Here is a 57,671-nt window from a genome sequence, read left to right on the forward strand (position 1 = left end):
CACACCGATCACCCGGTTCCGGGTCAAACCCTTCGCCTTCGCGGTACGCACATAGTCCGCCCGAAGATTCTCGACCACCGACGTGCGGGTCAGCCGCGAATAGGTGGCCAGCGAACCCACGCCGAGCACCATGGCCGGCAGGATGAGCGCGTAGAACGACGGCTTCGCACCCGCGGTCGGCGGGAACAGGCCCCACTCGACGCCGAAGAAGAGCTGGCCCATCGGCGCCAGCACCACGATCGGGATCGAGATCAGCACCAGCGTGATGATCAGCGTGACGCTGTCGAAGATGCCGGTACGGCGGATGCCCGCCACCACACCGGCCGTGATGCCGATCAGCGCGGCGAAGACCACGGCCATCAGCGCGAGCTGCGCCGTGATCGGCCAGGACTGCAGCAGCAGATCCTTGATGTCCCGGTTGAGCAGCGTCTTGCCGAAGTCCCCGGAGATCAGGTTCTTCATGTAGTAGCCGTACTGCACGATGAACGGCTCATCCAGGTGATACCGCTCGGTCAGCGCCTGCCGGACGTTGTCCGCAAGCGGCTTCTCACCCGCCAGCGCCTGCAGCGGGTCATCCTGATTGGCGAACATGAGCGCATAGACGACGAACGTGGCTCCGAAGAACGTGAGCACGCCCTGAAGCAGGCGCCGAATAATATAACGAAGCATTTCTCAGGCCTTCTCCGCGAAGCATCGCGGTGCAAACTGCCTCGTGAGCAGCTACTGCGTGACACGGCGGTGGCGCCACGGTTCCTATTGGACCCGTGACGCCACCCCCGTCATGACGCTGTGTTAACTCAGGCAGCTTCGATCTTGGTGAGATCCACGCGGTTGAAGAGGTCGATCTCGACGTTCTTCACCTTGGTGGAGTGACCGAAGACGTTCTGGCCGAACCGCAGCGGGACGACCGGCATGTCCTGCACCAGCAGGTCCTCAGCGGCCTGGTACTTCGCGATCGCGGCCTCCGGCGTAGCGGCGGAGACGCCGTCCTTCACGAGCTGGTCGAACTGCGGGTTCGAGTACCCGTAGTAGTTCGACGAGCCGTCGGTGGTGTAGATCGGGCCCAGGTAGTTCTCCATGGACGGGTAGTCCATGACCCAGCCCATGCGGAACATGCCGATCGGCTGCTTCTGGTCCAGCTTGGTCAGCAGGTCAGCGAACTTCGGCTCGGCCACACCGGTGCACTCGATGCCCAGGTTGGTCTTGAGCTGGTTGCAGGTCGCGTCGACCCAGTCCTTGTGGCCACCGTCACCGTTGTAGGTGATGGTGATCTTCGCCGGGCCGCCGGCCGCGGTGTACTCGGCCTTCGCCTTGGCGGCGTCGAACGTGCAGTACTGACCGCAGGTGTCCTCGCGGTAACCGGCCACGACCGGGGAGACGAAGGAGCGGGCAGCGGACTGCGAGCCCTTGAAGACGCTGGTGATGATCTCGTCGCGGTTGATCGCCTGCGAGATGGCGCGCCGGACCTCGGGCTTGCTGAACTCGGTCTGGTACGTCGGGAACGCGACGAACTGGAACGTGGAGGCCGGGCTCTTCTTGAACCGGTCGCCCAGGTCGGCCTCGGCGGAGGTGATGCTCTCCGTCGGGATCGTCTTGAGCACGTCCAGGTTGTCACCCTGCAGGTCGGCGTAGGCCGCCGGCAGCGCCTGGTAGACGCGGAAGAGAACGCCGCCCACCTTCGGCTTCGTGCCCGGGAACTCGTTGTAGGCCTCGACCTCGATGGAGGCGTCGTGCTGCCACGTGCCCTTCATCTTGAAGGGGCCGTTGCCGATGATGGCGTCCTCGAAGCCCTCCTTGATGACACCCTCGGAGGCGAACGCGGCGGCCGGCAGCGGGTAGAACGCGGTGTAACCGAGCATCGTCTTGAACTCGGAGAACGCCGCGGCCAGCTTGACCGTGAAGGTCAGGTCGTCCACCTTGACGAGACCCGTCAGGGTCTTGGCCTTGGGGTCGGGCGCCTTCTGCGGGCCTTCCTCACCATCCGGGTCCTCGGACTGCAGGTCGGACCAGCCCTCGATCTTCTCCCAGAAGTAGGAGTTGTTCTGCCCGTTCGGACCGTACGAGCCGTAGTTCCACGCGTTGATGTAGCTGTCGGACGTGACCTTCTCACCGTTGTGGAAGGTGTAGCCGTCCTTCAGCTTGATGGTCCAGGTGATGTTGTCCGTCGTGCTGATGGACTCCGCGGCCACCTCGACCGGCTTGTTGTCGGCGTCGTAGTCAACGAGCGGGCTGAACAGTGCGGCGAGCACCTGCGAGCCACTGGTCTCGTTCGTGTTGGACGGGAGCAGGTACTGCGGCTCCGCGACCTCGATCGAGACGACAGCGCTCGAGCTGGTCGGCTCGTCGCTGCCGCCGCCACCACAAGCGGTGACGAGCAGGGCAGTCGCGGCAAGACCAGCCGAGATCTTTATTGCGGTTTTCCCGCGCATGGGAAGGGCCTCCTCAGGGCACTCACGAGGGGTATGTGAGGTGAGGAACACTGTGACACCGCAGGGCTTCACAGGTGAAGGTGCTGTTATCAAGCCGATACTTGGCAGGTGGGACGACATAGCCTGTTACCTGCATGTTTCGGGTCGTAAGCCGTCCCACCTGATCAGGTCTTTCGTCGCGTCACCAGCACACCACCGCCGTTTTCGCAGGCAGCGGCTGTGATGTTCCCCGCGCCCGATGTAACTCTCTGATTAACAAAATCCAATGTAGACATGCAAGGGATTTATCCGGACGTTCCGGATTCCAGGTCTTAGACCAGACGACGGTCGGCCGCCCAGCGGGACAGCTCGTACCGATTGCTCATCTGGAGCTTGCGCAGCACGTTCGACACGTGCGTCTCGACCGTCTTGATCGAGATGAACAGCTCCTTGGCGATCTCCTTGTAGGCGTATCCCCTGGCCAGCAGCCGTAGAACCTCCCGCTCACGGTTGGTGAGCTGGTCCAGTTCCGGGTCGGCCACCGGCGCGTCCGGCCGGGCCGCGAACGCGTCCAGCACGAAGCCGGCCAGCCGCGGGCTGAACACCGCATCGCCCTCGGCCACCCGCTTGATCGCGGCGGCCAGCTCGTCCGGCGAGATCGTCTTCGTGACGTAGCCGCGCGCGCCGGCCCGGATCAGGCCGATCACGTCCTCCGCCGCGTCCGACACGGAGAGGGCCAGGAACCGGACCTGCGGATGCGACTTCCGCATCGCCTCCAGCACGGCGCGGCCGCCGCCGTCCGGCATGTGCACGTCCAGCAGCACCACGTCCGGCGTACTGGCGGCGATGCGGCTCACCGCCTCCGCCACCGTGCTGGCCTCGCCCACCACCTCCACGTGCGCGCCCAGCTCGGCACGGACACCGGCCCGGAACATCGCGTGGTCGTCCACGAGGAAGACTCTGAGACTCATGCTGGCTACCTTTCCCTACCCGACGTCACCGCGTCACGCTCCATGGGCAGGAAAAGCCTGACCTCGGTGCCGTCCCCGATCTCGCTGCGGATCTCGGCCCGCCCGCCGTGCCGGTCCATCCGGCCCAGGATCGAACCGCGCACACCGTGCCGGTTCTCCTCCACCGTGGCCATGTCGAAGCCGTCGCCCCGGTCCCGGACGAACACGCTGAGCTGCTCCGGCTCGACCTCGGCGTAGAGCGACACGCTCGCCACGCCGGCGTGCCGGGCCGCGTTCACCAGCGCCTCGCGGGCGGCCATGACCAGCGCGCCGACGCGCTCGTCCGTCTCCCGGTCGCCGACCACCACGACCTCGACCGCGATCGCATACGTGTCCTCGACCTCGGCCGCGGCCTCCTCCAGCGCGGCCGCGAACCGTTCGGTCGGCGACGCGGTCGGCTTGTAGAGCCAGTTGCGCAGGCTGCGCTCCTGGCCCCGGGCCAGCCGCTGCACCGCCTTCACGTCGTCCGCGTTGCGCTGGATCAGCGCCAGCGTGTGCAGCACCTGGTCGTGCACCATCGCGGCCAGCTCGGCCCGCTCCGTCTCCCGGATCCGGCCCTCCCGCTCCGCGCGCAGCTGGCTCATGGTCCGCCACAGCACCGGCGCCGCGACCACGGCCACCCCGGCCAGGCCCAGGCCCGCGAACATCACGCCGTTGATCACGGCCTCGTTGTTCTCCGCCGGGGCGTAGACCGCGACCATGCCGATCACGCCGACCGCGACCAGCAGCCCGCCGCCGATGAACCGGAACAGGAACAACCGCCGGTCGCTCTCCTCCAGGAACGTGCCCAGCCAGGGGAAACGCGGCAGCGCCTCGGTCCACTGACGGCGCCGCTCCGGCGTCGACTCGTGCCAGATGATGCCGGCGCCGACCGCCACGATCGCGACCAGCCAGCCGGCCGTGCTGGTCACGCTCGCATTCCGGCCGAGCACCAGCACCTGCAGCAGGATCAGGCCCAGACCGATCGCGATGAACGGGACCAGCTGTGAGACGTCTCGGCGCTTGGGCTCGCCGTTCGGCTCGTACGGCAACACGGCCCAGAAGCCGGCGTAGAGCATCAGGCCCAGGCCGTTGAAGCCGAGCAGGATCACGAACGTCGCCCGCACGGCCAGCGGCGACACCCTCAGATGCCTGGCCAGGCCGGACGCCACACCGGCGACCACGCGATGATCGCGTGCCCGGTACAGGCGGCGGTGCTCTCTGACGGTATCGATCACGGGCTCCCAGGCGTGCGTACGCGTGCTTCTTCCGCATCGATCGTCACACGCGCGCGGGGCGCTGACCACGGGTTACCACCCGGACATACGGGTCCCGCCAAACTCAGGGTGCCGTCAGGGTTCGCGCCTGAGGCAGCCGGGCCGTCCGAGGGACGAGTATCGAGAGCATGAACTCGCAGCACGACCAGGCCAGCGCCCCGCCGCCGGGCCCCGCGCCTGCCGGGGCCTTCCCTGGCGGCGCCGCGCCCAGGCTGTTCGGGCTCGTCCGCCCGCACAACGGCCGGTACATCGCCGGCGTCTGTGCGGGAATCGGCCGGGCCACCAACACCGACCCCGTCCTGTGGCGGGTGCTGCTCGCGGTCCTCGCGGTCTTCGGCGGCGCCGGCCTGCTCATCTACCTCGCGGCCTGGTTGATCATCCCGGCCGAGGGCGACAGCGGCTCCCCGCTGGAGAACGTGCTCGGCAAGGGCACCTCCAGCACGTCACCGATCACGGTCGCCGGCCTCACCATCCTCGCGCTGGTGACGTTCGCCTACATCATGTCCGACACCTGGCGGGCGATGCTGCTGGTCGCCTGCGCCGCGGTGGTGGGCGCGCTGATCGTCAACCGGGGGCGGATCCCCGTGCAGGGCCACGCGGCCCCGCCCCCTCCGCCGCCGCCCGCCTCACCCGAACCAGCTCCAGGAGTGCCGCCCGTGCCACCGAACGATCAGCAACCGCCCCCGCAGCCCGGCTACGCGCCCGCAGCGCCGCCGCCCTGGCAGGCACCGCCGTCCGGTGGCTACCGGCCGCCGTTCGCCCCTCACGGGCCGTACCGCAGCCCTTACAGCGCGACGAACCCGCCGCCCCCGCCGCCGGCCCGCCAGCGGCCCCCGAAGCCGCCCAAGGAGCGCTCGCCGCTCCTCGGCGCCACGTTCTCGGTGATCCTGATGGCGATCGGCGTGCTGGCGATCATCGACCTGAGCAACCTGGCCAACCCGGGCGCACCCGTCTACTTCGCGGCCGTGCTCGCCATCATCGGCGTCGGCATGCTCATCGGCACGAAGTGGGGCCGCGGCCGCGGTCTCATCGCACCCGGCCTGGCCGCGGCGCTCGCGCTCGGCATCTCGGTGGCCGCCGCGTCCGACGGCTTCGACGACGGCAGCCCGCGGGTCTCCACCATCGTCCCGAGGACCATGAACGAGCTGCCCACCCGGTACAGCGCCGGGTTCGGCGACACCACGATCGACCTGCGCAACCTCGACTTCACCGGGCAGGACAAGTCGCTGCGCATCGAGCAGGGTGCCGGCAACCTCTCGATCGTGCTGCCCCCGACGCTGGACGTCATCGTCGACATCGAGGTCGGCGCCGGCCACGCCGAGGTGCTCGGCCGGGAGACGGACGGTGTCGGCCAGACCAACCGGGTCGAGGACCTCGGCCAGGACGGCGTGGGCGGCGGGAAACTCGCGCTGTCGATCTCGACCGGCGCCGGCGACGTGGAGGTCACCCGATGAAGACACACCGCACCGACGGCGTCTCCCTGAGCTTCGGCATCGTCTTCCTGTTCATCGTGGTCTGGTGGCTGATCGCCCAGTTCGTCACGCTGGCACTGCCCGCGATCGGCTGGATGGTCGCGGTCGCACTGATCGTCTTCGGCGTGTTCGGCCTGGTCGGCGCGTTCCGCTCCGGGCGGGGCGCGGTGCCGGCCCCGACCAGCGGCGCGCCGGTGAGCGCGGTGGCGGCCGGCGGGGTGCCGGCGGGGCTGCACGCGGACATCGTGCGGGAGCTGATGGAGAACCAGCGCACGTCCGGCAGCACGGAGAGCTCCGCCGGGCTGGGCATCGATCAGACCCGGGTGGAGCCGCCGGCGCCGACCGCGTCCTTCGCGCCGATCCGGTCGTCCGAGCCGCCGTCGCCCTACGCGACGGACTACCTGACCGTGTCGGATCCGGACTCGCCGTCTTCCGACGAGGCCACCGATGTGGCCTCCGATGAGGATCGGACCGAGGTCGTCGACGAGACGCCGACGAAGGAGATCCGCACCGAGGGTGACGGCGAACGGCGGTAGCGCCCACGGCGTACCCGCGCAATATGCTTGGCGGTCGGAGGGGTGTCGCCCCTCCGACCGCCGGCGTCGTCCACTGCTAGGAGCACATGCGCATGTCCCAGTCCCCAGCGCCCGTCGAGGTCGGTGAGCGGGCCGCCCGCACCCTCACCGCCGAACTGGCCCGTCACTCCGGGCCGAAGACCGCGCTGGTGGTCGGCGCGGACGCCGGCTCGGCCGTGCTGCCCGCCGCGTTCGACGCGCTGCTCCCGGGCGACCGGCTCACGCTTGTCCCGGCCGAGACGTCCTCCGTGCTCGACCTGCGCGACCACGTCGAGTCCCAGGGCGCCTGGATCGCCGAGCGCGTCACGATCGCCGGCTCGCCCGAGGAGGCCGACCCGGCCGACGTCGTGATCGTCGCCGAGCCGCTCACCGGCGGCGCCACCGCGACCCGCACCGTCATCGACGGCCTCACCAAGCTGCTCGCGGACGGCGGCGTGCTCAGCGTCGCCGCCGTCGCGCTCCCCGGCCTGGCCGGCGAGGCGGGCGCGGAGCTCGACCGCCAGTCCGCGCTGTTCGGCGCCGGCACCGACCTGGTGCTGCGCAACCGTCCGCCGCTGCGCGTGCACCGGCTGCGCTTCACGCCCGCGTCCGCCGCGCTCGCGGGCCGGCTCGCGCCGGCGTACCGGCCGTCCAGCGTGCCGATGACCCGCACCATGCACCTCGACTCCAACGGCGTCGCCGCGGCCGGCATCGCGCTGGGCCTGGCCGCGCTCGCCCGCGTCACCCGGCCGAAGTCGAAGCTGTGGTGGCTGCCCGCGCTCGCCGCCGCCCCCGCCGCCGCGTTCTTCCGCGACCCGGAGCGCGACATCCCGGAGGACGCCTCCGCGATCGTCGCCGCCGCCGACGGCAAGGTCCTCTCCATCGAACGGATCCGCGACGACCGCTTCGGCGACACCGAGTTCCTGCGCATCGCGGTCTTCCTGTCCGTGCTGGACGTGCACATCAACCGCACGCCCGTCGCCGGCCGCGTCACCGACTACTTCGTGACGGACGGCGGTTTCGCCGCCGCCATGAAGCCCGAGGCCGAGCACAACGTGGCCGCCTACACCGTGCTCGACACCGCCCGCGGCACCGTCGTCGTCGCCCAGCGCACCGGCCTCATCGCCCGCCGCATCGTCCAGCGCGCCCCCGTCGGCGCCGTCCTGGCCCGCGGCGAACGCTTCGGCCTGATCCGCTTCGGCTCCCGCACCGACGTCTACCTCCCCGCCTCCGAGGTCGAGCCCCTGGTCGGCGTCGGCGACCGCGTCTCCGGCGGCGCCAGCATCATCGCCCGCTGGCTCTGACCCCTCCGTCCGACCGGCAACCATCGCCGTCACCGGAAGCCGGGCGCTCGCCTTCACGCGGAGCGCTCGGCTTCCCGGTTTCGGGTGCTGTTCCGAGATTCCAGCATCACCCTGAGACGTGCCGGCAGCTGCCCGCTATTTACCGAAATTTCGGGTGGTACGCCCGGCGTGCGCTTCCGATGCTGCCGAAACCGTAGTAAGTGCTTTGAATGCCCATATGTCACGCGGTCGCGACGGGCGTTCCGCGCCCGAAATTTCGGTATATAGACCCCTGGCCAGCGATCACTGCCGTTTCCCTGCGATCACGAGGACCCTGGTTCACTCTTCGTGTGCGTTCCCCTGAGGGAGGCAGTCCGTCTTGTGGCTTTTGTGCCGTTGGCCGGTGGCGGCTTCCGGTCGTGATCATGGCGGTAGGTACGTTGTCCGCGCTTTGAGTGCCTCAGAACGTCGATAACGTACATACGACCGTTGATCAAGGCCGGTCACGCTCTGCACCCGGGCATCATGAGATGAAATATCCGGCACCGGGCAGCCAGGTTCGGCACGGCGACAGCGCGGGCCTCATCGCTTGCAGCGCCAAGGGGACCGTGGCCGACCCTACGGGCCCGCTATCTGCCGGAACACCGCACGTCCGCCTCGTCCGGAGCCACTCGGGAACGAATGGCCAAGAGCGATCACGGTTGCCGCGGACCTCTGGCGTCGATGCCTGCTGGAAACGCGGCCGCCACGACCGCACTCGATCGCCACGACAACCCGGCGTCGGTGCTGCCCTTTCGTCGATCGTGACGCGGCCTCGCGGCGCGATCGTGAGTGGCGGCGGAACTCGCGGATCTTTCCGGACCACAGCGGAACCGGCTCCGATCGGCGGGCCGAAGCGGAGCGCCAGCGGAGTCTTCGGCCCGCCGGAGGTTTGCCCGCGGGAGCAAACGGGCTGGACCAGGCCGGAAGCGGGAAGATCATGATCGTGGGGTCTGAAACTCGGCACCAGGTAAGCAGAGCGCCCGCGGGAGCAAACGGGCCGAGACCATGCTGAAAACAAAATATAGGCATTTAGGGCTTTTAAAGCAGAAACCGGGCGCTCCCCGTTCAGTAGGGAGCGCCCGGTTTCCGTGGAAGGGTGGGTCAGGCGACGCGCTGGGGGGCGCGGCGCTGGCGGAGCCAGAGGAGGGGGCCGCTGAGCAGGTAGGCGACGACGACCACGGTGAAGGTCAGGCGCGCATTGACGACGAGGCCGAGAGCCGGCAACAGCACCAGCCACGGCGGCAGTTTGATCAGGCGCGCGAGTTTCGCGTAGGGGAAGCTGGAGACCATCGCGATGGCGAGGAGCGCCACGCCGGCCACCTGGTACTCACCGGGGATCGGCAGGCCGATCAGGGTGGCGAGCGCGAGCACGGCTGCGGCCATGGTGGTGGGTACGCCGCAGAAGAAGCGGCCGTCCTTGGGTGAGACGTTGAAACGCGCCAGGCGGATGGCGGCGCACCCGGCGACGAGCGCGCAGGCGACGCCGGCCGCGACCGTGGAGACGCTGCCGGCCAGGCTGGCGTAGACCACGATCGGTGCGGCCAGGCCGAATGAGCACATGTCGGCCAGCGAGTCCATCTGGGCGCCGAAGGGGCTGGAGACGCCGAGTTTGCGGGCCAGCGCGCCGTCGAGGCCGTCGAAGACCACGCAGGCGATCAGGCAGATCGCGGCGGCCTGCACATCGTCGCGCATGGCCAGGAAGATGGCGCTGAGCCCGAGGAAGATGCTGCTCAGCGTGCATGCGTTGACGATCGCGAAGGAGATCCGGCGGCCCAGTGTGTGGGCTCCGGGAAGGAGGGAGGTGTCGGGCTCGGCGATCGGGGTGGCCTCGGCGATCGAGCGGAGTTCGGCGAGGGTGGGCACGTCCGACGAGGCGGGGAGCGCCTCGGGGAGTGGGCGGGCCGGGTGGCTGTCGGAGACGACCAACGGGCTGTTTCCTCGCTGGTTCGGTCGTCGTAGGCCCGCACGCACCTGCAGCACCTGCCGCGCGAACGAGCCGCTGCGGCGCAGCCCTGCCCACCGGCGCCCGGCCGGGCGGGGGCTGTCTGCTGTACGACGCCGACGCCAGGGGGCTCTCGGCACAGTCCCTCCATCGCCGGCGCTTTGCGCAGTTCGTGCCGGCTTGTCGATAGGGTCAGCCCAGGGCACCCGGGCCGACGTGTGTCGTCGCCGGACGCCATCTGCGGCCAGCGAAAAGTGGTCGCCGGCCTCGGGTCGTGGCCGGTAAAGCAGGCACAGGTCGTGTCCCGCGGGGGCCGACCGTTATGCGGCCTACACCATTGCACACGACACGGCCGTCTGGCGATAGCCAGGAGTTAAACTTTGAGCCCTTTAACACCTGATATGGCCCAATTGAGAGGATGTCCTATTTGGGCCGATCTGGGCTAAGGGTCGACCTTCACTGATTCCGCAGTTTACCGGACGGCCTGCGGTCGTTAAGACCGCGGGAGCGGTGCGGGAGCCTGACCGGTCTGACCTGCGAGCCAGTCCAGCGCGGCCAGTGCGACATCGGTGAGCGCGAGCGTGCGCGCCTCCGCGAGCGCGAACCAGCGCGCCTCCGCGGTCGATCCGCCGGCCGCCTCGGTGACCACGGCCTCGGTCGGCTCGTCCACCATCGCGATGTACGTGACGCGCACCGAGTGCCAGTCGATCGGGTGCCCCTCGGGCCCGCGCGCGGCCGGGTTTCGCCGGTGCGAGACGCGCAGCAGTCCGGTGATGCGACCGTGCTGGCCTGCCTCTTCGACCAGCTCGCGGAGGAAGCCGACGTCCGGCTGCTCGCCGAAGTCGGTGCCGCCGCCGGGCAGGTGCCAGCGGCCCGCGCCCGGGTAGGAGCCCGCGATCTGCGTGAGCAGCACGCGCCCGGCCGGGTCCGTCACCAGACCGTAGGCGGCGAACCGCTGCCCCCGTGGCCCGGTGGGCGGCGCCGCGACCGTTTCCGGCAGCGTGACGCGCGGCGCGGTCCGCAACGTCTCCTCGATCAGCTCAGGGTGCGGCGGCACGCCCAGCAGTCGCGCGGTGAACGGCATCAGCGGCAGCACGGCCAGTCCGGCCGCGTCGGCCCAGCGGACCAGGTCGGTCGAGCCGTCCGCCTCGTGCCGCAGGTCGCCGCCCTCCAGCGCCACGTCGAAGATCACCCGATCGTGGTGCAGCTCGATGTCGCGGAACGGCAGCGGGCCGATGTCGGCCAGGATCGCGTGCACGCCGGTGGTGCGCACGGCCAGCCCGGTCTCCTCGGCGAACTCGCGCACCACGGCCCACTCCGGGTGCTCGCCGTGCTTGAGCCCGCCGCCGGGCAGCTGCCAGATGCCGGGCATGTCGGAGAAAGCGGACGCCCGGGTCAGCAGGACCCGGCCGTCCCCGTCGCGACATATGCCGTATGCGGCGATCCGCCTCTGCTGTTCCACCTGACCAAGATTATGTGGATCAGCTGAGTTTGGCTGCCCGCATGGCTTCGATGGTGACCTCGGTGAGCTCGGACTCGGGCAGCGCCGCGATCTCGGCCGGCGTGAACCAGCGGACCTCGTCCGTGGAGCCGCCCACGTCGTGGATGATCGGCGGGCTCGGCTTGTCCACCACGACGCGGTAGAACGCGCGCACGCCGTGCCAGTCGATCGGGTAGCCCTCGGGACCGAGCGAGGCCGCGTCGCGGTGGCTGGCCACGCCGAGCAGCGCGGTGATCTCGCCGGGCTGGCCGGTCTCCTCCACCAGCTCGCGCAGCAGCGCGACGCCGGGCTGCTCGCCGTAGTCGGTGCCGCCGCCGGGCAGGTGCCAGCAGCCGCCGCCGGGGTAGTTGGCCGCGATGCGGGTGAGCAGGACGCGGCCGTCCGGGTCGGTGGCGACCGCGTACGCCGCGAACCGCTGCGCCCGGTGCAGCCCGTCCGGCCCCGGGTACGCGTAGAACGACGGGAAGTCCGGTGCCTCGTCCGGCCGCAGGTCGACGGCGGCGGAGGTCAGCCCGAGCGCGGTCGCGGCGAACGGCCGCAGCGGCAGCGCCGCCGCCTCCTCGCGCGTGAACCAGCGGGCCAGGTCCGTCGGCTGGCCGACCCGGTCGATCAGCGAGCCACCCCGGATGGTGACGGTGTAGATCAGCCGGTCGGTGTGGATCGTGATGCCCTTGTGCGGCAGCGCGCGCATGTCGGCGACCACGTCGTGCAGGCCGGAGACCGCGACGGAGAGCCCGGTCTCGGCCGCGGTCTCGCGGACCACGGTGTCGTTCGGGTTCTCGCCGTGGTCGACGGCACCGCCGGGCAACGACCAGGCGCCGGGTGTGCCGGAACGAGGACTTGCCCGCACCAGCAGCACACGGCCATCGATATCGGTACATAAGGCGTATGCCGCGATCCTGCGAAGCGGCTCAAGCGCGGGTGTCACGCCGTCACATTGTTCTCGCGCTTTGTAACCCGCCCGTGAACACTGTCGGATGGGTGACAGTTGAATCGGTCAAAAGCACACGCACGGAGGACATTGCCCGATTCGTCCACCGAATGACAGGGGACGAATTACTCCCACTCGATGGTGCCCGGCGGCTTGCTCGTCACGTCCAGGACAACTCGGTTGATCTCCGCGACCTCGTTCGTGATCCGGTTGGAGATCTTGGCGAGCAGGTCGTAGGGCAGCCGGGACCAGTCCGCGGTCATCGCGTCCTCGCTGGAGACCGGGCGGAGCACCACCGGGTGGCCGTAGGTGCGGCCGTCGCCCTGCACGCCGACGCTGCGCACGTCCGCCAGGAGCACGACCGGGAACTGCCACACGTCACGGTCCAGGCCGGCGGCGGTCAGCTCCTCGCGTGCGATCAGGTCGGCCTGGCGCAGCACGTCCAGCCGCTCGCGGGAGACCGCGCCGATGATCCGGATCGCCAGGCCCGGCCCCGGGAACGGGTGCCGCTGGACCATCTCGTCCGGCAGGCCGAGCTGCGAGCCGAGCGCGCGCACCTCGTCCTTGAACAGCGTGCGCAGCGGCTCGATCAGCGAGAACTGCAGATCGTCCGGCAGGCCGCCGACGTTGTGGTGGGACTTGATGTTCGCGGTGCCGGTGCCGCCGCCGGACTCCACCACGTCCGGGTAGAGCGTGCCCTGCACCAGGAACTCGACGTCGCGCTCCGCGTCGACCTCGCGCGCGGCCGCCTCGAAGACGCGGATGAACTCGCGACCGATGATCTTGCGCTTCTGCTCCGGGTCGATGACGCCGTCCAGCGCGCCGAGGAAGCGCTCGGACGCGTCGACCACCTTGAGCCGGATGCCGGTGGCGGCGACGTAGTCCTTCTCCACCTGCGCTGCCTCGCCCGCACGCAGCAGGCCGTGGTCGACGAAGATGCAGGTCAGCTGGTCGCCGACGGCCTTGTGCACGAGCGCGGCGGCCACAGCGGAGTCGACGCCGCCGGAAAGGCCGCAGATGACCTGTTTGTCCCCTACCGTCGCCTGGATCGCCGCGACCTGCTCCTCGATGATGTTCGCCGAGGTCCAGGTGGGCGCGATGCCGGCGATGTCGTAGAGGAAGCGGGTCAGCATCGTCTGGCCCTGCTCGGTGTGCAGCACCTCGGGGTGGAACTGCACGCCGGCGCGGCGGGCCGCGACGTTCTCGAACGCGGCGACCGGCGCACCCGGCGAGGACGCGATGACCGAGAAGCCGTCCGGCGCCTCCGTGACCGAGTCACCGTGGCTCATCCAGACCGGCAGGTCGGCCGGGAGGTCGCGCAGCAGCACGCCCGGGTCGGCGGCGGGCGACAGCAGCGTGCGCCCGTACTCCCGGGAGCCGGTGTGCGCCACCGTGCCGCCGAGCGTCTTGGCCATCGCCTGGAAGCCGTAGCAGATGCCGAAGACCGGCACGTCCGTCGCGAGCACGCCGGCGTCGAGCTGCGGCGCGCCGGGCTCGTAGACGCTGGACGGGCCGCCGGACAGGATGATCGCGGCCGGGTTCTTCGCCAGCATGTCCGCGACCGGCATCGAGTGCGGGACGATCTCGGAGTAGACGTTCGCCTCGCGCACCCGGCGGGCGATCAGCTGGGCGTACTGGGCCCCGAAGTCGACGACAAGGACCGGGCGCGGAGTGCTCATGCCCGCAAAGATACCGAGGGCCCCGGACGCGTCCGCGCCCGAGGCCCCGCAGTAGCTATCGCTTGTACGTGTACGTCGGCGAGTACGACACGTTGCCGAGCTTGTCGTACGCCCGGACACGGACGGTGAACGTCTTGCCGTACTTCGCGGGCGTGACCTTGAACGAGGTCCCGGTGCCGGCGACCTTGCCCCCGACCAGCCACTCGACCTTCGACACGCCCCGCTTGTCCGAGGCCGTGACCTTGACGGTGAACGCCTTCCGCACCGTGGAGCCGGACCGGGGTGCCGTCACGCTGAGCGCCGGTCCGCGGTTGTCCGCCTCGTACGACCGGGTGGCGGTCTGCACGCGCCCGGTCCAGTCGACCGCGCGCACCGCGACCTTCACCACACCGTGGTACGCGCCGGAGTTCCACCGGAACGAGTACGGCGCGGTCCGGTCCACGGCCGCCACCGTGCCGTTGACGACCAGCTCGACGCGGTTGAGGCCGACGTTGTCGGTCGCGCCCGCGGACACGGTCACGGTGCCGTGCAGCAGCGTGCCCGCCTTGGGCGCGGACAGCGCCACCGTCGGCGCGGCCGTGTCGGTGACCGCCCAGACCGCGCGGCCCGCGTTGACCCGGCCGTGCGTGGTCCAGCCGAGCTTGCTGGAGCTGAGCGACAGCACCGTGCCGATGAACGGGCCGCTCGCGTCCGGCTTGCGCGACAGCATCAGCGCGGCCACGCCGGCGACCAGCGGCGTCGCGGACGAGGTGCCGCAGAAGTCGCCGTAGCCGCGGCCGCGGTAGTCCTGCGCCACGTTGCAGCCCGGCGCCGCGATGTCGACCCAGCTGGTGCCGTAGTTGGACCATTCGTAGCGGCCGTCGGACGAGGTCGAGCCGCCCACGGAGAGAACCTGCGGGATCGCGGCCGGGTACTGCCGGGTCGCGGTGTTCTCGTTACCGGCCGCGGCGATGACCAGCGCGCCCCGGTCCGTGGCGTACTGGACCGCGCTGTTGAGCAGCGGCGACGAGGAGCTGCCGGCCAGCGACATGTTGATCAGCTTCGCGCCGTGGTCGGCCGCGTAGCGGATGCCCTTGGCGATCGCCAGGTAGTCGCCGGAGCCCTCCTCGTCCAGCACCTTGACCGGCAGGATCTTGCAGTCCCAGCAGACGCCGGCCATCCCGCTCGCGTCGTCGCCGCGGCCCGCGATGACGCTGGCGACCGCGGTGCCGTGGCCCTCGTCGTCGACCGGGTCGGCGTCGTCGTTGATGAAGTCGTACCCGGGCAGCACGCGGCCGGTCAGGTCGCTGACCTCGTTGACGCCGGTGTCCAGCACCGCGACGGTCACGCCCGCGCCGGTCGTCATGGACCAGGCCGCCGGCACGTTCACCTTGCGCAGGCCCCACTGCTCGTTCCAGAACGGGTCGTTCGGCGTCACGTCCGCCTTCGAGGCGACGTGGTTCTCCTCGACGAACGCGACGTCCGGGTTGCGCCGCAGCAACTCGGTGGCGGACTCCGCGCGCCGCGCCGCCACGTCGACCACGACCGCGCCGGCCTCGGTGACCGCGCCCGCGTCGACGACCCGCACGTCCGCGCCGGCCAGCGCGTCGTCGGCGGAGACACCGGGGTGGAGGCCGACCACCAGCTCGACCGGGTTGCCGGGGTCCGCGGACGCGGGCGCGGATATGCCGGCGCCCGCGGCGACGGCCATCACCAGCGCGACGGTCATCCGCCGCTGATTGGAAAGCTTGCGCACTGAATTCCACCGTCCAGCTCGGGTACACAGGATGCCGAGAACGGTAGAAATCCGGACAATGAGGTTCAGGTCTGTTTCGGGTGCAAGAGCGCTGCAAACGCGCCCGCCGGCACCACCGGCTTCGCCGGAGGAACACGATCGATCCGGCGGTACGACGTGCCGGGCGCCGGCCGCGGGTCGGGCTCGCCGCGGTTCGGCCAGAACGCGCACGCGCGCTCCGCCTGGGCCGCGATGGTCAGCGACGGGTTCACGCCGAGGTTCGCGGTCACCGCCGCGCCGTCCATCACGTGCAGGCCCGGATGCCCGAAGACGCGGTGGTACGCGTCGATCACGCCGTCCTCCGCGGTCGCGCCGATCGTGGCCCCGCCCAGGATGTGCGCGGTCATCGGGATGTTGAACGCCTCGGTCACCGCGCCGCCGGGCACGCCGCCGATCTCGTCGGCCAGCGCGCGGGCCGCCTCGTTCCCGGCCGGCAGCCAGGTGGGGTTCGGCGCGCCGTGACCCTGGCGGCTGCGCATCGCCCACCGGCCGCACCGCCGCCGGTACGTCGTGGTGATCGAGTTGTCCTCCGCCTGCATGACCAGCGTGATGATGGTCCGCTCCGACCAGCGGCGGACCGAGAGCATCCGCAGGTAGGTGACCGGGTGCCGGGCCATGGTGGCGAGCCAGCGCAGCGGCCGGCGGGGTCCGCCGTCGGTCAGCGCGGACTGCAGCAGGCCCATCAGGTTGGCGCCGCGGCCGTACCTGACGCCCTCGACGTGGGTGCGCTCGTCCGGATGGAACGAGCTGGTGATCGCCACGCCGTCGGTGTAGTCGAGGCCGGGCTTCGCACCGAGCACGGACGCGCCGAGGATCGACTCGGAGTTGGTGCGGGTGAGCGCGCCGACCCGGGCCGACAGGCGGGGCAGCGCGCCGGTGGCGCGGGCGCGGTGCAGCAGGCGCTGGGTGCCGAGCGCGCCGGCCGCGAGCACGACCTGGTCCGCCTCGATCGTGCGGCGTTCGCGGCCTCCGGTCCGTACCGTGGCGATCTCGAAATGATCTTGAATTTCTCGCAACGACATCACCGTGGTCAGCGGCAGCACCTCCGCGCCCGCCGCCTCCGCCAGGTGGAGATAGTTCTTGACCAGCGTGTTCTTGGCGCCCACCCGGCACCCGGTCATGCAGCTGCCGCAGTGCGTGCAGCCGGTGCGTGCCGGGCCCGCGCCGCCGAAGAACGGGTCGGGCACGGTCCGGCCCGGCGTGCCGAGGAAGACGCCGACCGGCGTGGCGTGCACGGTGTCCGCCACGCCCATCCGCGCCGCGACCGCGTGCATGGCCTCGTCCGCCGCGGTCACGCGCGGGTAGACGGTCACGCCCAGCATCCGGCTCGCCTGGTCGTAGTGCGGCGCGAGCTCGGCGCGCCAGTCCGTGATGTCACGCCAGGCCGGGTCGTCGTAGAACGCGGGGAGCGGCGGGTAGAGCGTGTTCGCGTAGACGAGGCTGCCGCCGCCGACGCCGGCGCCGGACATCACCAGCACACCGGCCCTGGAGCCACGCTCGCCGCGCAGCAGCGTGATGCGCTGGATGCCGAGGCAGCCGAGCGCGGGCGCCCACAGGAAGCGGCGCAGGCGCCAGGAGGTCTCCGGGAACTCGTCGTCGGCGAACCGGCGGCCCGCCTCCAGCACGGCGACCCGGTAACCCTTCTCGACCAGGCGCAACGCCGCGACGCTGCCGCCGAAGCCGGAACCGATCACCACCACGTCGTACCGCATCAATACATGATGGCCGATGGATTGTCAGTTCGCAGGCACAACCGCACGACGACTGCGTTTGTGCTGGTACATGGCCTCGTCCGCGGCGTTGACCAGCTCGTCCGCGGTCGGCTGGTCGCCGCTGTTCGCGTGGCCGATGCTGATCTCCGGGTGCAGCACGCACGAGGGCAGCACGATCGGACGGCAGACCGTGCTGGTCAGCCGCGACACGATCGTGGTCACGTCCTCCGCGTTGGCCTGGTCGTCGCAGAGGATCACGAACTCGTCGCCGCCGATCCGGGCCACCGTGTCCGACGGGCGCACGCTCTGCCGCAGCCGGCTCGCCACCGTGGTCAGCAGCTGGTCGCCGATCGCGTGGCCGAGCGTGTCGTTGACCTCCTTGAACCGGTCCACGTCCAGGTAGAGCAGCGTGACGGTCTTGCCGGTACGCCGCGTGCGGTTGAGCGCCATGATCAGGCGGTCCATCAGCAGCGCGCGGTTCGGCAGGTCGGTGAGCGTGTCGTGGGTGGCCATGTGGGCCAGGCGGGCCTCGTACCGGCTGCGCTCCGCCTCCATCTGCTGCTGGGCGGTGATGTCGCGGAGGAACGCGTTCGCCTCCATCCGCCCGTTGTGCTCGGTCAGCCAGAGCTTCATCTCCACCGGCACGTCGCGTCCGTCCCGGTGGCGGGCGACCACCCGGATCGGCTCCCCGGTCGCCAGCGTCGGCACCCGGGTACGCAGCAGCCGCGCGAACCCGGCGTCGTGCGCGGCCCGGTCCTGCGGCTGGATCACCACGTCGCGCAGCGGGCGGCCGATCACCTGCGCGGCCGGCCAGCCGAACGTGCGCTCCGCGGCCGTGTTCCACTCCGTGATCGCGCCGTCCTCGTCCATGCTGACCAGCGCGTCACCGGCGGTCTCCATGATCCGGGCCAGCCGTTGCCGCTGCTCCATCAGCATCCGCTGCTCCCCGGCCTGCGTGGTGATGTCCCGGCCGACCACGGCGATGCCGACGATGTTGCCGACCCGGTCCTTCAGCGGCGAGATGGACAGCGACAGCTCGATCAGCCGGCCGTCCTTGCGCACGTGGGTGGCCTCGTGGTTCTGGAAGATCTCGCCCTTGGCGATCCGCGGCAGCAGCCCCATCGAGCGCTCCGGATCGTCCTCCGGCAGCAGCAGGCTCCCGTGCCGCCCGATGATCTCCTCCGCGAGGTAGCCGAAGATGCGCTCCGCGGACGGGTTCCAGCTGTCGATCACGCCGTCCAGGCTCAGGCCGATCACGGCGTCGTCGCACCACTCCACGATCGCGGCCAGCCGGGTGGACGCGGAGACGGTTCGCCGCTGCCGCCAGTGATAGACCGTGAGCAGCCCGATCACCGGCCAGGCCACGGCCACCAGGGCCGCGAAGATGTACTCCGGCGGGGTCGGCCGGCCGTCGCTCAGCACCCACGCCGCGTCGAGCGTCGCGAGCGTCACCAGCGCGAGAAGCGCGGTGAGGAAGATCCAGGCGCGGTCGAACGCCTTGACCACCGTCTGCCCCCTTCGCCGGGATCGGTCTTCACCTCGCTCATCGGCAGGAGCGACGCGAATCCTAGAAATCCCGAATCGGCGTTACACCGATGCAACGCGCGCGGGTCACGATGCGTCTTCCCACTGCGGGAAGGGGTATCGATATGTCGCGGCTCATCGTCTCACTCGCGGCCGGGGTCGCGGTGCTGTTCGCCGCGACTGCCTGCGGTGACGCTCCTGCTCCCCCTCCGCCCACGGTGCCGGCGTCGGTCGCGCCGTCCCCGTCGCCGTCGCCGCTGCCGGGCGCGAACATCACCGGCGGGCCGCTCGACCTGCTGATCGTGGGCGTGGACACACGGATCAACGAGCCGGGGTGGCAGCCGCACGCGGACGCGCTGATGATCCTGCACGTGTCGGCGGACCTCGGCGCGGCGTACCTCACCTCGCTGCCGCGTGACCTGGTGGTGGACGTGCCCGCCTTCCCGCCGGCCGGCTTCCCGGGCGGAAAACACAAGATCACCGAATCGATGGCGTACGGCAGCGCCGTGCGCAACGGACGGCCCGACCCGGCGCAGGGCGTGCGACTGCTGGCGGACACGACCCGCCGGTACACCGGCATCAAGGAGTTCGACGCCACGGCCGTGATCAGCATGGAGGGTTACGACGAGCTGATCGACGCGATGGGCGGCGTGGACATCTACGTCGACGTGCGGACACCCTCGATCCACCGCAAACCCGACGGGACCCGGCGCGCCTGGGACGGCGACGTGCAGCAGGTCTACCAGGTCGGCCGCACCACGATGAGCGGCTGGCAGGCGCTGGACTACGCGCGGCAGCGCTACCTGGAGGGCGGCGACTACACCCGCCAGCGCCACCACCAGCAGCTGCTCAAGGCGATGCTGACGAAGGCGACCGGCCGGGGCGTGCTCACCGACATCGCGGCGATGGACGCGATGATCACCGCGGTCGGCGGCCTGCTGCAGTTCGACGGCGGCCCGCACACCGCGATCGACCTCGCGTTCGCGCTCAGCCGGATCACGCCCTCGACGTTGACGCTGGTCGGGCTGCCGGGCGACGCCGTCTACGAGTACGGCGCCTACCGCGGCGAGGCGCTGGCCCCGGTGGCATCCGACTACTTCAAGGCGCTCAACGCGGACACGCTCGCCGCGTTCACCGCCGGCCACCCGGACCTGATCTACCAGAGCTGAGCGGGCGGCACGGTCCCGAAGAGCCAGGCGTCGAAGAGCGGGCGCAGCGACCGGCCGGAGACGCGCTCCGCGAGCGCGATGAAGTCCGCCGTGACCACGGTGCCGTTGCGGCGCTCCGCGGCCCAGGTCCGCAGGATCTGGAAGAACACGTCGTCGCCGACGTCGCGGCGCAGCGCGTGCAGCGTCAGCCCGCCCCGGTGGTAGACCGCGTTGCTGAAGATCCCGGCCCGGCCCGGATCACCGGTGGGGGTGCTCCAGTCCGTCGCCAGGTAGGTGGACTCGACCGTGGCCTGCAACGGCGTGCCCCGGTTGTGCTCGTCCCACATCCACTGGGCGTAGGTGGCGAACCCCTCGTTCAGCCAGATGTGCTGCCAGCCGCCGATCGTGACGCTGTTGCCGAACCACTGGTGCGCGAGCTCGTGCGCGACCAGCCACGTGCCGTCGTCCCCGCGGCGGAAGTAGTCCGGGCCGTAGACCGGGCGCGACTGATTCTCCAGCGCGAACGTGACCCGCTCGTCCGCGACGATCACACCCCCATAGGCCTCCATGGGGTACGCCCCGAAGCGCTCCTCCAGGAAGTCCGCGATCTCGCCGGTACGGGCCAGGGCCGCGTCCTCGACACCACCCGCCGGGATCTCCTCGGACACCGCGGTGACGATCGGGCGGTTGCGGTGCGTGCCGGAGGTCACCCGGTAGTCGCCGATGACCATGGTGGCCAGATAGCTCGCCATCGGCACCCGCTCGGCCCAGGACCAGGTGGTCCAGCCGTCCGCCGTGGTGAAGCCGTCCGGCACGCCGTTGGCGATCGCGGTCTTCCCCTCCGGCACCGTGATGTCCAGGCGGTACGTGGCCTTGTCCAGCGGGTGGTCGTTGACCGGGAACCACGAGATGGCGGACTCGGGCTGGCCGATCACGACCGCGCCGTCCGCGGTGTGCCGGAAGCCGCCGCGGTCCAGGATCGCGCCGGCCACCATCGTCGGCACGCCGGCGTAGTCGATCTCCACGGTGAACGCGCCGCTGATCTCGGCCTCCGGGGCGACCTGCAGCTCGGTGCCGTCCTGCCTGGTCCGGGCCGGACGGCCGTCGACGGCCGCGCGACTGATCGGCAGCCCGGCGAAGTCCAGGTTGAACCGGCGCAGCGGCGTGAGCGCCACCGCATTTATCAGGACTTCTCCGGTCAGTTGGTCGGTGTCCGGGTCGTAGCGGATGTCGAGGTCGTAGTGGCCGACGTCGTAGCCGCCGTTGCCGTAGCGCGGGAAGTACGCGTCACCGAGCCCGTCCGCGCCGATCCCGGGCCCGCTGTCCGGCAGCAGGCCGGGGACCGCGGCGCAGCCCGCCAGCGCCCCGAGTGCGGCCAGCGCCGTCGCGCGTCTCCAGATGGCAGGTCTCATCAGCGTGCTCTTCCGTCGCGCCGGGCCGTGTCCGGGCGCGGTGCACCCGACACAGAGACGGCGAAACGGCGTGATCGGTTGCCGTCCCGTGCACGACCGCACGGGTCGTGGTGACCACCCACGGGCTGCAAGCCCGCGGGAGCAACGCTGCCGGACCACGCCGGAAGCGGGAAGAGAAGGTTTTCAGGGGTTCGGCACCGGGGGCTGGGTGGTCCGGAAGAGCCATGCGTCGAAGAACGGGCGCAGCGACCGGCCGGAGACGCGCTCCGCGAGCGCGATGAAGTCGGCGGTCACGGCCGTGTTGTTGCGGCGCTCCGCGGTCCAGGTCTTGAGGATGGTGAAGAACGCGTCGTCGCCGACCTCCAGGCGCAGCGCGTGGACCGCCAGCGAACCGCGCCGGTAGACCGCGCCGCTGAAGATGTTGGCCGGGCCGGGGTCGCCGGTGGGGATGCTCCAGTCCATCGTGCGGTAGACCTCGTCGAACTGGGACTGCACCGGCCTGTTGCCGGTGTGCTCCTCCCAGAGCCACTCCGCGTAGGTGGCGAAGCCCTCGTTCAGCCAGATGTGCTGCCAGCCGCCGATCGAGACGCTGTCGCCGAACCACTGGTGCGCGAGCTCGTGCGCGACCACCCAGGTGCTGTCCGCGCCGCGGAAGAACGACGGGCCGTAGACCGGGCGGGACTGGGTCTCGAGCGCGTAACCGATCCGGGTGTCCGCGACCGCGATGCCGCCGTAGGACTGGAACGGGTACGGCCCGAACTGCGTCTCCAGGAAGTCCGCCACCTCGCCGGTGCGGGCCATGGCCGCATCGGCCGGACCGCCCTCCGGCATGGACGCCGCGACCGCGGTCAGGATCGGCAGGTTCTTGTGGCTGCCGGACGTGATCCGGTAGTCGCCGATGACCACGGTGGTCAGGTACGGCGCCATCGGCGTGCGCTCGGCCCACGACCAGGTGGTCCAGCCGTCCGCCGTGGTAGAGCCCTCCGGCACGCCGTTGCTGAGCGCGGCCTTGCCCTCGGGCACCGTGATCGCCAGGTCGTAGGTGGCCTTGTCCAGCGGGTGGTCGTTGACCGGGAACCAGGAGCTGGCGGACTCGGGCTGGCCGAGCGCGATCGCGCCGTCGTCCGTGTGCAGCCAGCCGCCGTCACCCAGGATCGAGTTGATCGGCTTGGGCACGCCGGCGTAGTCGATCTCGACGGTGAACGCGCCGGTCAGCTCGTTCGCGGGCGTGACGACCAGCTCCGCGCCCTCCTGCCGGGCCTGGGCCGGGCTGCCGTTCACGACGGCACGGCTGATCGGCAGGCCGGTGAAGTCGAGGTTGAAGCGGCGCAGCGGCGTGGTGGCCGTGGCGGTGATGACGACCTGGCCGGCGAGCTGATCCGTGTCCGGCGCGTAGCGCATCTTCAGGTCGTAGTGCGAGACGTCGTACCCGCCGTTGCCGTACCGGGGGAAGTACGGATCACCGATGCCGTCCGCGCCGTACTTCGCGCTGTCCGGGACCGGGATCGGGAGGCCGACCGGCGACGTGCACGCCGACGCCAGCAGACCGACGGCCGTCAACGCCGCGACACTCTTCCGCACACCCACGGGCGAAACGGTAGCCGACCGGGGCCGCCTCCCGAACGGGAAGCGGCCCCGACGCACTAGTCCAGGACCAGCGAGACCTTCTGGAACTCCTTGAGGTCCCGGTAGCCGGTCTTCGCCATCGCCCGGCGCAGGCCGCCGAACAGGTTCAGCTGGCCGCTCGGGTCCGCGGCCGGGCCGTAGAGCAGCGTCTCCATCGTGCCGAGCGGCGCGTTGGCCGGGCCGAACGAGCCACGCGGCAGGTTCGGGTGGCTGGCGGCGGAGTGCCACCAGGCGCCCTCGGCCGGCGCGCCCTCGGCCAGCGACAGCGGCTCGCCGAGCATCACCGCGTCCGCGCCGCAACCGAGCGCCTTCGCGATGTCGCCGGAGGTGGAGATGCCGCCGTCCGCGATCAGGTGCACGTACCGGCCACCGGTCTCGTCCAGGTAGTCGCGGCGGGCCGCGGCCGCGTCCGCGATCGCGGTCGCCATCGGCACCCGGATGCCGAGCACGGTGTCCGTGGTGGCCCACTCGTCCGCGCCGATGCCCACGATCACGCCGGCCGCGCCGGTGCGCATCAGGTGCAGCGCGGTCTTGTAGTCCGTGCAGCCGCCGACGATGACCGGCAGGTCCAGGTCGGCGATGAACTCCTTGAGGTTCAGCGGCTCGTCCGTGGTGGACACGTGCTCCGCGGAGACCAGCGTGCCCTGGATGACGAGCAGGTCCACGCCCGCGTCCAGGATCACCGGTGCCAGCGCCAGCGTGTGCTGCGGCGACACGCGCACGGCGACGGTCACGCCGCCCTCGCGCATCTGCCGGACGCGCTCCGCGATCAGCTCGGGCTTTATCGGCTCCGAGTAGATCTCCTGCAGGCGCGGGGTGGCGGACTCGTCCTCGTCCAGCGCGGCCAGCTCGGCCAGCACCTTGGTCGGGTCCTCGTACCGCGTCCAGAGACCCTCCACGTTGAGCACGCCGAGACCGCCGAGGCGGCCCAGCTCGATCGCGGTGGCCGGGCTCATGGTCGCGTCCGACGGGTGCGCCACACAGGGGATCTTGAAGGGGTACGCATCGAGCTGCCACACCGTGGAGACGTCGTCGACGTCCCGGGTGCGGCGGCTCGGCACGATCGCTATGTCGGACAGGTGGTAACCGCGCTGTGCGGTCTTACCCAGCCCGATCTCGACGACGTCACGCACGGGTCAGCTCTCCAGCCTTGATTTTCAGCGACTGTGGTAGTTCGGGGCCTCGACGGTCATCTGGATGTCGTGCGGGTGGCTCTCCTTGAGGCCCGCAGCGGTGATCCGGACGAGCTGTCCACGCCGGTGCAGCTCGGCAACATTCTCCGCGCCGACGTAGAACATCGCCTGCCGGAGACCGCCGACCAGCTGGTGCGACACCTGGGCGACCGTGCCCTTGTAGGGCACCTGGCCCTCGACGCCCTCCGGGATCAGCTTGTCGTCGCTGGTCACGTCGGCCTGGAAGTAGCGGTCCTTGGAGTATGACTTGGCCTCGGGACCGCGGCCCTTCATGGCGCCCAGCGATCCCATCCCCCGGTACGTCTTGAACTGCTTGCCGTTGATGAAGAGCAGGTCACCCGGGCTCTCCTCGCAGCCGGCCAGCAGGCTGCCGAGCATCACCGTGTCCGCGCCCGCGACGAGCGCCTTCGCGATGTCGCCGGAGTACTGGATGCCGCCGTCGCCGATGACCGGCACGCCGGCCGGGCGGCAGGCACGCGCGGCCTCCATGATCGCGGTGATCTGCGGCACGCCGACACCGGCCACGATCCGGGTGGTGCAGATGGCGCCCGGACCGACACCGACCTTCACCGCGTCCGCACCGGCGTCGACCAGTGCCTTGGCACCGGCGTAGGTGGCGATGTTGCCGCCCACGATGTCGATCGTGGTGTCCTTCTTGAGCTGCCGGACCATCTCCGCCACGGCGCGGTTGTGGCCGTGCGCGGTGTCCACCATCAGCACGTCCACACCGGCGTCGACCAGCAGGCGTGCCCGCTTGTACGCATCCTCGCCGACACCGATCGCGGCCGCGACCCGCAGCCGGCCCGCGTCGTCCTTCGTGGCGTGCGGGAACTTCTCGGACTTGGTGAAGTCCTTGACCGTGATCAGGCCGCGGAGGATGCCGGCGTCGTCGACGATCGGCAGCTTCTCCACCTTGTGCCGGCTGAGCAGCTCCAGCGCCTGTTCCTTGGTCACACCGACCGGCGCGGTGATCAGCGGCAGCTTCGTCATCATCTCCCGGACCGGCGTGGCCGGGTCGGTGACGAAGCGCATGTCCCGGTTCGTGACGATGCCGACCAGCTTGCCGTCCGCGTCCGCGACCGGGAGGCCGGAGATGCGGAACCGGCCGCAGAGCTTGTCCACCTCGGCGAAGGTGTCCTCCGGGCTGCAGGTCACCGGGTTGGTCACCATGCCGGACTCGGAGCGCTTGACCAGGTCGACCTGGCTGGCCTGCTCCTCGGCGGAGAGATTGCGGTGCAGCACCCCGATGCCACCCTGGCGGGCCAGCGCGATCGCCATGCGCGCCTCGGTGACGGTGTCCATGCCCGCGGAGACCAGCGGGATGTTGAGCGTCACGTTCCTGGTGAGCTGGGTGACGGTGCGCAGCTGGCTCGGGAGCAGGTCCGACTCACCGGGCTGCAAGAGCACGTCGTCGAAGGTGAGGCCCAACGGCACGGTCTGCTCTACGGACGACGAAAAGTCCACGATTGAAATCCCCTGAGCTTGGACGGCGGCGCGATAGTTCATCGTACCCAGACCCCTGATCGGGACCGTTTCGTCGCCGCCGGAAACGACGCAGGTCACCCGCCTGAGCCCCATCGATGGCGCTCGGATCACCTTCAGGGGGCGGCGGGCCGACGAAGGAGGGGGGTCTGCCGCTACGGTGGAGGCGTGCACGACGAGCCGATCGACCCCTTCAACGGCGACCCTGTCGACCCGTCTGCGGGCCTGGACGACCTCTCCGACGGGGACAACCAGAATCCGCTGACCGAGGCTGAGCGCCAGGACGTGCTGGAAGATCTGGCCGATCTTGAGATCTACCAGGCGCTTCTGGGCCCGATCGGGGTGCGCGGACTCGTGATCGAGTGCGAGGACTGTCACGAGCCGCACTACTTCGACTGGGACCTGCTGCGCGGAAACCTGCGCCATCTGCTGAGCTCCGGGCGCCCGCGGGTGCACGAGCCGGCCTACGATCCGGACCCCGATCACTACGTGACGTGGGAGTACGCGCGTGGTTACGCCGACGGAGTCCACGACACCCTGACCGAGGGCACCGAGGAGAACGAGTAAGAGGGGGCCGGTTGCCCGGCCCCCTCTTGTCCAGTGCTTCTCAGTCGACCAGGCCCGCGCGGAAACCGGCGGCCACCGCGTGGGCGCGGTCTCGCGCGCCCAGCTTGCGGAAGAGCCGGCGTGCGTGGGTCTTGACGGTGTCCTCCGAGACGAACAGCTCGCGGCCGATCTCCGCGTTGCTCTTGCCGTCCGACATGCCGCGCAGCACCTGCAGCTCGCGCTCGGTGAGCGCGATCCGCCGCACGGCCGGTTCCGGTTCGCGGCCCAGGTCGTCCGCGCCCGGCCGGGTGCCCGGCCAGCCGCGACCGAGGTCACTCAGGCCGTCGCCCGGATCACCGAAGTCGCCGCGTTGTGACGGCACCACCTGGGTCGGCACCCGGCCCGGCATCATGCCGAGCGCGGAGGCGGCGCCCTGTTCGGCGACCGCACCGGCGGTGGCACGCACCTGACCGGCGACGGCGGCCTGGGTGGCGCCCGCGCCTGCCGGCCGGGCGCCCGCGGGGGGTCTGGTGGGCAGGCAGAGCAGGAGCACCGCCTTGGCCACCACGCTGACCATGTCCTGCTCGGCGCCGCGAATGACGCCTCGGGCGCCCGCGGCCACGGTGGCCGCCGCCGCACGGGGGTCTTCGGCGCCGAAGAGCACGATCACTGCTCCGGGGGATCTGGCCAATACTCTCCGTGTAAATCCGACGCTGTCGGGCCGGGTGACCGCGGTGTCAGCCAGGACCACGTCGGCAGGCCTCTCGGCCAGCCGCAGCATCGCCTCCGGCTCGGTCACCGCAGTTCGGACGGCTCCGGCCACTCCCAGCCGGGCCGCCGTGGTCGCTACGGCTTGAGCCGCCAGCGGCGTCCGGACGCAAACGAGGACGGTACGCACAGTGATCCTCCTCTCCTCATAGGAGGAGACCACGAACCTGGGGCAGTATTACGCGCTTTCGACGGATAGAAGAGGAAACTTCCGGACAGCTCGCCACGCCGGGGAGCTGCGTGCGCATAACGATTCGATCTGTCATGTGTGAGCACACCTCCCCCTGGGTAGAACGGCGTGAGGTCGGATCGGATGCGCCTATCGGGGTCGCCGCCATCATCCGGCTCCACCAGATGAGCCACTTGAGCCGTCGCGCGGCGCCGCGAGGGAGGGTGCTGATGATGTCCAACGTACGCAGACTGCCCGGCCCCATATCCGACCTCTGGGAATGGCAGCGCCTCGGCAGCTGTCGTGGCCGTGACAGTGCACAGTTCTTCCACCCCGACGGCGAGCGTGGCTCGTCCCGCAACCGCCGGGAGACCAAGGCCAAGCAGGTCTGCGGGACCTGCCCGGTCCGGGCCCAGTGTGCGGCGCACGCCCTCGCCGTCCGCGAGCCCTACGGCGTCTGGGGCGGCTTCAGCGAGTCCGAACGCCTGCGGCTGCTGGCCGTCGGCTGGGAGGACCTCGCAGACCGCCGGCAGAACGCGGTCGACGTGGCGCGCCTGGAGGCCCGCCTCGGCGCACCTCACCTGAGCACGGTCCCGGCGCAGCGGAGGCCCACCGCGGCCTGAACCCCCCGTCACTTCCCAGTGAATCTTCACACCCCCGGATACGTCGCGGCGGCGCCCAATGGTTCAGCGGGCGCCGCCCTCACGTTTCCGTCAGGCTTTGACCTGCACCTTCACGGTGTGCCAACCCGTGGCGCCGTCCGGCGCCACCGGCACCTCGTCCTCGGTCTGCACCGCACCGGTCGCATCCGTGGCCCGTACCCGTAGCGTGTGGTCCCCCGCGGTCGCCTGCCACGGGAACGTCCACTGACGCCAGGTGTCCGCCGAGACGCCGGCGTGCAGCACCGCGTCCGCCCACGGGCCGTCGTCCACGCTGACCTCCACCCGCGTGATGCCGGTGTGCTGCGCCCACGCGACGCCGGCCACCGTGACCGGGCCGGCCGCGACCGCCTTGTTCCGCCGGGGCGTGTCGATCCGCGACTGCGTCTTGACCGGGCCCAGCGCGGACCAGCCGCGCGGCACCCAGTAGGCGTCGAAGTCGGCGAAGCTGGTCAGCTCGATCTCGGTGATCCACTTGCAGGCGCTCACGTAGCCGTACAGCCCCGGCACCACCATCCGAGCCGGGAAACCGTGCTCGATCGGCAGCGGCTCACCGTTCATCCCCACCGCCAGCAGCGCGTCCCGGCCGTCGCGCAGGACCCCGGTCGGCGTGCCACAGGTCCAGCCGTCGACGGAGCGGCTCACCACCTGGTCCGCGCCGTCCAGAGGCTGCGCCTCATCAAGCAGATCCTTCACGGGTACGCCGAGCCAGCGCGCGTTCCCGATCAGGTCCGAGCCCACCTCGTTCGACACGCAGGCCAGCGTGACGTACCGCTCGACCATCGGGCGCTGCAGCAGCTCGGCCCAGGTGAGCGTGATCGGGTTCGCCACCCGGCCGTGAATGCGCAGCGCCCAGGTCTCCGGGTCGACCTGCGGCACGCTCAGCGCGGTGTCGATCCGGTAGAAGTTCGAGTTCGCGGTCGTGTAGGTGGACAGGCCGGGCACGGGCGGGTCGATGTCGGCCGGGAGCGGCATCGCCGGGGCGGCCGCGCGCGGAAGCGTGACGGCGGCACGGATCGCGGTCACGCTCCGGCGGGTCGAGACCCACCGGCCGGCGTACCCGACCACGGCAGCGCCGGCGACGACCAGGCCGGCCGCCTTGAGGAAGTTCCGTCGCGAGTCGGGGTCGGTGGTGACCCTGCTTCTGGGGCTTTCGGTGTTTTCGGGGCTTCCGGGGTTTTCGACGCTTCCCGCATCTGTCGCGTCTGTCGCGCTTGTCGTCGTGGGGCTCGTCGCCGTCGGGCTCGCCGTGGGGCTTGTCGCCGTGGATCTCGCCGCGGGGCTTGTCGTCGTGGGGACCAGGCGCAGCAGGAACCAGCCGGTGGCCAGTGCGGCCGCCACCGCCACCAGCGACGGCAGCGCCCAGGTCGGATCCGCCCCGGAGCGGGTCAGCGCGGACGCCACCCCGATCACGCCGAACAGCGCGACCCCGCCCACCGCGTAGGCGAGCGACCGCACCGCCAGCGCCCCGATCCCGGCCGCAGCCAGCGCCAGCAGCACCACGGTCCCCACGATCAGCGCGGTCTTGTCGTGCACGCCGAACACCGCGATCGCCGCGTCCTTCACCCCGGCCGGCACGTGGTCGACCACCACGCCACCGACCGCCACCACCGGCGCTGACCGGGGCCCGGTCAGCACCGCCGCCGGCTCCGCCAGACCCAGCCCGGCCGCGGCCGCCGCCACACCGGCCAGCGCGCCCCACAGAGCCGATCCGGTGCTCCGGCGCACCGGCACCGGCACTTCCGTCGTCATCGCCACGTCCCCCAGTCTCCCTCGCGGCCCGGCGGCGAATCATTACGGCTCACGAACGGAATCCGATCCGTCCGGCCACTTACTGTCAGACTGACAAAAAGCTATTCTCCGAGGATGCCGATCGATGACTGGGAGCCGCCGGCGGTCCTGCTGACCGTCGACCTGGTGATCCTCACGCTGCGCGAGGCCGGGCTGCGGGTGCTGCTGATAGAGCGTGGCGTCCCGCCGCACCAGGGCGCGCTCGCCCTTCCCGGCGGCTTCCTCGGCCACCTCGGCGAGGACATCGAGGCCGCGGCCAGGCGCGAGCTGGCCGAGGAGGCCGGGCTCGGCGACCGGTCGCTGCACCTGGAGCAGCTCGGCGTCTACGGCGAGCCCGGCCGTGATCCCCGCGGCCGGGTGGTCTCCGTGGCCTACCTCGCCGTCGCGCCCCGGCTGCCGGACCCGGTCGCGGGCACGGACGCGTCCGGCGCGGGCTGGCACACGGCCGAGTCGGTCCTCAGCGGCGAGGTCACGCTCGCGTTCGACCACCGGCGGATCGTGGCGGACGGTGTGGAGCGCGCGCGGGCGAAGCTGGAGCACTCCTCGCTCGCCACCGCGTTCTGCGCCGAGACGTTCACCATCTCCGAGCTCCAGGAGGTGTACGAGGCCGTGTGGGGCACCCGCCTCGACCCGCGGAACTTCTATCGCAAGGTCCAGCGCACCGAGGGCTTCATCGTCGCCGACGGCCCCTCCCGGCGAACCGAGAACGGCCGCCCCGCCCGCCTCTTCCGTGCCGGTCCCCGCACGGTGCTCCACCCGCCCATGGTCCGGCCCTGACGAAGGGAAACGACGAATGAGCGCCACCCCGATAGTGATCCTCACCGCCCTCAACCTGGAGTACACCGCGGTACGGCGCCACCTGACCGACCTTGAGACCCTGACCCACGACGCGGGCACGCTCTTCGAGGTGGGCCGCCTTCCCGGCGGCGCCCGTGCCGCGCTCTGCCTGGTCGGCAAGGGCAACCAGGCCGCCGCCGTGATCACCGAGCGGGCGATCTCCCGCTTCTCGCCGGCCGCGGTGCTGTTCGTCGGCGTGGCCGGCGCGCTCTACCCCACGGTCCGGCTCGGCGACGTGGTCGTGGCGTCGAAGGTGTACGCGTACCACGGCGGCACCAGCGAGAACGACGGCATGAAGGCCCGCCCGCGCGCGTGGGACCTCCCGCACGCGGCCGACCAGATCGCGCACCGGCTGGACCGTACCGGCGAATGGGTTGGTCATCTGCCCTCCGGCGCGGAGCGGCCGGCCGTGCGCTTCGCGCCGATCGCCGCGGGCGAGGTGGTGCAGGACTCCGCCACGTCCGCGCACGCGCAGTGGGTCCGCGACCACTTCAACGACGCGCTGGCGATCGAGATGGAGGGCGCCGGCGTCGTCCACGCCGCGTTCCTGAACAGCGCGCTGCCCGGCGTCGTGGTGCGCGGCATCAGCGACCGGGCCGACGGCACCAAGGAGCGCACGGACGGGCAGAACTGGCAGCCGCGCGCGGCGGCGAACGCGGCGGCGTTCGCGATCGCGCTCGCGGACGAGCTGGCCCGGCACACCCCCACCCGCAGTTCCGGCCACACCTCTGGGAGCACCCCGATGCTGGGATCGAATCACAACGTTGCCAAGGGTTCCGCGCACGTCGGCGTGCAGGCCGGCATCGTGACCGGCGGCGTCCACCAGACCTTCGGCCCGGCCACGCCGGCCGGTCTGCCCGACCGGCTGGACGCGTTGCGCGCCCAGCTGCGGCAGGCGCGGGCGGACGACCGGCTGGACGAGGAGACCTACCGCGCCGCCGAGGCGGAGCTGGAGATCGCGGCGGACGCGGAGGAGAGTCCGGGCACCGCGCTGGTCGCGCTCAAGCGGCTCCGCGGCCTGGTCGTCGACCTCGCCGACGTCGCCACCGGCGTCGCCGCGATCATCGCGCTGGTGCAGGCGCTGGCATGAGCGAGCTTGCGAGCGAATCATTCGGCACAGTGCCTGAACTCATGCCGACGGAGGAGCGAAGCGGAGGAGGCGGCATGAGTAGCCCTGTGTCAACCCGTCGCTTTTTGATCTTGGTCGAGGAGTCGTTGGAGGGCTCGGTGTCGGTCGGGGTCGTAGGCGGTGCCGGTGGTCCAGCATTTCCAGATGATGTCGAGCCAGGCGCGGGCCAGGATCCGTACGCAGTGCGGATGGTCGTGGCCGCGGGCGCGGGCCCGGCGGTAGAGGTCGGCGGCCCAGGCGTTGCTGTGGCGGCTGTCACCGGCGAAGTCGCAGACGGCGTCGCGCAGTTGTTTGTCGACGGCCCAGCGGAACGCGACGACGCGGGCTTTGCCGGATTCGCGGGTCGAGGGGGCGACGCCGGCGAGGCAGGCCAGGGAGGCCGGGGTCGGGAATCTTCCACGGGCGTCACCGATCTCGGCGAGGAGCCGGGCGGCGCGGACGGTGCCGGAGCGCGGGAGGCTGGTGAAGATCTGCTGGTCCGGGTGCACGGTGAGGGCTTCGGTGATCTGCTGGGCCAGGACGTCGATCTGGGCGGTGATCGTGGTGATGGTGGCCAGGTAGGCGTGGGTGATGCCGGCCAGTGCGCGGCCGTGTTCGCCGTCGGCGCCGCGGGCGGCGTCGGTGACCCGGGCGTGCAGGGCGGCCGGGTCGGCGCGGCCGCAGTAGCCGACGCTTGCCAGCCACGCGGCCAGGCGTTTCGGCGACAGCCGGTCGAGGGCGTCCTGGCTGGTGAACCGGGTGATGAATCGGAGGCTGACGGCGGAGTCGAGGCTGGCGAACAGGTCGACGACCGCGGGCAGTGCCGTTTGCAGGTGCGCGCGGAGCTGGTTGGTCACCGCGACGCGGTGCGCGACCAGGTCCTTGCGGGCCCGGCAGAGTTTGCGCAGCGCGATGGTCGGCTCGCTGTCGAGCAGCAGCGGGGTCAGCCTGCGCCGGTCGGTGCGCACGGTGTCGGCCAGGACGTAGGCGTCGAACCGGTCGTCTTTGTTACCGGCCGAGCCGTACCGGCGGCGCAGGGCTTTGACCTGCGACGGCGGGATCACGAATACGGTACGGCCGGCGCCGAGCAGGGCGTCGATCACGGGCCCGTCGCCGCGTTCGATGCCGACGTCGTTGACACCGTGCCGGTCCAGGAGAGTGTTGAGCCTGGTCAGACCGGTCTTGTTGTGAGGGATGGTGAACCGTTCGATCGGTTCGCCGTCGCCGTCGAGCACGCAGACGGCGTGGTTGTCCTTCGCCCAGTCGACTCCGGCGCTGATCGCTCGCCTCGGGCCGGGGGTGTCCTGCACACTCATTGTTGCCTCTCCGCTGCGCTACCAGTGGGGAAGCACCTGGCGGTTCCGGGACGCCACAGCCGGTTGCTCATTGAGCGGCGTTCGCACACGCATAGCCCTGTGGCCGATCGGGGCGTCCCGGGCCGCCGGGCCTCGCAGAACTCATGCTGGACCTTGAAGGTCGAGCGAGCGGGGCGATGGCCCGACGGTCACCGGTGCACTCGAACCAACATCAGCTCGAGTGAGACAAGGGTGCACCAATGAGCGAGCGTGCGAGCGAATCATGGGCGCAGTGCCTGAACTCATGCCGACGGGGGAGCGAAGCGGAGGAGGTGGCATGAGTCGTCTGGGCACCAACACGAACGTCGCGGACGGCGCCGCCACCGTCGCGCTGCAGGCCGGCGTGGTGCACGACGGCGTGCACATCTACGAGGCGCCACCGGGCGCGACGCCGGCGGACCGGTTCGAGGTCGGCCTGCGGTACCTGGAGGGCGGCGTCGCGTCGAAGGCCCAGGAGCTGATCGAGGAGGCGATGGCCGCCGGGCACCGTACCAGCCGGGTTCGTTTCTACTGGATCCTCGCGCTGCTCAGCGGCCGGACGCTCAGCCAGCTGACGGACGCGGACGAGGACCGGCTGCGGCACGCGCTCGGCTCGCCGCGGCTGAGCGCGGACGACGAGTGGGTGGAGGGGCTCCGGGTCATCGAGCGGTTCCTGACGGCGCTGGACAGCCCGAAGGACGATCCGCAGACCGCGATCAAGGCGTTCGACGCGTTGCCGCCGGCCCGGCGCAAGGAGATCCTCCGGCACCTGGAGCTGTTCCTGAAGGACAAGATCCAGGACGCGATGTGGCAGCGGTCGCTGGCGCAGGCGAAACGCGAGCAGAAGTCGTCCCACCGCCGCAACCGAGTGTGGATCTTCTTCCAGCCGACGCCGGCGCCGCCCCGGGCCGGCGTGCCCGCGCCGGTCGCCACGACGCTGCCGCACCACCTGCTCGCCTGGGCCGCGAGCGCGGTGTTCCTGGCCGCGGTCGGCTACCTCGGCCTGCTGGTCCTGACGCACGGCAGCGTCTGGGCGGTGCTCGCGTTCCTCGCGGGCGTGGGCGGCCTCGTGCTGATCGCCCGGTACGGCGCGCCCTGGCGCTACCGTGTCGCGCGCCGGCACACGATGTCGCCGGCCGTGCCCCCGGCACCGGAGAGCGACTTCGCCCGGGACCTCGACCGGATGCTGTGGCAGTACGCGGGACGGTTCGCCCCGGACGGCGCCGACGCGTCCGCCTGGCAGGCGAGGTCCGCCCGGATCCGCACCGATCTGGCGACCGCGTTCCAGGGCGCGGAACCGCACCCTCGGGAGATCGCGTGGCTGGTCCGGCACCGGCTGCGCGACGCCCGGGACCGGTGGGCGGACGACAGCATGCCCGGTGCGCTCCGCGCGGAGCTGCGGACACCCTGGGCCGAGCGCCTGTGGATGCTGGCCGGCGCGGCCCTGCTGCTGGCCGCGGTCGTGTGGGCGCTCCCGGCACCGCTCACGGCGCAGCCGCTGCACGGCGTGGCCGCGGTCATGGTCGCGCTGCTGGCCGGCCACGTCGCCGTCCGGAATCATCTCCAGGTCTTCATAGAGCGCCGCCGGTACGCCGCGGAGCTCGCCGAGGCCGAGGACCGGCTGCACGGCGACCTGGAGGCGTACGCCGCGTGGCAGGAGAAGCTCTCGCTCCGCCCCACCGACGCGGAGATGGCCTCCTGGCTGGACTGTGACCGCCGCATCCTGCTGGACCAGGCCATGCGGCACCACGGCCTGACCCCGCGGCACGTCATAGCCAGCGCGTTCATCGGCGGGTCCGGCGGCGGCGCCCAGCGGGCACGGATCCGCCGCGGCCCGTGGCGGTACTCGCAGTACCGCCTGACCGTGTTCCTGCTGACCGCGGACGGTGTCCGGCAGATGACCGCGGACCTGGACTTCGCCCAGGGCGAGATGCAGATCCGCAAGCGCACCAACTACCGCTACGAGGCGGTCGCGTCCGTGCACGTCACCGAGGCCGGCGGCGCACAGCCCCGGTTCAAGCTGACGCTGGTCAACGGCGAGGCGATCGACGTGCGGGTGACCGGCGGCGACCTGGGCCTGCCGGACCTGCGGGCCGACTCGTCCGTGGCCGAGGCCGTGTCGCTGGACTCGACCGGGCTCAAGAACGCGTTGCAGGTGCTGGAGGGCATCGCCGCCGAGGGCAAGCGGTGGGTCCACCTCGACCGGGAGCGGCGCGGCAGCCGCGTCTCCGTGCTCCGGAAGGCGATCGAGGCCCTGATCCGGTAGGTACGCGACACGCCCCGGAGCCGTTGCGGGCTCCGGGGCGTGTCAGGCGTTTACCGGTGGCGACGGGTCAGAAACCCGGGCCGTGCTGGTGGCCGTGCCCGTGGCTGTGACCGCCGGCGGCGGCCGGCTCGGGCTCGGCCGGCTTCTCGACGACCAGGGTCTCGGTCGTGAGCAGCAGACCGGCGATCGAGACGGCGTTGGCGACGGCGCTGCGCGTCACCTTGACCGGGTCGATGATGCCGGCGGCGGCCAGGTCGACGTACTCGTCGGTGGCCGCGTTCAGGCCGTGGCCCCACTCGGAGGCGCGGACCTTGTTGACCACGACGTAGCCGTCGTGGCCGGCGTTCTGCGCGATCCAGCGCAGCGGCTCGTCGAGCGCCTTGCGGAGGATCCGGATGCCGGTGGCCTCGTCGCCGGTCAGGCCGAGCTCACCGTCGAGCACGGTGGCGACCTGGGCCAGCGCGGCGCCGCCGCCGGGCACGGTGCCCTCCTCGACCGCGGCCTTGGTGGCGGCGATCGCGTCCTCGATGCGGTGCTTGCGCTCCTTCATCTCGACCTCGGTCGCGCCGCCGGCCTTGACGACCGCGATGCCGTTGCCCAGCTTCGCGAGGCGCTCGGAGAGCTTCTCGCGGTCCCAGTCGGAGTCGGTGGCCTCGATCTCCTTCTTGATCTGGGAGACCCGGTCGGCGACCTCGGCGGAGTTGCCGCCGCCGTCGACGATCGTGGTGTTCTCCTTGTCGACGACCACGCGACGCGCGGTGCCGAGCTGGGAGATCGTGGTCTGGTCCAGCTTGTAGCCGAGCTCGGAGGCGATGAGCTCCGCGCCGGTGGAGACCGCGATGTCCTGCAGCATGGCCTTGCGGCGGTCGCCGAAGCCCGGCGCCTTCACCGCGGCGACCTTGAAGGTCTTGCGGAGCGCGTTGACGACCAGCGTCGCGAGGGCCTGGCCCTCGACGTCCTCCGCGATGATCAGCAGCGGCTTGCTGTCCTGCAGGACCTTCTCCAGGACCGGCAGGATCTCCTCGACCGTGGAGATCTTCGAGGTGGTGATGAGGATGTAGGGGTCCTCCAGCACCACTTCCTGCGACTCGGCGTCGGTCACGAAGTTCGGCGAGATGAAGCCCTTGTCGAACTGCAGGCCCTCGGTGACGTCGAGCTCGGTGGCGAGCGTGGAGCCCTCCTCGACGGTGATGACACCGTCGCGGCCGACCCGGTCCATCGCCTCGGCGATGAGCTCGCCGATCGTGGCGTCCTGCGCGGAGACGGTCGCGACGTGCGCGATCGCCTTGTGGTCCGAGACCTCGACGGCCTTCGCGATCAGCGCGTCCGACACGGCCTTGGCGCCCGCGTCCAGACCGCGCTTGATGCCGGCCGGGTTGGCGCCGGCCGTCAGGTTGCGGATGCCCTCGCGGACCAGCGCCTGAGCCAGCACGGTCGCGGTGGTGGTCCCGTCGCCGGCGACGTCGTTGGTCTTGGTCGCCACCTCCTTGACGAGCTGCGCGCCAAGGTTCTCGTACGGGTTGGTGAGCTCGATCTCCTTGGCGATGGTGACGCCATCGTTGGTGATCGTCGGAGCGCCGAACTTCTTGTCCAGCACGACGTTGCGGCCGCGCGGCCCGAGCGTGACCTTCACGGTGTCCGCGAGCGTGTTGACACCGTGCTCGAGCAGGTGGCGGGCGTCATCCGAGAAGCTCAGGATCTTCGCCATTGTTGTCCCTTCACGGACGTGGGTACTGCGGTCACGCCGACGGGCGCGACAACGCTTGTGAACCGTCTATAACCGCAACCAGCCCCGGGCGCCCGCGAACGGGGAGACCGGGGCTGGCCGCGCAAAACATGTATTACTTGGTCACTTCTCGATGACGGCGAGCACGTCACGCGCGGAGAGCACGAGGTACTCCTCGCCGGCGTACTTGACCTCGGTGCCGCCGTACTTCGAGTAGATGACGGTGTCGCCGACATTCACGTCAACCGGGATGCGGTTGCCCTTGTCGTCGATCCGCCCGGGGCCGACCGCCTTGACGGTGCCCTCCTGCGGCTTCTCCTTGGCGGTTTCGGGGATCACGAGACCGGACGCAGTGGTGGTCTCGGCCTCGTTGGCCTGCACGAGGATGCGGTCCTCGAGCGGCTTGATCGCAACCTGGGTCGCGGTAGTCACGGGCATACCCTCCTGGGGTACTGGTGTCGTTACCGGCCACGCGCACGCGGACGCACGCTGACCGAAGTCAATCTGCCTCATGCCACCAAGCGGACCGTCGTCGCGGGTGCCGGACCGCCAGGCGTCGCTCCCGGGACAAGCCCGGAAGGCTGGCACCCACCCATGGCGAGTGCTAACGGAAGGTTATTCCGGTGGCTAGCACTCCGTCAAGGAGAGTGCCAACACCCCGCGCGCCGCGACCCGTTCCGGCGACCGGAGGATGGGGGCGTGGAGTTGGACCTGTTACGCACCCCCGAGGGACAGACCGCGCTGGCCGCGGCCGCGGCGACGGACGGCGGCGACGTGCTGGCCGCCGCGGCCGGGCTGCGCCGCGCCGGTTTCGCACCGGACCTGGCCTCGGCCGCGCTCACCCAGGTCGAGCTGCGCCGGAAGGCCGCCGCGAAGTTCGGCGCGGACGCGGACGTCATGTTCTTCACCCGGGCCGGGCTGGAACAGGCCACCCGGGCGGCGGTGGCGGCACGACGCGCCGCGCGGCTGCACGACGCGGGCGTGCGCGTGCTGGCCGATCTCGGCTGCGGTCTCGGCGCCGACGCGATCGCGGCCGCACGCCAGGGCATCAGGGTGTACGCCGTGGAGGCCGACCCGCACACCGCGGCACTGACCAGGGCGAATGCGGAGGTGCTCGGCCTGGGCGAGCTGATCACCGTCACCACCGGGGACGCCACCGAGGCGGACCTGAGCGGCGTGGACGCGGTCTTCTGCGACCCGGCGCGGCGCGCCTCGAAGACCGGGAAGCGCGTGTTCGACCCGGCATCGTTCTCGCCGCCGTGGGACTTCGTGGCCGGGCTGGCCGCGCGCGTGCCGCGTACCGTGCTCAAGCTCTCGCCCGGCATCGACCACGCGCTGATCCCGGCCGGCGCGGAGGCGGAGTGGGTGAGCGTGGGCGGCGACGTGGTGGAGGCCGCGTTCTGGTGCGGGCCGCTGGCCGGCGTGCCGCGCCGGGCCACCGTGCTGCCGGCCGCCTCCGCGGAGGGCGGCCCCGGGGACCACGCGCTGACCGGCGAGGCGGACGTGCCCGCGGAGGTCGGCGGCGTCCGGCGGTACGTCTACGACCCGGACGGCGCGGTCGTGCGCGCGCATCTGGTGGCCGCGTTCGCGGACACCGTCGGCGGCGTGCTGGCCGACCCGGAGATCGCCTACGTCTACACGGACACGCCGGCCCCGACCGGCTTCGGCCGGTGCCTGGAGGTGCTGGACACCATGCCGTTCTCGCTGAAGCGCCTGCGTGCGGAGGTACGCCGGCGCGACGTGGGCCGGGTGGAGATCCTCAAGCGGGGTTCCGCGCTCGACGTCCAGCAACTGCGCCGGGACCTGCGCCTGAGCGGTTCCGAGAGCCTGTCGCTGGTGCTCACCCGGGTGGCCGGCGCGCCCGTGACGTTGCTCTGCCGACCCGTACCCCCTGGGAATCTGTCCTGATCTGCCCCGATAAGGGGCCTCGGCCGGGCATAGTGGGAATGATCCCTCCGCAGATGAAAGGGCCTCGTATGCGCCGCGGTATCGCCACTCTCACCGCCGCCGTGGTCGCGGCCGGCACGTTCACCGCCTGCGGTGCCGAGGACGCCGGCGACGACCCGGTGCCGAAGATCGGTGTGATCCTGCCGGACAGCGGCACCTCCGACCGCTGGGAGACCGCGGACCGGAGGTTCCTGGAGAACGCGTTCAAGAAGGCCGGCATCCAGTTCGACATCCAGAACGCGCAGGCCGACAAGACCGCGTTCCAGGCGATCGCCGACCAGCAGATCACCAACGGCGCCACGGTCCTCATGATCACCAACCTGGACTCCGGCACCGGCAAGGCCGTGCTCGACAAGGCGAAGGCGCAGGGCGTCGCCACGATCGACTACGACCGCCTGACGCTCGGCGGCAGCGCCGAATATTACGTCAGCTTCGACAACAACCAGGTCGGCAAGCTCCAGGGCGAGGGCCTGACCAAGTGCCTGACCAACCTCAAGGCGCAGAAACCGATCGTCGCGGAGCTGCACGGCTCCCCCACCGACAACAACGCCACCCTCTTCAAGGAAGGCTACGAGTCGGTCCTGAACCCGCTCTACACCAACGGCACCTACGTCAAGGGGCCCGAGGCCGCCGTGCCCGACTGGGACAACGCCCAGGCCGCCACGCTCTTCGAGCAGATGCTCACCCAGAGCCCCAAGATCGGCGGCGTCCTCGCGGCGAACGACGGCCTCGGCAACGCCGTCATCAACGTCCTGAAGAAGAACAAGCTCAACGGCAAGGTCCCGGTCACCGGCCAGGACGCCGACGTGGCCGCCCTGCAGAACATCCTCGCCGGCGACCAGTGCATGACCGTCTACAAGGCGATCAAGACGGAGGCCGCCGCCGCCGCGGAACTCGCGATCTCACTGGCCAAGGGCGAAAGAAAAGACGTCACGGGTACGGTCACCGACCCGCAGACCCAGCGCAAGGTCCCGTCCGTGCTGCTCGCGCCGCAGGCGATCTTCCAGCAGGACGTGAAGACCGTGGTCGAGGACGGCTTCGTCACCAAGGACGAGCTGTGCACCGACGCCTACGCCGCGGCCTGCAAACAGTTCGGCGTCGAGTAGGGCTCGCGCTACGCTCGCTCCCGTGGCGAAGAAGGCCGGCGGCGGCACCCCTGCGACAACGCTGCTCACCAAGCAGAAGGTCGCGTTCACGGCGCATACGTACGAGGTCGATCCCAAGGCCACCTCCTACGGCGAGGCGGCCGCGGCCGCGCTCGGTGTCGCACCGACCAGGCTCTTCAAGACCCTGGTCGCCAACGTCGACGGGAATCTGGCGGTCGGGGTGGTGCCGGTCTCGGCCTCGCTCGACCTCAAGGCACTGGCCGCGGCGCTGGGCGGCAAACGCGCCACAATGGCCGACCCGGCTGCCGCGGAGCGTGCCACGGGGTACGTCACGGGCGGGATCTCGCCCTTCGGCCAGCGCTCCCGCCTGCCGATCGTGGTGGACACCTCCGCGGAGGGGCAGGAGACGGTCTTCGTGTCGGGCGGGCGTCGGGGGATGCAGGTCGAGGTTCCGCCGGCGGCTTTTCCCGCCGTGGCTGGTGCGATCTTCGCTCCCATTGCCACTGGCTGATTCGCCGGCGGCCGGGGCTCTTGCCGGCTCGGCCCTTGCCGGCTCGGCCCTTCTCTCGTCTCGAGGTTCAGGGCCGCATCGGTTATTGAGTCCTCCTGACACCTTCGGGGTAACGCCACGCGGGCGTGAAGAATCTTCAGCTTCGGGCCGCGGCGACGCCTATTTTCCGGTCAGCTTTGGCGGCAGCGTGAGGCGCGGTTGGCATGCAGGCCGCTATTTCCCGAAATTTCGGGCAGGGAGTGCCCGTTGCTGAGCTTTCGGCATCGAGGACCGGGCACTTGTGCCCGAAATTTCGGGAAATAGTTGCCGTCGTGATTGCGACCGCCTGGCGCTGATAGCCGAAGGCTCAACAGCCGGACACTTTGTGCCGGAAATTTCATGCTTTAGCAGGCCGGCCGAGTGGGCTGGTTGCTGTTTGTCTCCGGCGGGAGCCTCCGACACCGGGGCAGCGGAAAGGCATTCCACCGCACCACCGACATCGCGGGTGGTTGAGTTTCGTACGGCCTGCCTGCCCCGTATGCCATCGACCCGGCGGGCGAAGCCGGAAGCACGATGAAAAGGCGAGGCGAATGCGGCGCGGACCCGGCCGGACCGAGGCAGACGCACGTTCCCCGGCTCGGCCTTCCCCGGCGGCGGGAGAGAGGGCGGGGCGAGATCGGGTCGGGGGCAAGTCCACGCGGGGCCGGAAGACGGGCGGAACGCAACCCCAGGGTGAGCGGGCGCGAGGAGGGCCATCTCACCGCCGGCGCCGGCCGACGGCATGCGAACCCGCCCAGCACGGTCATGAGTCGGCGCCCGCCGCCCACGTCCGGACCGCCCAGCACGGTCATGAGTCGGCGCCCGCCGCCCACGTCCGGACAAATCCGCGCTCTCGACCGTACCCTCAAATGAATTTGATCTTGGGTTTCGCGCAGATGACGGGCGCGTTGCGAAATTGTTATGCCATTGAACAAAATAGGTCTTGTGCGGTGCGCCACAGGAGAAATACGTTGCCGGGCACAACAAATCTTCGAGATGCCGCAGGGAGCTCCACCACACCGAAAGGACCATGCACGATGCGCAGAGTCCTGACCACGCTGGCCGCGGCCGGCCTTGCCGCAGGCGCGCTCACCGCGTGCGGCGATGATTCGAACAATGACAGCACCCGACCCGCCAAGATCGGCGTGATTCTTCCGGACAGTGCCTCCTCGAACCGGTGGGAGACGGCGGACCGGAAGTACCTGGAGGCCGCGTTCAAGGCGGCGGGCGTCGAGTACGACATTCAGAACGCGCAGGGCGACAAGACCGCGTTCCAGACGATCGCGGATCAGCAGATCACCAACGGCGCCACGGTCCTCATGATCGTCAACCTGGACTCCGGCACCGGCAAGGCCGTGCTGGACAAGGCGAAGAACCAGGGCGTCGCGACCATCGACTACGACCGGCTCACGCTGGGCGGCACGGCCGAGTACTACGTCAGTTTCGACAACGTGCAGGTCGGCAAGCTCCAGGGCGAGGGGCTGCAGAAGTGCCTGACCGATCTCAAGGCGGAGAAGCCGGTGGTCGCGGAGCTGCACGGCTCCCCCACGGACAACAATGCCACCCTCTTCAAGGAGGGTTACGAGTCGGTCCTGAACCCGCTCTACGAGAACGGCACCTACGTCAAGGGGCCGCAGGAGCCGGTGCCGGCCTGGAACAATACGACCGCGGGCACCATTTTCGAGCAGATGCTGACGCAGGCGAACAACAAGATCGACGGCGTGCTGGCGGCGAACGACGGGCTCGGCAACGCGGTCATCACGACCCTGAAGAAGAACGGGCTGAACGGCAAGGTGCCGGTCACCGGGCAGGACGCGGACACCCAGGCGCTGCAGAACATCCTGGTCGGCGACCAGTGCATGACCGTCTACAAGGCGGTCAAGCAGGAGGCGGACGCGGCGGCCGAGCTGGCGATCGCGCTCTCGAAGGGCGAGCGGAAGGACGTGCCGGGTAAGGTCACCGATCCGGAGACCGGCCGCGCGGTTCCGTCCGTGCTGCTCACCCCGAAGGCGATCTTCTTCGACTCGGTCAAGGACGTGGTCGCCGACGGTTACGTGACCAAGGCCGATCTGTGCACCGCCGCCTACGAGGCGAAGTGCGCCGAGGCCGGGGTCAGCTAGACCTGTTGTAACCGGCTCAGGGCACGAGCCGGCCGGCGCCGCCCGGGATGAACAGTCCCGGGCGGCGCACGGACGTGGAGCCGCTCGACGCGCGAGGAGAGATGTGTCCGCGACACCCCTGCTGGAACTACGCGGGATAGACAAGGGCTTCGGCCCGGTCCAGGTCCTGCGCGACGTGAACCTGACGGTCTATCCCGGCGAGGTCACCGCGCTCGTCGGCGACAACGGCGCGGGCAAGTCGACGCTGGTGAAGTGCGTCAGCGGCATCTACGCCATCGACTCCGGCCAGATCTTCTTCGAGGGCCTGCCGGTCTCGGTCAACAGCCCGCGGGACGCGGCCACGCTCGGGCTGGAGGTCGTCTACCAGGACCTCGCGCTCTGCGACAACCTCGACATCGTGCAGAACATGTTCCTCGGCCGGGAGAAGCGCAGCGGGCTGGTGCTGGACGAGCCGACCATGGAGCAGCTGGCGGCTGAGACGCTGGCCAGTCTGTCCGTGCGGACGGTGAAGTCGCTGCGGCAGCACGCGTCCAGCCTCTCCGGTGGCCAGCGGCAGACCGTCGCGATCGCTAAGGCCGTGCTCTGGAACAGCAAGGTCGTGATCCTGGACGAGCCCACGGCAGCGCTCGGCGTGGCGCAGACCGCGCAGGTGCTGGAGCTGGTCCGCCGGCTCGCGGACCGCGGGCTGGCGGTCGTGCTGATCTCGCACAACATGAACGACGTCTTCGCCATCTCGGACCGGATCGCGACGCTCTACCTGGGGAGGATGGCGGCGCAGGTGAAGACCACGGACGTCACGCACTCGCAGATCGTGGAGCTGATCACGGCCGGGCGCAGCGGAAACCTCGGGCTGTCGGAGAACGGTGGGCCGCGATGAGCGTCACGATCGAGAAGGCCGCGCCGCTGACCGTCGGCAGCCATGTGCGGGACTATCTGAGTCGCGTGCGCGGCGGCGACATCGGCTCGCTGCCGGCCGTGCTCGGGCTGATCGCGCTCTGCGTGTTCTTCGGCATCATGCGGCCCGCGTTCTTCAGCGCCGGCAACTTCGCGAACCTGTTCACCCAGGGCGCGGCCGTCACCATCATCGCGATGGGCCTGGTCTTCGTGCTGCTGCTGGGCGAGATCGACCTCTCCGCGGGGTACGCCAGCGGCGTGTGCGCGTCCGTGCTGGCCGTGCTGCTGACGTTCCACGGCTGGCCGTGGTACGCCGCGACGCTTGCCGCGCTGGTCACCGGCCTGGTCATCGGGCTGGCGATCGGCTTCATGGTGGCGAAGGTCGGCATCCCGTCGTTCGTGGTGACGCTGGCCGCGTTCCTGTCCTTCCAGGGCATCGGGCTGATCCTGATCCGCGGCGGCACCAACGTGCCGGTGCGCGACGAGGTGCTGGTCGCGATCTCGAACAAGAACGTGCCGCCCGCGCTGGGCTGGGCGCTGTTCCTGCTGGGCGTGCTCGCGTTCGCCGCGATCCAGCTCTGGCAGTGGCGCAACCGGCACGCGCGCGGGCTGATCAGCGAGGCGCTGGCGGTGGTGCTGTTCCGGATCGCGGCGCTGGTCGTGGTGGTCGGCGCGGCCGTCTACGTGCTCAACCTGGAGCGCAGCCGCAACGTGCTGATCACCTCGCTCAAGGGCGTGCCGATCGTGGTGCCGATCATCGTGGTGCTGCTGGTGGTGTGGACGTTCGTGCTGCACCGGACCGCGTACGGCCGGCACGTCTACGCGGTCGGCGGCAACCGGGAGGCGGCGCGCCGGGCCGGCATCAACATCGACCGGATCCGCATCTCGGTGTTCGTCATCTGCTCGTTCATGGCCGCGATCGGCGGTGTGGTGGCGGCCAGCCGGGCGAACTCGGTGGATGCGAACACCGGCGGCAGCAACGTGCTGCTCTACGCGGTCGGCGCCGCGGTCATCGGCGGGACCAGCCTGTTCGGCGGCAAGGGCCGGATCATGGACGCGGTGCTCGGCGGCGCCGTGGTCGCGGTCATCGACAACGGGATGGGCCTGATGAACGCGAGCGCGGGCGCGAAGTTCGCCTGGACCGGCGGGGTGCTCCTCGCCGCCGCTAGCATCGATGCGCTGTCCCGGCGTCGCGCGGCGGCCACCGGCAACCGATAGATCCCCATGGAGAACACAGACTGATGCGCGCCGGTCCCAGCCAGGACGAGGTCCGTCGGCAGAACCTCGGGGCGCTGCTGCGGTACGTGCACGTGCACGGGCCGATCTCCCGCGCGGAGCTGACTACCCGGCTCGGGCTCAACCGCAGCACGATCGGGGCGCTGACCGCGGACCTGACCGCGGCCGGCCTGGTACGCGAGGAGGCGCCGCGCGGTGCACGCCGTGCCGGGCGGCCGTCGCTGGTCGTGCTGCCGGAGTCCGCGCGGGTGTACGCGTACGCGCTGAGCATCGAGGTCGACCGGCTGCGTGCGGCCCGGGTCGGGCTCGGCGGCGAGGTGCTGGACGAGCGCGTCTACGACCGGCCGCGTGACCTGCGCGTCTCCGAGGTGGTCGGTCCGCTGTCCGCGTTCGTCAAGGAGATGCAGCATGCGGCGCCGGACGGCGGGCGGTACGTGGGCGTGGGTGTCGCCGTGGCCGGCATGGTCCGCCGCCATGACGGCCTGGTCCGGCTCACGCCGAAGGCCGGGTGGGTGGACGAGCCGCTCTCCGAGCCGCTGTCCGAGGCGCTGGGCGGCGACCACACGGTCCTGGTCGGCAACCACGCGGACCTGGCGCTGATGGCCGAGCACCTGCGCGGCGTGGCCGTGGACACCGAGGACGTCATCTACCTGCACGGCGAGGTGGGGATCGGCGCCGGGATCATCGCGCACGGCGCACTGATCACCGGCCACGGCGGGTACGCCGGCGAGGTCGGTCACATGATCGTGCACCCGGGCGGCCGGACGTGCAGCAGTTGCGGCGCGCGCGGCTGCTGGGAGTCGGAGATCGGTGAGGAGGCGTTGCTGCGTGCGCTGGGCACGGACGGCAGCGGCCGGATCCCCGCGCACCAGCTGATCGCGGCGATGCGCGGCGATCCGGGCAGTCACGAGGCGCTGCGGCAGATCGGCGAGTGGCTCGGGCTCGGTGTGGCGAACCTGGTCAACATCTTCAACCCGGAGATGGTCATCTTCGGCGGTACGCTGCGGAACCTCTATCTGACCACGGCCGCGCAGGTGCGGTCGCGGCTCAACTCGCTGGCGCTGCCGGCCAGCCGCGAGCTGCTACGTCTGCGCACGCCGAAGCTGGGCGAGGACGCGGCGCTGATCGGGGCCGCGGAGCTGGCGTTCACCCAGCTGCTCGCGGACCCGCTCGGGCTAACCAGTCAGTCCCCGTAGCACCTCGTCGACCAGGCGATCGGTGAAGTCCGCGCCGACCGGGTCGCCGGTGACCAGCACCCGGTAGTAGATCGGCCCGACCAGCGTGTCCGCGAGCAGGTCCAGGTCCAGGCCGGCCGGCAGGTCACCGCGGCTCACGGCGCGCTCCAGCGGCTCCCGGTTCAGCACGCGCTGCCGGGTCAGGTGCTCGGCGCGGAGCCGTTCGGCCAGCACCGCGTCGTGCTGGGCCTCGCCGTGCAGTGCGCGGAAGACCGCGCCGGCGTCCTCCTCGGTCAGGAAGACCGCCAGGCCGCGCAGGTGCAGCCGCAGGTCGGTGATGAGCTCGCCGGTGTCCGGCGGCTGCAGCGCCTCGCGGGCGTCGGTGGTGAACGCGTCCATCAGCACGTCCGTCTTGGACGGCCACCAGCGGTAGATCGTCTGCTTCGCCACGCCCGCCCGCGCCGCGATGCCCTCGATGGTGAGCTGGGCGTACCCGCGCTCGACCAGCAGATCGTCGGCCGCTTCGAGCACGCTGAGGCGCGCCTGTTCACTGCGGCCGTGCCGGTTGCCACGATGCGCCCTCACCCGGTCGTTCTCCTCTTGCTTTCCAACATCTGTGCCGTGCTCTTTTGTCATGCCCGAGAATAAGGCGGCTTGACTAGACGCAACGTTGCGTCCACTCTAACTCGATGAACTCACTGCGAGCACCTCGTGTGCGCTCCGTTCTCGACCGTCTGCACGCCGCCGCCGACCTCGACGAGGACCAGCCGTCCCCCTGGCCCGCGGGCCGTGACTTCACCGCGACGCCCGCGCAGGAGCGGGCCGACCTGATGGCCGGCGTCTACATGCCGATCTCCGCGCGCGGCGGCGACCTGCTCTACGCGCTGATCCGGGCCGCGCGGCCGGAGCGGGTCGTGGAGTTCGGCACGTCGTTCGGCATCTCGACGCTCTACCTGGCCGCGGCCGTGGCCGACAACGGCGCCGGGCACGTGGTGACCACGGAGCTCAGCGACGTGAAGGTGGCGGCCGCACGGGAGAACCTGGCCGAGGCCGGCCTGCAGGACTCGGTGACCGTGCTGGCCGGGGACGCGCTGACCACGCTGGCCGACGTGCCGGGCCCGATCGGCCTGCTGCTGCTGGACGGCTGGAAGGACCTGTGCCTGCCGGTGCTGCGGCTGCTGGAGGACCGGCTGGCACCGGGCGCGCTGGTGGTCGCGGACGATGTCAGCTTCCCGAGCATGGCGCCCTACCTGGAGTACGTCCGCGACCCCGCCGCCGGCTACGTGAGCGTGGAGTTCCCGGTCGGCGACGGCATGGAGATCAGCTGCCGGGCATAAAAACCGGTGGATCCGTCCGGGCCGCGGGCAGTACCGTTTCGTTACTATGCGTGACCTGCCGCGGAACGATCCCGGAGTCGCCGACCACCGGTCGGCGTGGCGGCTGCTGTGGTGGATGGTCAGCCGGGTCCGGTCGAAACTGGCCGTCTCCGTGCTGCTCGGCATCGTCTGGATGTGCTCGGCCGCGCTCGCCCCCGCGCTGATCGGCCTCGCGGTCGACCGTGGTGTCACCGCACGCGACCCGGGCGCGCTCGCGACCTGGTCCGCGGCCGTGCTGGCGCTCGGCCTCGTGCAGGCCGCGACCGGCATCCTCCGGCACCGGTACGGCGCGCACAACTGGCTCGACACCGCGTACGGAACGGTGCAGCTCACGGTGCGTCAGTCCGCCCGGATCGGCGCGGCGCTGCCCCGCCGGGTGTCCAGCGGCGAGGTGGTCAGCGTCGGCACGTCGGACATCGACCAGCTCGGCGCCGCGACCGAGATCGTGGACCGGGCGATCGGCGCGGTCGCCGCGATCGCGGTGATCACCGTGATCATGCTGAACACGTCCACGCAGCTCGGCCTGGTCGTGCTGATCGGCGTGCCGCTGCTGCTCGGCCTGGTCGCGCTGCTGCTCCGCCCGTTACAACGCCACCAGGAGGCCTACCGCACGCGTCAGGGCAAGCTCACCACCCGGGCTGCCGACATCGTCACCGGCCTGCGCGTGCTGCGCGGCGTCGGCGGCGAGTCGCTCTTCGCCTCCGGCTACCGCGCGGAGTCACAGGAGCTGCGAGCCGCGGGGGTACGGGTCGGGCGCATCGGGGCCGCGCTGGAGGCGACCCAGGTGGTGCTGCCCGGCCTGTTCCTGGCGCTGGTCACCTGGCTCGGCGCGCGGCTCGTGCTGGCCGGCGACATCACCGCCGGCCAGCTCGTCGCGTTCTACGGCTACACCGCGTTCCTGGTGCCGCTGCTGCGCAACCTCACGGAGGCGGCCGACAAGTTCGCGGTCGCGGTCGTCTCCGCGAGGCGCGTGGTGCGGCTGCTCGACCTGGTGCCGGACCCGGCCTCGCCGGAGCGTCCGGCGCCGATGCCCGAGCCCGCGGCCGTGCTCGCGGATCCGCGGTCCGGCCTGCTGGTGCGGCCCGGCGTGCTGACCGCGATCGCGGCGTCGGACCCGGCGGACGCGGCCGCGATCGCGGAGCGGCTGGCGCGGTTCACGGACTCGGAGGCGCGGCTGGACGGCGTACCCCTGCGTGATCTTGATCTTGATCTGCTGAGGTCCCGGGTGCTGCTGGCGGAGAACGAGGCACGGCTGTTCGCCGGCCCGCTGCGGGAGACGCTCGGCGGCGCGGAGGACGCACTGATCACGGCCGCGCTGGGGACGGCCGCGGCGGAGGACATCGTGGACGCGCTGCCGGAGCGGCTGGACACCGCGGTCGCGGCGCGCGGGCGGGAGTTCTCCGGCGGCCAGCAGCAGCGGTTGCGGCTGGCCCGCGCGCTGCTCGCGGACCCGGAGATCCTGATCCTGGTGGAGCCGACCAGCGCGGTCGACGCGCACACCGAGTCCCGCATCGCGGCCCGGCTCGGACCGGCCCGCGCCGGACGCGCCACCGTGGTCTGCACGACCAGCCCGCTGGTGCTGGCGCACGCGGACCACGTCGCCTACGTCGAGGACGGCAAGGTCATCGCGGAGGGCACGCATCGCGAGCTGCTCACCGCCGAACCCCGTTACGCCGCGACCGTGCTCAGGCAGGAATCATGATCCTTCCGATCGCCACCCCCGCCGAGGTCCGGCGGTACGTGCGCGGGCTGTTCCGGCGGCACCCGCGCCCGCTCGGCCTGATGCTCTCGCTGCACGCGCTCGGCGCGCTCTGCGGGCTGGCCGCGCCGCGCCTGCTCGGCGAGCTGATCGAGATCATCCGTGACGGCGGCACGACCGGCGCGCTCGACCGCGTCGGCGTCGCGCTGGCCGGCGCCGTGATCGTCCAGTCGGCGCTGGTCTACCTGGCGCGCAACGCGTCCGCGCGGCTCGGCGAGCGGGTGCTGGCCGAACTGCGCGAGGAGTTCGTGGACCGGGTGCTGTCGCTGCCGATCGGCACCGTGGAGCGGGCCGGCACCGGTGACCTGCTCACCCGCACCACGCGGGACGTGTCGTCGCTGGCCTACAGCGTGCAGTGGGCCGCGCCGGAGATCCTCACCGCGCTGATCACCATCGTGCTGCTGGTCGCCGCGCTGCTGCTGGTGTCGCCGCTGTTCCTGGCCGCGCCGCTGCTCGCGGCACCGCTGCTCTGGCCCGCGAGCCGGTGGTACCTGCGCCGCGCCGCCGACGGCTACCTGCGCGAACGCGCCGCCTACGCGCGGATCACGGAGGGGCTGGCCGAGACCGTGGAGGGCGCGCGGACCGTGGACGCGCTGCGGCTGCACGAGCGCCGGCGGCGGCAGACGGACGAGGACATCCGCGGGTCGTTCCGGGCCGAGCGGTACACGCTGTTCCTGCGCACGGTCTGGTACCCGATCGCGGACACCGCGTACGTGCTGCCGGTCGTGGTGACGCTGCTGCTCGGCGGCCTGTACTACGCGAACGGCTGGATGACGCTCGGCACCGTGGTCGCGGCCGTGCTCTACATGCAGCAGCTGGTCAACCCGGTCGACCAGGTGCTCTCCTGGCTGGAGGAGCTGCAGGAGGGGCAGGCCGCGCTGGCCCGGGTGATCGGGGTCGGAGCGGTCTCTGCCGCCGGCGGCACCGGGCCCCCGCCGCGCGGCAACGGCATCCGGCTGCACGACGTCACGTTCGGTTACGTTCCGGGCCGTCCGGTGCTGCACGGCATCTCGCTGGACATCGCGCCGGGCGAACGGCTCGCGGTCGTCGGGCCGTCCGGCGCCGGCAAGTCGACGCTCGGCCGGCTGCTGGCCGGCGTGCACCGGCCGGAGTCCGGCGAGCTCACGATCGGTGGCGTGCCGGTCTCCTCGCTGCCGCCGGAACGGCTGCGCGGCGAGGTCGCGCTGGTCACCCAGGAGCACCACGTCTTCGCCGGCACGCTCCGCTTCAACCTGGTGCTGGCCCGGCCGGACGCCTCCGGTGAGGACGTGCGGGACGCGCTCGCCGCGGTGGACGCGCTCGGCTGGGCGACCGAGCTGCCGGACGGGCTGGAGACCGTGGTCGGCGAGGGCGGGCACGTGCTGACGCCGGCGCAGGCGCAGCAGCTGGCGCTGGCCCGGCTGGTGCTGGCCGACCCGCACACGCTGGTGCTGGACGAGGCGACGTCGCTGCTCGATCCGCGCGCGGCCCGGTCGCTGGAGCGGTCGCTGGCCGCGGTGCTGGCCGGCCGGACCGTGGTGGCGATCGCGCACCGGCTCTTCTCCGCGCACGACGCGGACCGGGTGGCGGTGGTGGAGGGCGGCCGGATCGTGGAGTGCGGATCGCACGACGAGCTGATGGCGGCGGACGGGTCGTACGCCGCGCTGTGGCGGTCCTGGAGCTCGTAGCGTCCAGGACCGCCGCCGGTCAGCGCGGGATGTCCCAGACGGTCACGCCGCCGAGGTCGGTCGGCGGGCGTCCGGTCAGGTCCGCGAGCAGCGCCTTGACCGCATCGCGGTTCTGGTGCTCGGCCGGCACCACGATCACCGACGTCTGCCAGAACGCCAGGTCCGCGGCGAACGCGGCCCGCTGCTCCGCGGTCAGCACCGGCACCAGGCCGCTCGCGGTCACGTCCGCGATCAGCAGGTGGGTGGGCCGCCGCGCCGGGCCGAAGATGCCGCGCCCGTCCTCCTCCGGACCGGGGCCGATGAAGTAGCCCAGGGCCAGCGGGAACTCCAGGTCCGCACGGGCGGCCCAGCGCAGGTTCGTGGTGTCCGTCCAGGGGCCGGGCACCACCAGCATGCTGCCGCCGTCGGTGAGCTGCGCCCGGTACTGGTGGCCGGTGATGTAGGCCGGGACCGGCGCTATCTGTTTCGTGTCCATCGGCAGCGGCACGATCGGCAGCAGCGAGACCGCGACCAGCGGCAGCAGCACCGTGCGCGAGCGCTCGACCGCGAGCGCGAGCAGCAGGCCGACGCACGGGATCGCCACCAGCACGAGGCGGGTCGGCACCACGGAGTCGAAGAGCGGCAGGTGCGCGAACGGCTCCCACGGGCCGGGCGCGGTGACGTCGCCGTAGCCGTTGACGATTATGTCCCGCCCGATCGAGAGCACGGAGAAGACGACCGCGGTGCACGAGGCGGCGAGCGCGACCGGCCGCGTCCGGAAGATCACGGCAAGAGCCAGGAACAGGATCACCAGGGGTACGCCGAAGAACGCGTTCTCTTCCGTGCGGTTCGCCGCGATGTTGCCGAACGGGGAGAACGACCCGCCCAGCGAGTGCGTGGAGAACGAGAAGAACGCGGCCAGGTCGTTGCCGTAGCTGGTGGTGAACTCCGGCACGCCGTGATAGCTGCCGGGGCCGGTGAACTGCACCCACAGCGGGTACGCCGCGAGCGTGCCGGTGATCGCCGCCGCGATGCCCAGGTTGGTGAAGAACCGGCGCTTGTCCACCTCCTTCCAGCGCAGCAGCGCGTAGAGCGTGCCGAAGATCGCGCTGCCCAGGCCGGTGAAGAAGAGCGACTCCTCGTTGATGAACACCTGATAGGCCATGACCAGGCCGAGCAGGACTCCGGCGTATTTTTTCGGGGAGAACAGCAGGTGGACCACGAACGGGAGCAGGAACAGCGCGACCCAGTTCGGATGGCCCTGCGTGTGCGTGAAGACGCCGGGTGCGAAGCCGCAGAACCCGCCGCCGATCGCGGCCGCGAGGCGCGACTCGACCAGCCGGCGGGAGAAGACCCAGTACCAGCCGAACGCGGTGAGCGCGAGGCCGAGCAGCACCAGCAGCGCGAACGTGGCGGCGGGACCGGCCAGCAGCGTCACCGGGGCCAGCGGGATGCCGAGGCCGAGCACCGCGGTGTTCGCCATCATGTTCACGCCGAGCGGCGCGTTCATGTCGCTGGTGAGCAGCCAGTTCCCACCGCCGCCGGACACCAGCTTCGCGGCCCTGGCCAGCACGAACTCGAACTGCGCGTGGTCGTTCTGGTTGGCCTCGGGCACCGCCCGGTCCAGGTCGCGCCAGAGCGGCAGGGTCAGGACGAACGCCATGAGCAGGAACGTCGCCAGCGCGGCGATGTCCCACTTCCTGTCGAGGAAGAACCGTCTACCGAGGGAGAGCACCGCCGCATGGTAAATGGCGAGTCTGCGCGCCGGTACACAAGCCGGACTTAACGGTCAACCTGCGTGAACTCCCACATGTGCGGGGAACGGGCGACCAGGTGTTCCGGCGGCGCGGGCAGGTCGACCGGGGCGCTGCGCCACTTCGAGATCACCACGAGCCGGTTGTCCGCCGAGGAGAACACCTCGGTCGACATGTGCAGCGGGTAGACCTCGATCGACGGCACCGCGTCGTCGCACAGCCAGGTGAGCAGCTCCGCATGCCCGGTGGGACGGGCCTTGACCTCCCACATCCGCACGATCACGCCCGGCACCGCCCCTCCTCCCCCGAACGGTGAAACTTTTTCAACCGGGGGGACGCGTGAAGGAGGTTACACGTTCCCGCTCCATGATCAGGGCGTCGGTGTTGCTCGGCTGGTAGTAGCCGCGCCGGATGCCGATCCCCTCGAAGCCGTAGCTGCCGTAGAGGCGCTGGGCGGGCACGTTGTCGACCGCGACCTCCAGCAGCACCCGCTCCGCGCTCCGGCGCTCCGCCTCGGCCAGCAGCGCCTCCAGCAGCGCGCGGCCGACCCCGTGCCGCTGCCGGTCGCGACGGACCGCGATGTTCTGCACCCAGGCGTCCGGCTCCTGCATGGCCAGACCGGCGTAGCCGTCCACCCGGCCGCCGTCGTCCAGTGACACCAGGTAGTAATGGCCGTTCGCCAGCTCGTTCCAGAACATGGCGGCGGACCACTTCTCGGGGCCGAACAGGTCGTCCTCGATCGGCAGCAGCTCTTCGATGTGCCACCAGCGCAGCGGCCGGATCGCGTCACTCATCGGCAAACACCCTAATCAGGGAGCGAAGTCCCATTTCACAAGGGGTGCGGGCCCCCGAACCGATCAGTAGGCTGGGGGCCATGTGGCAGGCCGAAGTACGAGTGGATCTCGACGCGATCCGGGCGAATGTGGCCCATCTCGCCGCCGGGACCAGCGCCGAGGTGATGGCGGTGGTCAAGAGCGACGGGTACGGGCACGGCATGGTCGCCTCCGCACGGGCGGCTCTGGACGGCGGCGCCACCTGGCTCGGCGTCGCGAGCATGACCGAAGCGATCACGCTGCGTGAACACGGGTTAACGGCGCCGATCCTGGCGTGGCTGATCGTCCCCGGCCTCCCGCTGCACGACGCGGTCGCGGCCGACATCGACCTGAGCGTCGCCACGCTCGGCCTGCTGGACGAGGTGATCGTGGCCGCGGAGCGCGCCGAGCGCGTCGCCCGCGTCCACCTCAAGATCGACACCGGGATGACCCGGGGCGGCGCCACGCCCGAGGAGTGGCCGGTGCTGCTGGAGGCCGCCGCCAAGGCGCAGTCCGACGGGCTGATCGACGTGGTCGGCATCTGGTCCCACTTCAGCTGTGCGGACACGCCCGGCCACCCCAGCGTGGACGCGCAGCTCGCCGCGTTCCACACCGGGCTGGAGGTCGCCGGCCGGTTCGGCGTCACGCCGCGGTACCGCCACATCGCGAACTCTGCGGCGCTGCTCACCCGGCCGGACACGCACTTCGACCTGGTCCGGCCCGGCATCGCGATCTACGGCCTGTCCCCGATGGGCGGCCGCGTCGACGGGCTGCGCCCCGCGATGACCGCGCGCGCCCGGGTGATGATCGCCAAGCGGGTGCCGGCCGGGTCCGGTGTCTCCTACGGCCACACCTACATCACGCCCGCCGAGTCCACGATCGCGGTCGTCCCGATCGGTTACGCGGACGGTGTCCCCCGCCACGGGTCGAACGGCGGGCCGGTGCTGATCGGCGGCCAGGTCCGCCCGATCGCCGGCCGCGTCTGCATGGACCAGTTCATGGTCGACTGCGGCGACGACCCGGTGCAGGCCGGCGACACGGTCACGCTCTTCGGCCCCGGCGACGACGGCGAGCCGACCGTGGAGGACTGGGCGGACGCGGTCGGCACCATCAGCTGGGAGATCCTCGCCCGCTTCGGCAGTGCCCGCGTGCCCCGCGTCTTCGACGGCCTGCGCCCGGAGGCGGGCGTATGAGCGAGCCCTCGCGCGGCACGCCGGGGTCCGGCGCGCGCCGGACGCCTGGGCCCGCTGCACGTGAGCACGTGCACAGGTCACCGGCGCGGCGCCGCCCACCGCACCGGACACCGGAGTCCGCCCTGAGCCCGCATCCGCTGCCGCGCCCTCGCACCGGAAAGGAATGTCCGGCATGAGCTCAACGCCATCGTCCACCCTGGTTTCCACGATCTTCTCCCCCAAGGTCGGCAAGCGGGCCGGGATCATCGGCGCCGTGGTCGGGCTCGCCGCGGCCGGCATCGCCGCCGGTGTCGCCGCGGAGCGCACCATCGTGCGGCGCACCAAACGCGGGACGACCGACCCGTGGGCGGACGAGAAGTTCGGCGAGCAGCCCTACGACGAGTCCTTCATGATCACCGCGCCGGACGGCACCGACCTGCACGTCGAGGTGCTCGACCCGGTCGACGGACTGGAGGTCGAGCCCGACTTCCCCGGCGCCGCCCAGGCCGACCTGGAGGCCGAGCCCACGATCGTCTTCGTGCACGGCTTCTGCCTGGACATGGGCACGTTCTACTTCCAGCGCAAGGAGCTGGTCCGCCGCGGCGATTACCGGATGGTCTTCTACGACCAGCCGGGCCACGGCCGCTCCGGCAAGCTCGAGTCCGGCGAATATCACCTGGAGGCGCTGGCCGAGTCGCTGCACGCGGTCATTCAGGCCACCGTGCCGAGCGGGCCGATCGTGCTGGTCGGGCACTCGATGGGCGGCATGACGATCATGGCGCTGGCCGACCTGTACCCGGAGCTGCTCCGCACCCGCGTCTCCGGCGTCGTGCTGATGGCCACGTCCGGCGGCAAGCTGGAGGAGGCCCGCCTCTCCATCCCGTCGCTGGCCGCGCGCGCGGGCGCGCCGCTGCTGCCGGTCGTCACCCGGACCACGCGAATCACCGGCGGCGTCATCGACCGGGCCCGGCTCGCCTCCTCCGACCTGGCCTGGCTGCTGACCCGTCAGTTCGGCTTCGGGGGGAGCGCGCCCAGCCCGGCCCTGGTCACGTTCGTCGAGAAGATGAACTCGCACACCACGGCGGACACCGTCACCCGGTACCTGCGGACGATCTACACGCACGACCGGTTCCCCGCGCTCGACACGCTGCAGGACATCCCCACGCTGGTGATCGCGGGCGACAAGGATCAGATCCTGCCCGTCACCCACTCGCGTGAGATCGCCCGCCACCTGCCGAACGCGGAGTTCATCGAGATCCCGGACAGCGGGCATGTCGTCATGCTGGAGCACGCGGACGAGGTGAACGCCGCGCTCATCTCCTTCCTGGAGAAGCTGTAGGTTTCTCCTCCACGGTTCTGTCGCACCCGTCGGATACGGTGCGGTCCGCACGTACCGAAGTCCACTGTGCGAACCCGTGTCAGCCCCTGTGGAGGAGTCCTCAGCATGTCCCTCGACCTCGTCGCCCTGCTGCCCGAGCCGTGGCGGGCCGTCCTCGCCCCGCACCTGGACGCCGACCGCACCCGCGCGCTGGGCGAGTTCGTCGCGGCGGAGTACGAGTCGCAGACCGTCTACCCGCCGGTCGAGGACCTGTTCACGGCCTACCGGCTGTGCCCGCCCGGGAAGGTCCGGGTGCTGCTTCTCGGCCAGGACCCCTACTTCAAGGCCGGCCAGGCGCACGGGATGAGCTTCAGCGTCCGCGAGGGCGTCCGCATCCCCCCGTCGCTGCGCAACGTCTTCAAGGAGATCGCGGCGGACGTCGGCGCCGGCATGCCGACCACCGGCGAGCTGACGCCGTGGGCCGAGCAGGGCGTGCTGCTTCTCAACTCGATCATGACGGTGCGTGAGGGCAAGGCCGGCACGCACGCCAAGAAGGGCTGGGAGGAGTTCACCGACGCGACCATCAGCGCCGTGAACGAGCTGGACACCCGCGTCGTCTTCATGCTCTGGGGCAGTTACGCCCGGAAGAAGGCGGAGCTGGTCACGAACCCGCAGCACGTGGTGCTGGAGGCCGGCCACCCGAGCCCGATGAACCCGGCCGGTTTCCTCGGCTCCCGCCCGTTCAGCGCGTGCAACAAGGCGCTCGCGGACGCCGGCCTGGAGCCGATCGACTGGTCGCTCACCAAGGCCTGACCCGCGCCGACGGCTCATGACGGCCCGAGCCCGAGCGTGATCCGGGACAGCGTGTCGAGCGCTGTCCCGCCGCGGTCCCAGTAGCCCAGGTGGCCCGCGTCCGCCTCGGTGGCGAACACGCGGGCGCCGAAATCCGGATCCGCCGGGTTGCGCCCGAGCCACAGACCGTCCTCCGGCTGCCCGAAGGCGAGCGCCGGCCCCAGGCCCGGCACGCCGGAGGCGACCACCGCATCCGTCAGCGCGGAGATCGGTGAGACCGGCACCCGCTGGATCGGATCCGTGATCGACGTGCCGGCCCAGACCTCGGGCAGCCCCAGGTCGGCCGCGTGCGAGACACCCGCGCCCGGCGAGGCCAGCAGCACCAGCCCGTCCGCGTCGAGCCCGTGGTCGCGGGCGGTCACGCCGGCCACCAGCGAGCCGTAGCTGTGGCCCAGCACGGTCTGCCGAGCCGGCTCCCCCTCGTGCCCGGCCCGCAGCCCCTCCTGGAACCGGTGCAACGCGGGCGCGGCATCCCGCGCCTGCTGCTCGGACGCGGCCTCGACCACGAAATCCGGCGCGTCGTAATCCAGCCACAGCACGGCCGCGGTGCGCCGGGCCGGATCCAGCTCCGTAGCGTGCTCGGCCACCCGCGCGGCCCGGTCCAGCTCACCGCCGAACGAGGCCAGATCGCTGGTCATGCCGGGCACGCAGGTCACCACGGCCTCGCTGCGGTCCGGATCGCCGACCGCCACCACGGCGCGCCCGTCCCGGCTCGGGTCGAACCGCACCAGGTAACGCGGCGGCTCGGTGCCCGGCGAGACCTGGTCGGCCAGCCGCTCCAGCGACGCGATCAGCGCGGGGTCCCGCGCGTAGGCGCTGCCG

At 71.0% G+C, this 57,671-nt stretch carries 47 protein-coding genes (1 of these 47 running past the window's edge); 22 read left to right on the plus strand and 25 right to left on the minus strand.

The window, feature by feature from the left end:
* From OP04_RS46180 to OP04_RS46195, 4 genes are all read right to left on the minus strand, one after another.
* The coding region (locus tag OP04_RS46180) for an ABC transporter permease (protein ID WP_033346473.1) at positions 1–669 on the minus strand (669 nt) is incomplete at its 3' end.
* Positions 670–797: 128 nt separating this feature from the next.
* Positions 798–2,429, minus strand: coding sequence for a peptide ABC transporter substrate-binding protein (locus tag OP04_RS46185; RefSeq protein WP_033346429.1), 1,632 nt, complete (start codon positions 2,427–2,429; stop codon positions 798–800).
* Between the two features lie 311 nt (positions 2,430–2,740).
* Positions 2,741–3,379: a response regulator gene (locus tag OP04_RS46190; RefSeq protein ID WP_033346430.1), complete on the minus strand. Its 639-nt coding sequence runs from the start codon at positions 3,377–3,379 to the stop codon at positions 2,741–2,743.
* Positions 3,380–3,384: 5 nt separating this feature from the next.
* A complete protein-coding gene (locus OP04_RS46195; protein WP_033346431.1) occupies positions 3,385–4,635 on the minus strand; it encodes an ATP-binding protein in 1,251 nt (416 codons plus the stop codon).
* Between the two features lie 167 nt (positions 4,636–4,802).
* Between OP04_RS46195 and OP04_RS46200 the strand changes: the two genes are divergently transcribed.
* From OP04_RS46200 to OP04_RS46210, 3 genes are all read left to right on the plus strand, one after another.
* Positions 4,803–6,128, plus strand: coding sequence for a PspC domain-containing protein (locus OP04_RS46200; protein ID WP_051800106.1), 1,326 nt, complete (start codon positions 4,803–4,805; stop codon positions 6,126–6,128).
* The gene (locus OP04_RS55185) at positions 6,125–6,682 is read left to right on the plus strand and encodes a DUF308 domain-containing protein (RefSeq protein ID WP_063746891.1); all 558 of its coding nucleotides are present in this window, start codon (positions 6,125–6,127) and stop codon (positions 6,680–6,682) included. The genes OP04_RS46200 and OP04_RS55185 overlap by 4 nt, the downstream gene beginning before the upstream one ends.
* Before the next feature lie 92 nt (positions 6,683–6,774).
* Positions 6,775–8,004, plus strand: a complete 1,230-nt coding sequence (locus OP04_RS46210; RefSeq protein ID WP_033346432.1) for a phosphatidylserine decarboxylase — start codon at positions 6,775–6,777, stop codon at positions 8,002–8,004.
* A 1,122-nt stretch (positions 8,005–9,126) separates the two neighbouring features.
* On the opposite strand, the gene OP04_RS46215 is transcribed toward OP04_RS46210, so the two are convergent.
* From OP04_RS46215 to OP04_RS50930, 7 genes are all read right to left on the minus strand, one after another.
* The gene (locus OP04_RS46215; RefSeq protein WP_033346476.1) at positions 9,127–10,035 is read right to left on the minus strand and encodes a CDP-alcohol phosphatidyltransferase family protein; all 909 of its coding nucleotides are present in this window, start codon (positions 10,033–10,035) and stop codon (positions 9,127–9,129) included.
* A gap of 425 nt (positions 10,036–10,460) precedes the next feature.
* Complete coding sequence (locus tag OP04_RS46220; protein ID WP_051800107.1) at positions 10,461–11,429, minus strand: NUDIX domain-containing protein; 969 nt, start codon at positions 11,427–11,429, stop codon at positions 10,461–10,463.
* Between the two features lie 19 nt (positions 11,430–11,448).
* Positions 11,449–12,396 (minus strand): NUDIX domain-containing protein, encoded by a 948-nt coding sequence (locus tag OP04_RS46225; RefSeq protein WP_033346433.1) that lies wholly within the window; start codon positions 12,394–12,396, stop codon positions 11,449–11,451.
* Positions 12,397–12,524: 128 nt separating this feature from the next.
* Positions 12,525–14,078: a glutamine-hydrolyzing GMP synthase gene (gene guaA, locus OP04_RS46230; RefSeq protein WP_033346434.1), complete on the minus strand. Its 1,554-nt coding sequence runs from the start codon at positions 14,076–14,078 to the stop codon at positions 12,525–12,527.
* 55 nt (positions 14,079–14,133) lie between these two features.
* The gene (locus OP04_RS46235) at positions 14,134–15,813 is read right to left on the minus strand and encodes a S8 family serine peptidase (RefSeq protein WP_157241263.1); all 1,680 of its coding nucleotides are present in this window, start codon (positions 15,811–15,813) and stop codon (positions 14,134–14,136) included.
* Positions 15,814–15,878: 65 nt separating this feature from the next.
* Complete coding sequence (locus OP04_RS46240) at positions 15,879–17,564, minus strand: FAD-dependent oxidoreductase (protein ID WP_033346436.1); 1,686 nt, start codon at positions 17,562–17,564, stop codon at positions 15,879–15,881.
* A 24-nt stretch (positions 17,565–17,588) separates the two neighbouring features.
* Positions 17,589–19,070, minus strand: a complete 1,482-nt coding sequence (locus tag OP04_RS50930) for a PAS domain S-box protein (RefSeq protein WP_051800108.1) — start codon at positions 19,068–19,070, stop codon at positions 17,589–17,591.
* Positions 19,071–19,213: 143 nt separating this feature from the next.
* Between OP04_RS50930 and OP04_RS46250 the strand changes: the two genes are divergently transcribed.
* Entirely contained in the window at positions 19,214–20,257 is a 1,044-nt protein-coding gene (locus OP04_RS46250; protein ID WP_051800109.1) for an LCP family protein, read from the plus strand.
* On the opposite strand, the gene OP04_RS46255 is transcribed toward OP04_RS46250, so the two are convergent.
* The 4 genes from OP04_RS46255 to guaB form a co-directional block, all read right to left on the minus strand.
* Positions 20,245–21,648, minus strand: coding sequence for a M1 family metallopeptidase (locus OP04_RS46255; protein ID WP_033346438.1), 1,404 nt, complete (start codon positions 21,646–21,648; stop codon positions 20,245–20,247). The genes OP04_RS46250 and OP04_RS46255 overlap by 13 nt on opposite strands.
* Positions 21,649–21,831: 183 nt before the next feature.
* Complete coding sequence (locus OP04_RS46260) at positions 21,832–23,235, minus strand: M1 family metallopeptidase (protein ID WP_408606861.1); 1,404 nt, start codon at positions 23,233–23,235, stop codon at positions 21,832–21,834.
* A 56-nt stretch (positions 23,236–23,291) separates the two neighbouring features.
* Positions 23,292–24,407, minus strand: coding sequence for a GuaB3 family IMP dehydrogenase-related protein (locus OP04_RS46265; RefSeq protein ID WP_033346439.1), 1,116 nt, complete (start codon positions 24,405–24,407; stop codon positions 23,292–23,294).
* Between the two features lie 24 nt (positions 24,408–24,431).
* Complete coding sequence (gene guaB / locus OP04_RS46270) at positions 24,432–25,931, minus strand: IMP dehydrogenase (protein WP_033346440.1); 1,500 nt, start codon at positions 25,929–25,931, stop codon at positions 24,432–24,434.
* Positions 25,932–26,117: 186 nt separating this feature from the next.
* Between guaB and OP04_RS46275 the strand changes: the two genes are divergently transcribed.
* Positions 26,118–26,516, plus strand: coding sequence for a DUF5319 domain-containing protein (locus tag OP04_RS46275; RefSeq protein WP_033346441.1), 399 nt, complete (start codon positions 26,118–26,120; stop codon positions 26,514–26,516).
* Positions 26,517–26,556: 40 nt separating this feature from the next.
* Here the strand turns inward: OP04_RS46275 and OP04_RS46280 are convergent, their stop codons facing one another.
* Positions 26,557–27,393, minus strand: a complete 837-nt coding sequence (locus OP04_RS46280; protein ID WP_033346442.1) for a helix-turn-helix transcriptional regulator — start codon at positions 27,391–27,393, stop codon at positions 26,557–26,559.
* Between the two features lie 272 nt (positions 27,394–27,665).
* On the opposite strand from OP04_RS46280, the gene OP04_RS46285 reads away from it, so the two are divergent.
* Positions 27,666–28,055 carry a WhiB family transcriptional regulator gene (locus tag OP04_RS46285; protein ID WP_033346480.1) on the plus strand — a complete coding sequence of 130 codons (390 nt, stop codon included), beginning with the start codon at positions 27,666–27,668 and terminating at the stop codon, positions 28,053–28,055.
* A 90-nt stretch (positions 28,056–28,145) separates the two neighbouring features.
* Here OP04_RS46285 and OP04_RS46290 read toward each other — a convergent pair whose 3' ends face one another.
* The gene (locus OP04_RS46290; protein ID WP_033346481.1) at positions 28,146–29,843 is read right to left on the minus strand and encodes a molybdopterin-dependent oxidoreductase; all 1,698 of its coding nucleotides are present in this window, start codon (positions 29,841–29,843) and stop codon (positions 28,146–28,148) included.
* Positions 29,844–29,957: 114 nt separating this feature from the next.
* On the opposite strand from OP04_RS46290, the gene OP04_RS46295 reads away from it, so the two are divergent.
* Complete coding sequence (locus OP04_RS46295; protein WP_033346443.1) at positions 29,958–30,659, plus strand: NUDIX hydrolase; 702 nt, start codon at positions 29,958–29,960, stop codon at positions 30,657–30,659.
* Positions 30,660–30,675: 16 nt separating this feature from the next.
* Positions 30,676–31,809: a 5'-methylthioadenosine/S-adenosylhomocysteine nucleosidase gene (locus OP04_RS46300; protein ID WP_033346444.1), complete on the plus strand. Its 1,134-nt coding sequence runs from the start codon at positions 30,676–30,678 to the stop codon at positions 31,807–31,809.
* A gap of 89 nt (positions 31,810–31,898) precedes the next feature.
* Here OP04_RS46300 and OP04_RS46305 read toward each other — a convergent pair whose 3' ends face one another.
* On the minus strand, positions 31,899–33,143 hold the full coding sequence (locus tag OP04_RS46305; protein ID WP_051800110.1) for an IS110 family RNA-guided transposase: 1,245 nt from the start codon (positions 33,141–33,143) through the stop codon (positions 31,899–31,901).
* A gap of 316 nt (positions 33,144–33,459) precedes the next feature.
* Here OP04_RS46305 and OP04_RS46310 point away from each other — a divergent pair, with 316 nt between their 5' ends.
* Entirely contained in the window at positions 33,460–35,427 is a 1,968-nt protein-coding gene (locus OP04_RS46310; RefSeq protein WP_033346446.1) for a hypothetical protein, read from the plus strand.
* Positions 35,428–35,494: 67 nt separating this feature from the next.
* On the opposite strand, the gene groL is transcribed toward OP04_RS46310, so the two are convergent.
* Positions 35,495–37,135 (minus strand): chaperonin GroEL, encoded by a 1,641-nt coding sequence (gene groL / locus OP04_RS46315; RefSeq protein WP_033346447.1) that lies wholly within the window; start codon positions 37,133–37,135, stop codon positions 35,495–35,497.
* Positions 37,136–37,276: 141 nt separating this feature from the next.
* Positions 37,277–37,591: a co-chaperone GroES gene (gene groES / locus OP04_RS46320; RefSeq protein ID WP_033346448.1), complete on the minus strand. Its 315-nt coding sequence runs from the start codon at positions 37,589–37,591 to the stop codon at positions 37,277–37,279.
* 261 nt (positions 37,592–37,852) lie between these two features.
* On the opposite strand from groES, the gene OP04_RS46325 reads away from it, so the two are divergent.
* The 7 genes from OP04_RS46325 (at position 37,853) to OP04_RS46355 (ending at position 46,181) form a co-directional block, all read left to right on the plus strand.
* Positions 37,853–39,061 (plus strand): class I SAM-dependent methyltransferase, encoded by a 1,209-nt coding sequence (locus OP04_RS46325; protein ID WP_033346449.1) that lies wholly within the window; start codon positions 37,853–37,855, stop codon positions 39,059–39,061.
* Between the two features lie 68 nt (positions 39,062–39,129).
* The gene (locus tag OP04_RS46330) at positions 39,130–40,206 is read left to right on the plus strand and encodes a sugar ABC transporter substrate-binding protein (protein ID WP_033346450.1); all 1,077 of its coding nucleotides are present in this window, start codon (positions 39,130–39,132) and stop codon (positions 40,204–40,206) included.
* A gap of 22 nt (positions 40,207–40,228) precedes the next feature.
* A complete protein-coding gene (gene ybaK / locus OP04_RS46335; protein WP_033346451.1) occupies positions 40,229–40,717 on the plus strand; it encodes a Cys-tRNA(Pro) deacylase in 489 nt (162 codons plus the stop codon).
* Between the two features lie 1,055 nt (positions 40,718–41,772).
* The gene (locus OP04_RS46340; RefSeq protein WP_033346452.1) at positions 41,773–42,855 is read left to right on the plus strand and encodes a sugar ABC transporter substrate-binding protein; all 1,083 of its coding nucleotides are present in this window, start codon (positions 41,773–41,775) and stop codon (positions 42,853–42,855) included.
* Positions 42,856–42,958: 103 nt separating this feature from the next.
* Positions 42,959–43,732, plus strand: a complete 774-nt coding sequence (locus tag OP04_RS46345) for an ATP-binding cassette domain-containing protein (protein WP_033346453.1) — start codon at positions 42,959–42,961, stop codon at positions 43,730–43,732.
* Positions 43,729–44,967, plus strand: a complete 1,239-nt coding sequence (locus OP04_RS46350) for a sugar ABC transporter permease (RefSeq protein ID WP_033346454.1) — start codon at positions 43,729–43,731, stop codon at positions 44,965–44,967. The genes OP04_RS46345 and OP04_RS46350 overlap by 4 nt, the downstream gene beginning before the upstream one ends.
* 23 nt (positions 44,968–44,990) lie before the next feature.
* Positions 44,991–46,181, plus strand: a complete 1,191-nt coding sequence (locus tag OP04_RS46355; RefSeq protein WP_033346455.1) for an ROK family transcriptional regulator — start codon at positions 44,991–44,993, stop codon at positions 46,179–46,181.
* Here OP04_RS46355 and OP04_RS46360 read toward each other — a convergent pair.
* Positions 46,161–46,745 carry a TetR/AcrR family transcriptional regulator gene (locus OP04_RS46360; protein ID WP_033346456.1) on the minus strand — a complete coding sequence of 195 codons (585 nt, stop codon included), beginning with the start codon at positions 46,743–46,745 and terminating at the stop codon, positions 46,161–46,163. The two genes, OP04_RS46355 and OP04_RS46360, sit on opposite strands and share 21 nt — an antisense overlap.
* A 104-nt stretch (positions 46,746–46,849) precedes the next feature.
* Between OP04_RS46360 and OP04_RS46365 the strand changes: the two genes are divergently transcribed.
* Genes OP04_RS46365 through OP04_RS46375 form a run of 3 tightly spaced genes read left to right on the plus strand, consistent with a single transcriptional unit; the run spans position 46,850 to position 50,962 of the window.
* Positions 46,850–47,497: an O-methyltransferase gene (locus OP04_RS46365; RefSeq protein ID WP_033346457.1), complete on the plus strand. Its 648-nt coding sequence runs from the start codon at positions 46,850–46,852 to the stop codon at positions 47,495–47,497.
* 46 nt (positions 47,498–47,543) lie between these two features.
* On the plus strand, positions 47,544–49,238 hold the full coding sequence (locus OP04_RS46370; protein WP_033346458.1) for an ABC transporter transmembrane domain-containing protein: 1,695 nt from the start codon (positions 47,544–47,546) through the stop codon (positions 49,236–49,238).
* Positions 49,235–50,962 carry an ABC transporter ATP-binding protein gene (locus tag OP04_RS46375; protein WP_033346459.1) on the plus strand — a complete coding sequence of 576 codons (1,728 nt, stop codon included), beginning with the start codon at positions 49,235–49,237 and terminating at the stop codon, positions 50,960–50,962. The genes OP04_RS46370 and OP04_RS46375 overlap by 4 nt, the downstream gene beginning before the upstream one ends.
* 19 nt (positions 50,963–50,981) lie before the next feature.
* On the opposite strand, the gene OP04_RS46380 is transcribed toward OP04_RS46375, so the two are convergent.
* The 3 genes from OP04_RS46380 to rimI are packed head-to-tail and all read right to left on the minus strand — an operon-like array spanning position 50,982 to position 53,489.
* Positions 50,982–52,676, minus strand: a complete 1,695-nt coding sequence (locus OP04_RS46380; RefSeq protein ID WP_033346460.1) for a glycosyltransferase family protein — start codon at positions 52,674–52,676, stop codon at positions 50,982–50,984.
* A gap of 47 nt (positions 52,677–52,723) precedes the next feature.
* Positions 52,724–52,978: a hypothetical protein gene (locus tag OP04_RS46385; protein ID WP_033346482.1), complete on the minus strand. Its 255-nt coding sequence runs from the start codon at positions 52,976–52,978 to the stop codon at positions 52,724–52,726.
* Positions 52,979–53,018: 40 nt separating this feature from the next.
* Positions 53,019–53,489 (minus strand): ribosomal protein S18-alanine N-acetyltransferase, encoded by a 471-nt coding sequence (gene rimI, locus OP04_RS46390; RefSeq protein ID WP_033346461.1) that lies wholly within the window; start codon positions 53,487–53,489, stop codon positions 53,019–53,021.
* An 80-nt stretch (positions 53,490–53,569) separates the two neighbouring features.
* Between rimI and alr the strand changes: the two genes are divergently transcribed.
* The 3 genes from alr (at position 53,570) to ung (ending at position 56,810) form a co-directional block, all read left to right on the plus strand.
* Positions 53,570–54,700 (plus strand): alanine racemase, encoded by a 1,131-nt coding sequence (gene alr / locus OP04_RS46395; RefSeq protein WP_033346462.1) that lies wholly within the window; start codon positions 53,570–53,572, stop codon positions 54,698–54,700.
* Between the two features lie 172 nt (positions 54,701–54,872).
* Positions 54,873–56,018 (plus strand): alpha/beta fold hydrolase, encoded by a 1,146-nt coding sequence (locus OP04_RS46400; protein WP_085067324.1) that lies wholly within the window; start codon positions 54,873–54,875, stop codon positions 56,016–56,018.
* Positions 56,019–56,123: 105 nt separating this feature from the next.
* Positions 56,124–56,810: a uracil-DNA glycosylase gene (ung, locus tag OP04_RS46405; protein WP_033346463.1), complete on the plus strand. Its 687-nt coding sequence runs from the start codon at positions 56,124–56,126 to the stop codon at positions 56,808–56,810.
* A 14-nt stretch (positions 56,811–56,824) separates the two neighbouring features.
* Here ung and OP04_RS46410 read toward each other — a convergent pair whose 3' ends face one another.
* Positions 56,825–57,671 carry the 3' portion of an alpha/beta hydrolase gene (locus tag OP04_RS46410; RefSeq protein ID WP_033346484.1) on the minus strand. It continues 836 nt past the right edge of the window, so 847 of the gene's 1,683 nt are visible here — the last part of the coding sequence; its start codon lies beyond the right edge, outside the window; its stop codon occupies positions 56,825–56,827.

This window comes from Catenuloplanes japonicus (assembly GCF_000717135.1).
Taxonomy (GTDB): Bacteria; Actinomycetota; Actinomycetes; order Mycobacteriales; family Micromonosporaceae; genus Catenuloplanes; species Catenuloplanes japonicus.

Coding starts and splice junctions, on each gene's coding strand:
- OP04_RS55185 (WP_063746891.1), top strand. CDS start 6,125: ATGAAGACACACCGCACCGACGGCGTCTCCCTGAGCTTCGGCATCGTC.
- rimI (WP_033346461.1), bottom strand. CDS start 53,489: ATGAGTGACGCGATCCGGCCGCTGCGCTGGTGGCACATCGAAGAGCTG.
- OP04_RS46365 (WP_033346457.1), top strand. CDS start 46,850: ATGAACTCACTGCGAGCACCTCGTGTGCGCTCCGTTCTCGACCGTCTG.
- OP04_RS46305 (WP_051800110.1), bottom strand. CDS start 33,143: ATGAGTGTGCAGGACACCCCCGGCCCGAGGCGAGCGATCAGCGCCGGA.
- OP04_RS46370 (WP_033346458.1), top strand. CDS start 47,544: ATGCGTGACCTGCCGCGGAACGATCCCGGAGTCGCCGACCACCGGTCG.
- OP04_RS46295 (WP_033346443.1), top strand. CDS start 29,958: ATGCCGATCGATGACTGGGAGCCGCCGGCGGTCCTGCTGACCGTCGAC.
- OP04_RS46340 (WP_033346452.1), top strand. CDS start 41,773: ATGCGCAGAGTCCTGACCACGCTGGCCGCGGCCGGCCTTGCCGCAGGC.
- groES (WP_033346448.1), bottom strand. CDS start 37,591: ATGCCCGTGACTACCGCGACCCAGGTTGCGATCAAGCCGCTCGAGGAC.
- OP04_RS46210 (WP_033346432.1), top strand. CDS start 6,775: ATGTCCCAGTCCCCAGCGCCCGTCGAGGTCGGTGAGCGGGCCGCCCGC.
- alr (WP_033346462.1), top strand. CDS start 53,570: ATGTGGCAGGCCGAAGTACGAGTGGATCTCGACGCGATCCGGGCGAAT.
- OP04_RS46190 (WP_033346430.1), bottom strand. CDS start 3,379: ATGAGTCTCAGAGTCTTCCTCGTGGACGACCACGCGATGTTCCGGGCC.
- OP04_RS46240 (WP_033346436.1), bottom strand. CDS start 17,564: ATGCGGTACGACGTGGTGGTGATCGGTTCCGGCTTCGGCGGCAGCGTC.
- OP04_RS46250 (WP_051800109.1), top strand. CDS start 19,214: ATGTCGCGGCTCATCGTCTCACTCGCGGCCGGGGTCGCGGTGCTGTTC.
- OP04_RS46400 (WP_085067324.1), top strand. CDS start 54,873: ATGAGCTCAACGCCATCGTCCACCCTGGTTTCCACGATCTTCTCCCCC.
- OP04_RS46355 (WP_033346455.1), top strand. CDS start 44,991: ATGCGCGCCGGTCCCAGCCAGGACGAGGTCCGTCGGCAGAACCTCGGG.
- OP04_RS46255 (WP_033346438.1), bottom strand. CDS start 21,648: ATGAGACCTGCCATCTGGAGACGCGCGACGGCGCTGGCCGCACTCGGG.
- OP04_RS46375 (WP_033346459.1), top strand. CDS start 49,235: ATGATCCTTCCGATCGCCACCCCCGCCGAGGTCCGGCGGTACGTGCGC.
- ung (WP_033346463.1), top strand. CDS start 56,124: ATGTCCCTCGACCTCGTCGCCCTGCTGCCCGAGCCGTGGCGGGCCGTC.
- guaA (WP_033346434.1), bottom strand. CDS start 14,078: ATGAGCACTCCGCGCCCGGTCCTTGTCGTCGACTTCGGGGCCCAGTAC.
- OP04_RS46185 (WP_033346429.1), bottom strand. CDS start 2,429: ATGCGCGGGAAAACCGCAATAAAGATCTCGGCTGGTCTTGCCGCGACT.
- OP04_RS46200 (WP_051800106.1), top strand. CDS start 4,803: ATGAACTCGCAGCACGACCAGGCCAGCGCCCCGCCGCCGGGCCCCGCG.
- OP04_RS46310 (WP_033346446.1), top strand. CDS start 33,460: ATGAGTCGTCTGGGCACCAACACGAACGTCGCGGACGGCGCCGCCACC.
- OP04_RS46290 (WP_033346481.1), bottom strand. CDS start 29,843: ATGACGACGGAAGTGCCGGTGCCGGTGCGCCGGAGCACCGGATCGGCT.
- groL (WP_033346447.1), bottom strand. CDS start 37,135: ATGGCGAAGATCCTGAGCTTCTCGGATGACGCCCGCCACCTGCTCGAG.
- OP04_RS46285 (WP_033346480.1), top strand. CDS start 27,666: ATGTCCAACGTACGCAGACTGCCCGGCCCCATATCCGACCTCTGGGAA.
- OP04_RS46330 (WP_033346450.1), top strand. CDS start 39,130: ATGCGCCGCGGTATCGCCACTCTCACCGCCGCCGTGGTCGCGGCCGGC.
- OP04_RS46350 (WP_033346454.1), top strand. CDS start 43,729: ATGAGCGTCACGATCGAGAAGGCCGCGCCGCTGACCGTCGGCAGCCAT.
- OP04_RS46300 (WP_033346444.1), top strand. CDS start 30,676: ATGAGCGCCACCCCGATAGTGATCCTCACCGCCCTCAACCTGGAGTAC.